Origin of the sequence: Qipengyuania sp. R86523, from assembly GCF_044596365.1 — a bacterium.
GTDB classification, from domain to species: domain Bacteria; phylum Pseudomonadota; class Alphaproteobacteria; order Sphingomonadales; family Sphingomonadaceae; genus Qipengyuania; species Qipengyuania citrea.
On the sequence record NZ_CP138997.1, the window covers coordinates 1,632,264 to 1,688,955 of the forward strand.

Below are 56,692 nucleotides of genomic sequence, written 5' to 3' on the forward strand. Positions count from 1 at the left end.
ATCGGCGCGCCCGGTGCGGACGGCAACTGCAGCTGCAACATTTGTCCGTACATGGCGCTCAACACGATGGAAAAGCTCTACGCCTGCCTGCGTGATCTCGAACCGCGGATCGAGATCGAGGAAGGGCTGCGCCTCAAGGCCAAGCAGAGCCTCGACCGCATGCTCGAAATGGCCAGCGGCACGATCGGCAAGGGCGATCTGGGCAAGGTCTGAACACACCTCAGGGAGAGAATTGATGGTCGCACGTCTGGCGCTGGCCGCCGCGCTCGTTTTCGCCGCCGCACCGATCGCGGCGCAGGAGAGCGATGCGGAGGATCCGTATATCTGGCTCGAGGAAATCCAGGGCGAGCGCGCGCTGGCCAAGGTCGACCAGTGGAATGCCGATACCGAGGCGGTGCTGACCGCGCAGGCCGAATATCCGCTGGCCAAGGCCTGGGCCAGGCAGATCCTCGACGATACGCGGCAGATCGCGATGCCCGATGCGGTGATGGGCGATCAGGTCACCAATCTGTGGCGCGACGCGGACAATCCGCGCGGGTTGTGGCGCACCGCGACGCTCGAGAGCTATCTAGCGGGCGCCCCCGAATGGCGCACGCTCATCGATGTCGATCAGCTGGGCGAGGATGAGGGCGAGAGCTGGGTGTGGCACGGGGCCAATTGCCTCGCGCCCGAATACACCCGCTGCCTCGTTTCGCTCAGCCCGGGCGGCACCGATGCCGACGTGGTCCGCGAGTTCGACATCGCGACCGGCGCTTTTGTCGAAGGCGGGTTCACCCTGCCCGAAGCCAAGTCCAATGTCGCCTGGTATGATGAGAACACGCTGTTCGTCGGCACCGATGAAGGCGCCGGATCGCTGACCGATTCGGGCTATCCGCGCCTTGTGAAGCTATGGGAGCGCGGAACCGATTTTGCGCAAGCCCGGCTGATTGCCGAGGGCGAACAGTCCGATATCAGTATGAACGGTTTCTCGGTGCTCGACGGCGAGACCCGCTACCGTTTCGTGCGCCGCGGCCCCAGCTTCTGGACCAGCGAATATGCGCTGGTGACCGACGATGGCGACACCGTCGCGCTGCCACTACCCGAGGATGCCGAGTTCGAAGCGGTGCTTGGCGGCTTTGTGATCGGCAAGCTCAATTCCCCGATGGAAACATTTGCGCGCACCGAACAGCCCGGCGCACTGCTCGCCTGGTCGCTCGACGACGTGCTCGACGGGGGCGATCCGCAGCCCTTTGCGGTCTTCCGTCCGAGCGAAACGCAGGCGGTCGAACAGGTCGCGGCGTCGGAAAACAAGCTATGGGTCAAGGTGCTCGACGATGTCTCGGGCAAGCTCATCGAGCTGACACCCGACGCTACCGGCTGGACCGAACGCGCAATGGACCTGCCCGCCAACAGCACCATCCAGATTGCCGAGACCAGCGGTACGGGTGACACCGCTTTCGTCACCGTGGAAAGCATGCTGACCCCGCCCACGCTCTATGCCGTACCGAGCGAGGGCGAGCCCGTCGCCATCGCGAACGAGCCGGCGCAGTTCGATGCGAGCAAGTTTAGCGTCGAGCAGAAGTTTGCCACGTCGAAAGACGGTACCAAGGTGCCCTATTACCTCGTTCGTCCGAAAGATGCCGAAGGTCCGCTGCCCACGCTGATCCACGCCTATGGCGGCTTCCGCGCGGCGCAGACACCCAAATACCTGACCGCCGAACCCTATCGGAGCGGGCCGCTGGGCCTGTTCTGGGTCGAAAGCGGCAATGCCTATGTCCTCGCCAATATCCGTGGCGGCGGCGAATACGGGCCGCGCTGGCACGAAGACGCGCTGCGCGAAAAACGCCAGAACAGCTTCGACGATTTCCATGCGGTGGCCGACGATCTCGTCGCCAACCGGTTGGCCAGTCCGGGCCGTATCGCCGCTTCGGGCCGCTCGAACGGCGGCGTGCTGGTCGGCGCGGTGGCGAACCAGCGCCCCGATCTATACGGCGCGATCATTTCGGGCAGCCCGTTGATCGACATGAAGCGCTACAACAAGCTGCTCGCGGGCGCATCGTGGATGGCCGAATATGGCAATCCCGACGCGCCGGCGGACTGGGCCTTCATGCGCGAATGGTCGCCCTACCAGAACATGCGCGATACGCCGGACGTGCCCGCTGCGTTCTACTACCTGTCGACGCTCGACGACCGCGTGCACCCCGGCCATGCGCGCAAGGCGGCGGCCAAGCACGAAGCCTGGGGCCAGACCTTCTATTATCACGAGTACCGCGAGGGCGGCCATTCGGTCGGATCGGACCACGAGGAAGATGCGAAACGCGCGGCATTGCTGCTCGCCTATCTCAACCGCGAGATCGGGACGGGCGCGCAGTAAGGCACGCATTCCGGGCTGGCGCGTTACTGTCCCTGTCCTTTAGGATAGGGGCGTCCGCTATGAGAAGGAACGGCATTTGGCCGCCAAGGGCCCGCTTCGCGGCATCTCGCAATATGTGATCCACCGGCTGGTGGCCAATTACTGGTCGCTGCCGCTGATCGCCGTGTTCGGAGCCCCGCTGCTGGGTGCGGCGGTCCTGTGGGCGGACCGCGCCTTTGCCGGGGAATGGCTGTTCGAGCGCGGAGTCACCCTGCTCGTCGCCGGCGATGCAGCGCAGGACCTCGCCATTGCTATTGTCGGGGTGAACGCGGCGCTGCTGACGCTCTACTGGTCGGTCACGCTGATCGTGTTGACGCTGGCCACCGCCAATCTGGGCGTACGGCTGGTCGATCGCTGGCTCGACAAGGTGCTTACCCGCGTCTCGGTTGCCGGGCTGACCTTCTGCCTCGTCTTCTCGATCGTGGTGCTGTCGCGGATCGATCCCGAAGCAAGCCTTGCCGAATTGCCACATTTCGCGCTGGCGGTGCTGTTCGCGCTCGAACTGGTCAACATCGCCATGCTGGGCGTGGCAATCCACGATCTGGGGCGTACGATGTTCGTCGACCGCTCGATCGCGCATCTTGGTACCGAAGCGTCGAGCATCGCTATCCCGGTCGTGGCGGCAGAACCTTTCGCGGGCGAATGGCGCTTCGCCCTGCCCGCCCCGCGCGAAGGCTATGTCGAGGGAATGGACCTCGAGCGGTTGCGCAAGCGCCTGGCCACGCACGAAGGGCAGGTCCGCTTCTGCGCGGCCCCGGGCCAGCATGTCCTGAAGGGCGAACCGCTGGTCCAGTTCGAATACGAACCCCGCAAGACCAAACCCGTGCTGCGCACCGTGGCAATCGGCGATTTTCGTTCCAGCGTGCAGTCGACGGTCTATCAGGTCCGGCTGCTGGTCGAAGTGGCCAGCCGCGCCCTCTCGCCCGGAATCAACGATTTCTACACCGCGCTGGCCTGCGCGGACCAGCTCGCCGCCGCGATGGCGGGCCATGCGCAAACTTGGGTCGATGACGGGCTGGTCGCAGTGTACGAACACGATCCCCGGTTCGAACTGCCGGGGCAGGATTTCCGAGGGCTGTTCGAAGGCCCTCTCAAGGCGTTTCGCCAGGCCGCCGCCGATTACCCTTCGGTCTCGATACGGATCATCGAAAATCTCGCGCGGTTGAGAACGCTGCTGGCCGGACGGGACTGCCCGGGCGCGCTGCTGCAGTTCTTCCAGACATGCGCAGCGGAAATGCATGCCCATGCCCGCGCCAATGCCGAACACGATTCCGACCGGGCGGACATCGATCGTGCTTTCGACAAGTGCCTGCTTGCGGTAGCCGGCGAAGCATGATCGCACGGCTGCGCAAATTCTGGCACGACATCAATGCCAGCTACTGGTTCCTGCCGGCGCTCTTTTCGATCGTCTGCGTGGCACTGGCGCTTGGTACGATCTGGCTTGACCGCAGCGGATGGGCCGATTTCCTCAACGACGTGGATTGGCTCGAACCGGCGCGCCCCGACGGGGCCAGCAACATCCTGACGGTCATCGCCGGGTCAATGATCGGGGTCGCATCGACCGTGTTCTCGATCACCATCGCCGCAGTCGCCTATGCCAGCGGCAATTACGGCCCGCGCCTGCTGACCAATTTCATGGAAGACCGCGGCAACCAGTTCAGCCTGGCGACCTTCATCGGCACATTCGTTTATGCCATCACCGTGCTGCGCAGCGTGCGGGCGGAAGACGAGGTGGCGACCAATCTGGAAGACGCCGCCGCAACCGCGCTGCCGGGCTTCGTCCCGCAGCTGTCGCTGCTGGTCGCCTTCGGCCTGATGGCGCTTTCGGTCGCGGTCCTTGTCTATTTCCTCAACCACATTCCTGCCTCGATCCGCATCAACACGGTCCTGAAGGACATCGGTGCGCGCCTGCTGACCGATATCGAGGCGCGGTTTCCCGATCCCAACACCGGCCAGCGCGCCGGGACGGCGCCCGACGGCAGCCCGATAACCGCGCGCGAAACGGGATACGTACAAGCGATTTCCTTCTCGCGGCTCGAACGGATCGCGCAGCGCGAGAACGGCAAGCTCAAGCTGGCCGTCCGCACGGGGGACTTCGTCCACCCCAAGGTCGTGATCGCCTATTGGGCGGACATGGATGTGGTCGAGGATTGCCCTGACGCGGATGTCCGCGAATGCTTCACGCTGGGCAGCATGCGTACGCCGAGCCAGGATATGCAGTTCCTGATCGACGAATTGGTGGAAATCGGCTTGCGCGCGCTCTCGCCTGGGATCAACGATCCCTTCACTGCCGTAACCGCGGTTCACTGGCTCGGCGCGGCGACGGCCGAACTGGGACGGCGGGACCTCACGCGCAGCTATGCCAGCAATGGCGAAGAGCCGCGCGTGGTCCTGCTCGAGGACGATTTCGAACATTTCGTCAGCCGCGGTTTCGGCGCGATGCGCGGCGGGCTGGCCAACAACCGGATCGCCGCCCAGGTCGCGTTCGAGGCGATGGTCGATGCGGCGTCCACGCTCGATGACGAAACGCGGCGCGAAACCCTCGCCCGCGAAGGCAACCTACTGATGCTGCAGGCGCGCGAACATTCTGGTCGGCCCCGAACTCGACATGGTGGAGGCGCGTTACCAACGCTTCCTCCAGGATATCGAGCGCTAGCGCACCCGCGGCTTGCGCTTCGCCCGCGCTAGCACCAGCGCCGTACCGACAAGCACCATGCCGACCACATCGAGCGGCACCAGCGTTTCGCCGAAAACGAGCCAGCCGACGAGGGCAGCCAGCGCGGGCTGGGTCAGCAAGGCCATGCCGATGATCAGCGGCGGAAAATGCCCGAGCGCGAAGACCAGCAGGCCCTGCCCGACGATCTGGCTGCTCAGCGCCAGGATCAGCACGGGGCCCCAACCCGCCGTGCCCGGCCACACCGGCTCACCTGCCACCAGCGCAATTCCGAGCAGTATCGGTGCCGCTGCGAGGCTGACCAAGAGCAGGACCGTCCACTGCCCCAACTGCGCCCGCGCGCGCTGGGCCGGAAGCAGGTAGAAAGCGTAGAACGCGCCCGCGAGCAGGCAGAACAAATCACCCGCGAAGCTGGTCGGCGAGATCTCGAGGCTGCGGCCCAGCAGTATGCCGGCCCCCGCCAATGCGGCAAACACCCCGATGCCTTCCTGGCCCGTCGGCGCCCGCCGCGCCGCGACCAGGCCCCAGATCATCAGGATCACGCTGCCCGAATTGCCGAACAGCGTGGCGTTGGCGAGCCGGGTCTGCTCGATCCCGACATGCCAGCTGGCAAGATCGACTGCGAAGAACGCGCCCGCCAGCAGGCAGAGCAGCACCAGGCCGCGATCGAGCGCCAGCGGTGAACGCCCCCGCCACGCCAGCAGGGCGAGCAGCGGGATCGGCAGCAGCAGGCGCCAGAATCCGGCCGACACCGGCCCGGTGTCCGCCAGCCGCACGAGCCAGGGCCCCAGCGCCAGCGCGACATTGCCGGCGATCAGCGCCGCGAAGTGCCATGCGCTCGCCTGATAGCCATTCTTGTCGCGGGGAGCGGTTGCGCTGGTCATTGGCCGCCCCTAGCTCTTTGATCCAAACGCGTCAGCAAGAAGGATTGCCCTGCATGCACGAAAGCCTGTTCCAGCCGCTCACCATGGGCGCCCTCGAAACCCCGAACCGGATTTTCATGGCACCGCTCACGCGGGGGCGTTCGACCCAGCCGGGATCGGTGCCCAACGAGATGATGGCGACATATTACCGCCAGCGGGCAAGTGCCGGGCTGATCATTTCCGAAGCTACGGGGATCAGCGTCGAAGGACTGGGCTGGCCCGCCGCCCCCGGTATCTGGAGCGATGAACAGGTCGAGGGCTGGAAGCAGGTGACCCAGGCGGTCCACGATGAAGGCGGGATGATCGTGCTGCAAATGTGGCACATGGGCCGGCTGGTGCATCCCGATTTCCTCGGCGGCAATCCGCCGGTTTCCGCCAGCGCGACGACCGCGCCGGGCCACGCGCACACATTCGAAGGCCGCAAGGACTATGAACAGGCAAGAGCGGCCACCGTCGAGGACATCGCGCGCATCGTGGAGGACTACCGCAAGGCGGCCGAGAATGCGAAGAAGGCCAGCTTCGACGGGGTCCAGCTTCACGCCGCCAATGGCTATCTGATCGACCAGTTCCTGCGCGACAGCACCAATCTGCGCGAAGACGAATATGGCGGCAGCGCCGAAAACCGCACCCGGATCCTGCGCGAAGTGCTGACCGCGCTGATCGATGTATGGGGCAAGGACCGGGTCGGCGTCCGGCTGTCGCCCAATGGCGAAACGCAGGGCTGCGACGATAGCGATCCGGCAACCACCTTCGGCGCGGCCGCCAAGGTCGTCGAGGAACTCGGCGTGGCCTTTCTCGAACTGCGCGAGCCCGGGCCCGACGGCACTTTCGGCAGCACCGACGTGCCCAAGCAGAGCCCGCTGATCCGCAAGATCTACTCGGGCACCCTCGTTCTCAACAGCGACTATTCGGCCGCAGAGGCGGTGGCCGACATCGATGCGGGCCGCGCCGATGCGATCAGCTGGGGCCGCGATTTCATTGCCAATCCCGATCTGCCCGAGCGCTTCAAGCTGGGGGCGGACATCGCCCCGAATGTGGATGTCCCGCGTAGCTGGTATGGTAAGGGTCCACACGGATACATCGATTACCCTAAACTAACCGATGAGGATCAAGCTGCAGTGGGCTGATTTGCCCTTGGCGATAGTCTGGAGGTTCAATGCGATCGTGGATCCTGATCCCGGCAGAGAATGACAAGGCTATCGCCGCGGCCGCCGGATCGGGTGCGGGTGCCATCGTCATCGACCTCGCCCGTCCGCTGGCGCCCGGCTTGCAGGCTGCGGCCCGGATGGCGGCGAGCACATGGCTGCGCGCGCATCGCGAACAGGTGGTCGCCGAACGCCGGTTCGAACGGTGGGCGCGCATTCCGGGGCTCGATACGGCGGACTGGCGCGAGGCGCTCGGCGCCGCGATGGAAGGGTCCCCGCATGGCATCGTGCTCGCCAATTGCCGCGGTGCCGAGGACATCCGCCAGCTGGCCTCGGTGCTCTACGAAGTGGAAGACCGGCTGGGGCTGGCCGCCAACATCACGCGGATAATCCCCCAGCTCGGATCGCGTCCGGGCGATGCGCTGGCGATCGGCCGTCTGGCGGACGATCTGCACCCGCGCGTGTCCGGGCTGACATGGGATGCGATCGGCCTCGCCCGAGCGATCGGCGCGCGGCGCCTGCGCGGCCCCGGCGGACGCTGGAGCGACCCGCTGGCCCATGTCCGGGCGCAGGTGGTCCTGATCGCGCATGCCCGCGGCATCGATGCGATCGAACATCCCTTCCGCGACGTGCAGGACGCCGATACCGGCCGCCGGGTGGCGGAAACAGCGCGGGCCGACGGCTTCACCGGCATGGTCGCGGTCCATCCCGCGCAGGTTCCCTGGATCAATTCCGCCTTCGCTCCGCTGGAAAGCGAGCTATCCGAAGCCTTCAGGATCGTTGCCGCCTTCCGCGCCGATCCCGATGCGCCGTTCCTGGTGGTGGGAGACCGCCGGGTCGAACGGTCCGAGTTGCAACGCGCCAGGCGGTTGCTGGGCGAAGACTAGCCCTCGGGGCTATCCTGCCCTGCATCGTCGGGCTGCGCCGGCATCTCGTCCGCATCGTCATTCGGTTCGGCCACGGCAGGCGCGCTCGGAGTTTGATCCGGTGCGCCCGTACCCTGCGCGGCGGCAGGCGCATCGGCCACCGGAGGCGATTGCGAACGCAGCCGGTCGAGCGGGATCATGTCGTCGCTGATCGTCCCGCCGAGCACCTCGCCCTTGGCGGCGCGGTCGGCCTCGTCGGCGTTTTCCTCGAGCGGGGCCTCGTCCTGACAGGCCGACAGGGCGAGCGGGCCAGCGACGAGCAGGACCAGCGAACGAAATCTCATGGCAGCGCGGAGCCCTTCCCTTCGAGCGCTTCGAGGAAATCACCGAAGCGCCGGTGCAATGCCTCATCGAATGCCGCAGGCGCAAGCGCGATTCCCAAACGCTCGAGACTGGTTACGCCGAAATCCTCGATGCCGCAGGGCACGATGCCGCCGAAATGGGCAAGATCGGGGGCCAGGTTTACCGAGAAGCCGTGCATCGTCACCCAGCGCCGCACGCGCACGCCGATGGCTCCGATCTTCGCTTCGCGCCCATCGATATCGCGCGTCCAGATGCCGATCCGGCCTTCGCTGCGCCAGCTGTCGACGCCGATATCCGCCAGCGTGGCGATCACCCAGCCTTCGAGCGAATGGACGAAACAGCGCACGTCGCGGCCGCGTTGTTTCAGGTCGAGCATGACATAGCCGATCCGCTGGCCCGGACCGTGATAGGTGTACCGTCCCCCGCGCCCCGCCTCGACGACATCGAACCGCGGATCGAGCAGTTCGGCGCCATCGGCACTGGTCCCGGCCGTATAGACCGGGGGATGTTCGAGCAGCCAGACCAGTTCGCCCGCTGCGCCTTCGGCGATCGCATGATTGCGCGCAGTCATGCTTTCGAGCGCGGTGCGGTAGTCGATCCGGCCAGGCTCGGCGCGCCATTCGACGGTTTCGGGTGAAGCAGTGGACATAGGCGATTGCGTGGCGACTGGCGGAACGCTTATCAAGGGGCAAACGGGAGTAGCGCTGCATGAAATTCAACCTCGATACCGCCTGGAAGGACGCCTCGCGATTGCTGTCGCGCAACCTGGGGCTGCTGGCGGTCGTCGCCGGGGTCTTCTTCTTCCTGCCCTATGCCGGTGTCGCCATGGCCCTGCCCGAGATGGGCGATCTGCAGGCCGCGCAGGCCAGCGGCAATTTCGACCTGATGGCAGCGGCCGCAAGCGATCTGTACGCCAGCTATTGGTGGCTGTTCCTGATCCTCGCGATCATCCAGGGGATCGGCCTGCTGGCCATGCTCGCGCTGGTCCGGCAGCGCGCCAATCCCACGGTGGGCCAGGCGCTGGCCGCAGGCGGGCGGTCGGTGCTCAGCTATATTGCCGCGCAACTGCTGCAGGTGGCGCTGATCGTCTTCGTCGCCGTGCTGCTGACCGCGATCGGCGCATTGACCGGGCTGCAGGCGCTCGCGGTGCTTGGCGGTATCGTCGCCTTCGTCGTCACTTGCTATATCGTGGTCAAGCTGTCGCTGGTCGCGCCGGTCATCGCGATCGAGGGGGAACGCAATCCGGTCCGGGCGCTCAGGCGGTCCTGGACGCTTACCCGCGGGCAAAGCTTTCGCCTGTTCCTGTTCTACCTGCTGCTGCTGGTCGCCTTCATGGTTCTGTCTGTGGTCATCACGCTGGTGCTGGGCCTGCCCTTCGCGCTGGCCGGGGAACAGGCCGCGCTGCTCGGCGAAGGCGTGCTTTCGGGACTGGTAAATGCCGTGATGGTGGTGGTGGCAGTCTGCGTGCTGGCCGCGGTGCACACGCAGCTGACCCGGCTGGGCCATGAACGGACGCCGTCAGCCGACGGCTAGTCGGCGCGGTCTTTCCAGCCCCAGAACAGCTGGCACGGCAGGACATTCCAGAATTCGAACCCGCGATCGATCCGGCGGAAATGCTTGGCCATGAAATCGCGTGCCTTGGCCGAGAACTGATAGACGAGGAACGCCCCGCCCGGGCGGATCACGTCATGGGTGGCCTTGGCGATTGCAGGTCCGACGCCATCGGGCAGGGTCGAGAACGGCAGGCCGGAAAGGACATAGTCGGCGCCGTCATGGCCGTGCGCCCTGACGATTTCGACCACGTCGGCCGCCGAGCCGTGCACCGCGTGGAAACGGCTGTCGCGGAAGTGCTTGCGCAGATAGTCGATGTACAGCGGGTTGGTGTCGATCACGATCAGCGTGCCATCGCGCCGCAAGCGGTCGAGCACGGGTTGGCAGAAAGTGCCAACTCCCGGGCCGTATTCGACAAACACCTCGCAGCGGTCCCAGTCGACCGGCGCCAGCATCTTGCGGATGGTGAAGCGCGAAGAGGGAATGATCGACCCGACCATCCGCGGTTCTTCGATGAACCCGCGAAAGAACACGCCCCACTGGCCGAAAGCCCGCGCGAGCCGTTTGCGCATGTTCGGCCGCGCGATCACGCCAGCGCCCTGATGTCCGGTCAAAATTGCCAACCCTATGACAGTTCGATGAAACCGCCGGTTTGCCAGTCCCGCTAGTCCATTGCAAGGATGCGGGCGCGCGCCTACCGCTGGTGCCGATGGCCGATATCGATCCCGCCCGCCCGCTGACGGAGCCGCCTGCCGAACGCGCGCGCGCCATCCCGCGGGGACGGATGGCGTTGCTCTTCGCCGTGATGCTGACCACCGCTGCTGGCAATACGGCGATGCAGTCGGTGATGCCTTCGATCGGCACATCGCTGGGCGTGGACGACGTCTGGATCAGCCTGGCCTACAGCTGGTCGGCGCTGCTGTGGGTGGTGTGCGCACCGTTCTGGGCGCGGAAATCGGACCAGCGCGGACGCAAGGCGATGATGGCGCTCGGGATGCTCGGTTTCATCGCCAGCTTCGTCCTGTGCGGATTGATCCTGTGGCTGGGCCTGGCGGGCATCTTCCCCGCGCTCTGGTGCCTCCTGCTGTTTGCTGCGGCGCGCAGCCTCTATGGCGGTTTCGGCAGCGCCGCCCCGCCGGCAGTGCAGGCCTATGTCGCCAGCCGGACGCCGCGCGCCGAACGCACGCAGGCGCTGTCGCTGATTGCGTCGAGTTTCGGGCTGGGCACGGTCATCGGCCCTGCCCTTGCCCCATTGATGGTCCTGCCCGTGGTCGGGCTGGCCGGGCCGTTTCTGGTGTTTGCGCTGATCGGCGCGATCACACTGGTCGCCGTGCGGTGGCGGCTGCCCAATGACGAGCCGCAATTCCCGGCGCGCGGCACCGCCTACGAATCGCCCCATTCGGGCAGTCCGCCCAACGAGGTCGGCAAGGACGAGAGCGACGAAAACGATGCGGTCGGGGCCGAGCCGGGCAAGCTGCGCTGGTTCGAACCGCGGCTTCGGCCGTGGGTCGTATCGGGCCTTCTCGGCGGCCATGCCCAGGCAATGGTGCTCGGGATCGCGGGCTTTCTCGTGCTCGACCGCCTGGGCCTGCGCGGCGACCCCGCTGCGGGGGCGGGCCCCGTGGGGCTGGTGCTGATGGCCGGTGCCATTGCCACGCTGCTGGCGCAATGGGGCCTGATCCCGCGTCTCGACCTCGGCCCGCGCGCCGCATCGTTATGGGGCATTGCCATCGCTGCGGTGGGGACTGTGGTGCTCGGCCTCGGACAGACGATCCACACCATCGCGCTGGGCTATTCGATCGCCTCGCTCGGCTTCGGGCTGTTCCGTCCGGGGAACACCTCGGGCACTTCGTTGGCCGTCAGCCGCGCCGAACAGGGGCAGGCTGGCGGGGTGACCGCTTCCGTTGCGGGGGCGAGCTTCATCTATGCCCCCGCGCTCGGCGTGTGGCTGTACAACCATTCGGATTGGCTCGGCTTCGGTTTGATCGTCAGCCTGTGCGCCATCGTTTTCGCCTATGGCTGGCTGGCCTTGCAGCCGGACGCCGCGCTCACCAGCGAACGCCGCTAGAGGATTTCAAGCACCCGGTCCTGCGGCCGGCACAGCCGCGCACCCTTCTCGGTTTCGACCAGCGGGCGTTCGATCAGGCTCGGTTCGGCTGCCATCGCCGCCAGAACATCCTCGGCAGGTGCATCGACCAGCCCGCGTTCCTGCGCATCGGTCCCGCGTGTGCGCAGGCCTTCGTTGGGAGTGATGCCGGCATCGCGATAGAGCTGCCGCAGCTTGTCCGCAGTGGGCGGGTGCTTGAGATACTCGATCACTTCCACCTCGAGCCGCGACAGATTCTCCAGGATGGCCAGCGTCTTGCGCGAGGTGCCGCATTTCGGGTTGTGCCAGATTGTCGCTTTCATCGAATGGATCTCCTTTTCGCACAGCTGGCTAATCGAGCTGCGCGGGGGAGAAAAGGGCACAAAACCGATCCCGCCTCATTTTCCGTCTTGCGAATGCGAGTGATTCTCAATATCAGCCCGCCGCATGCCAACGGACACCACAGGGGATATGATGAGATCGACACTCGAACCGGCCACGCGCGTTTTCGGCGCGCCCGTCAGGAACCGCAGCGCTGGCTGGAAAACGGGATCGGCCCTCGCCGCACTGGCTGCTGCCTGCACGCCAGCAGCGGCGCTGGCGGCGGATGAGGCGGCCACGGAAAATGACGAACAGATCGTTGTCACGGCGACGCGCATTCCGCTGCAGATTGCGGACGCCCCGGCGACGGTTACCGTGATCGACGACGAGCAGATCGCCGACGAACTCGCCACCGACATCAAGGACCTCGTGCGCTACGAACCCGGCGTTTCGGTGCGCCGCGCACCGGCCCGCTTCGGGGCCGCGCTCGGCGCGACCGGGCGTGCCCGGAACGAAGACTTCATCATCCGCGGCATTGGCGGGAACCGCGTGCTCATCCAGGTCGATGGCATCCGCAGCCCGCAGGGCTTTTCCTTCGGCGCGCAGGATGCGGGGCGCGGCGGGTACACCGATGTAAGCCTCGTCAAATCGGTCGAGATCCTGCGCGGTCCGGCTTCCGCACTTTACGGCAGCGACGGGCTGGCCGGCGCGATCAGCTTCACCACCAGCGACCCGGTCGATCTCATCGAACCCGGCAGCCGGTTCGGCGGATTTGTCCGTGCCTCCTATTCGAGCGCCGATAAGGAGTTCACCGAGACCGCGGCGCTTGCCGGCATCTTCGGCGATGTCTCGGCGATGCTGTCCTACACCCGCCGCGACTTCCACGAGCTGGAAAACGCAGGCGAGGTTGACGGTCTGGGTAGCGGGCGCACGCTGCCGAACCCGCAGGACGGGACCTCCGACGCATTCCTCGGCAAGCTGTTGTGGGATACCGGCGCGCACCGGGTGCGGCTGACGGGCGAATATCTCGAGACCGAAGTCGCCACTGATATCCTGTCGGGCCAGGGTCCGGCGTTCCTCTTCGGCCCCTTCCCCAGCTGGATCGTCGACGATCTGACCGCGCTCGACACCACCGAACGCGGCCGCGTCTCGCTCGACTGGACCTATGCCGGTGAAGGCGTGATCGATTACGCGCATGCCGCGGCCTATTATCAGGACGGGCAGGACGTGCAGTTCACCGACGAGGACCGCTCGCCCGTCGGCGCCACCCCGCGCCCCGATCGCGAACGGCTGAACACGTTCGAGAACGAAGTCTACGGCGCCTCGGCAGAAGCGCGCAGCGTCTTCGGCGGCGACGCCTTCCGCACCACGCTGGCATTCGGCGGCGATATCAGCTGGACCCGGCAGGAAGGCCTGCGCGACGGCACCGAACCGCCCTTCGGCGAAGTCTTCCCGACGCGCGCCTTTCCCGCGACCGACTTCATGCTGGGCGGTCTGTTCCTGGCGAGCGAATTCACCTTTTTCGACGGCGCGCTGACGCTGTTTCCCGCGCTGCGGTACGATTTTTACGATCTCGACCCGACGGACGATCCGCTGCTCCCCGAATTCGCCGGCTCTGCGCAGAGCGACGACCGCCTGTCACCCAAGCTGGGCGTGACGGTCAAGCTGGCGGACGACGTCCTGCTCTACGCCAATTACGCGCAGGGTTTCCGCGCGCCGACGCCGTACCAGGTGAACAACTTCTTCGAGAACCTGGCCTATGGCTACACCTCGCTGCCCAATCCGGACCTGGGCCCCGAAACCAGCGAGAGCTGGGAGGGCGGGATCAAGTTCTCGACCGAGGCAGTGTCGCTGCAGCTTGCCGCCTTCACTGCCGACTATGACGACTTCATCAGCCAGCAGGTCGTGGGCGGGTCGTTCACCCCGATGGACCCGGCACAGTACCAGTTCGTCAATTACGATGCAGTCGCAATCGAGGGCGTCGAGGCCAAGGCGAATTTCCGCATGGAGAACGGCTTCTACAGCCGCTTCGCAATCGCCTATGCCGATGGTGATATTCTCTCGCCCGGTCAGGCCCCCGCCCCGCTCGACACGATCGACCCGCTCAACCTGGTTCTGGGAATCGGCTATCGCCAGCCGCAAGGGCGCTTCGGCGGCGAGCTGATCGCGACGCATCACGCACGCAAGCCGCTCGACGAGACCGACGGCGGCTATCGCCCCGATGCCTTCACCATCCTCGATGCCACGGCTTTCTTCGCCGTGACCGACGCGCTCAAACTGCGCGCGGGCATCTTCAACATCTTCGACGAGAAATACGCCTACTGGCAGGACGTCAGGGGGCTCTCGGCCACATCCACCACGACCGATGCCTATACCCGGCCCGGCCGCAATGCGAGCGTTTCGCTCAGCTTCCAGTTCTGAGGGAGGACACCATGACCAACGTACGAACTTTCTTCCGCACCGCACTTCTCGCCACCGCGCTCGTCGCCGCCCCCGCACTGGCCGACGGCCCGATCGCGGACCGCGGCGAAGCGGTCGAGAACGCCCATTTCGAGCGCGATCGCGAAACCATCCTGAGCATGGCAGGCGATTACAAGGTCCGCTTCGACATGCAGGAATCGACCCCGTGGATGACGGGCTACGAACCACTCGACCGCAAGATTTCGGGCGGGCACGAATCGGTCCGCGTGGTCGAGGATACCGGCACCAGGATCGTCCTCCAGCACCTGCTCGTCGTGGGCGAGGAAGGCGAGGAATTCGTCATCAAGCACTGGCGCCAGGATTGGGAATACGAGCCCGAGAAAATCCTCGCCTATACCGGCCCCAACAAATGGGAATGGGTCGAAATGCCCGAACGGCTGCGCAATGGCCGCTGGTCGCAGACGGTCTACCAGGTCGATGACAGCCCGCGCTATGCCGGGTGGGGCGAATGGCAGGACAGCCAGGGCATCCGCCGCTGGCGTTCGAACTGGACATGGCGCCCGCTCGCCCGCCGCGATGCAGTGCGCGACCCGGTCTACGATCGCTATGCGTCGATCAACCGCCACCAGCTGACCCCCACCGGCTGGATCCACTGGCAGGACAACACCAAGATGATGCCCGATGGCTCCGCCGCGGATGGCCTCACGCCGGTGGTTCAGGAATATGTCCTCAACACCTATGACGCCTTCGACGACTACAACGTCGCAGCGGCGGATGCCTATTGGGCGGACACTGCAAGCTACTGGAAAGCGGTTCGCGCCGAATGGGATGCGGTGGCGCAGGCGCGCGGCGGCATCACCATCGCCGAGGAAGCGCAGACCGGGACGGTGATCAGCGGCCGCCTGCTGACCATCGCGAACGAGATCCGGTCGGGCGATCTCGGCGAAGCGGCAGCGATTGCCGAAGCGCGCGAATTGATTCGCACGGCGACGGCCCCGGGGGCTGCGGCTGCGGCGCATGCGGCAACCGCAGCCGGATACTGATGCGCTGAGGCAACACTATCGCAGGGCGGCACGGGGAAAGCCGTGTCGCCCTGCGCGAAGACTACGGGATACCCCCGACTGCCCTTGCAAGTGCGAATACTTCTCAATAGCTGACCGGGGCAATTGAGACCTCTATCACTGCGAGATCCGGATGCTCCATCTTCACCGCCGCGCCGCCCTGCTTGCCGGGGCCGCCCTGCTCTTCCCCGCCGTGGCCCACGCCGACGACGACGCGCAGCCCGAGCGCAGTTACCTGCCGACCGATATCGTGGTCACGGGCAATGGCGAGTCGGACTACGGCACGCAGGACGGATCGAGCGCGACCAAGACCCCGACCCCGCTGATCGACGTACCGCAGGGCGTCAGCTATATCACCGAGGACCAGCTGGAAGACCAGTCGATCCGCCAGCTGAACGAAGCGCTGCGTTATGTCCCCGGCATCAGCATGGAGACCGGTGAAGGCCACCGCGACGAGGTGTTCATCCGCGGGCAGGAAAGCACCGCCGATTTCTACATCGACGGGCTGCGCGACGATGCGCAATACTACCGCTCGCTCTACAACATCGAACGCGTCGAAGTGCTCAAGGGCGCCAATGCGCTGATCTTCGGCCGCGGCGCCGGCGGCGGGGCGATCAACCGCGTCGCCAAGCGCGCGGAACTGAACGGCCAGGCAGTGTCGGGCGAAGCCAGCATCGACAGCTTCGGTGCCTTCGCGCTGCTGGCCGATGTCAACCAGCCGCTGTCCGGCAGCGCCGCGCTCCGGCTCAATGCCACCTATGAGGAATTCGACAGCCACCGCGACTTCTACGAAGGCCGCTTCTTCGGCATCTCGCCGACCCTGACGGCCGAGCTCGGCCCGCAGACCACGCTGGTCGCCAGCTACACCTATGACGACGACCGCCGCGTGACCGATCGGGGCGTGCCCTCGGTCGCCGGGACTGGCCCGCTGCGCGGCTACGAAGAAACCTTCTTCGGCGATCCCGGCTTCAACCAGGCCGAAGCGCAAGTGCATATCGGCCGCGTCCGGATCGAACACGAATTCGGCGGCGGGCTCAGCGCCAATGGCACGATCCAGTATGCCGATTACGACAAGGTCTATGCCAACATCCTGCCGAGCGGGCTCGACAGCACGGCCGATACCGTGTTCCTCGGCGGCTATCGGGACTATACCGACCGCGAAAACTGGATCGGCCAGGGCAATCTGGTCTGGCAGGCGGGCGGGGATACGCTTGAATCCACGCTGCTGCTGGGTTTCGAGGTCAGCCGGCAGGACACGCGCAACGGACGCGATACGGTCAGCTTCACCCGCGCCCCAGGAACCGGCGGGCTGGCTCCGAACGAGACGCCCCTTGGCGAGACGATCTTCATCCCGCCCTACACGCTCGACGCAGGTGCGCGGCTGCGCGATTCGCAGCTGGAAACACTGAGTTTCTATTTGCAGGAGCAGCTCCAGATCGGTGACCACGTCGAACTGGTCGGCGGTCTTCGGTGGGACCGTTTCGACCTCGACACGCTCGATCTGGTGGGCGGCGTTGCGGGGGACCGGGTCGACGAGAAGGTCAGCCCGCGCTTCGGCGTGATCGTGAAGCCCAATCGCGACCTGTCGATCTACGCTTCCTATGCGGAAAGCTTCCTGCCGCAAGCGGGCGACCAGTTTCTCGTGCTCAGCCCGACCTCGGCGCAGTTCGAACCGGAAAAGTTCACCAATTACGAACTGGGCGTGAAATGGGCGCCGCTGGCAAAGGTCCTGGTGACTGCCGCGGTGTTCCGCCTCGACCGCAGCAAGACCCCCTTCACCGACAGCACCGGCGTGACCACCCTGACCGGTGAAAGCCGCGTCGAAGGGTTCGAGATCGGCGCGGTGGGCGAAATCACCGACTTCTGGAAAGCCAATATCGGCTACACCCATCTCGACGGCGAACTGCGCACGGCGAGCAGCTTCGGCCCCGCGGGCCAGCGCCTGCAGCAGACGCCCAAGCACCAGATCGCCGCGTGGAACCGCTTCGATGTTACCGAACAACTGGGCTTCGGCTTCGGCGTGATCCACCAGTCCGACCAGTTCGCGAGTTTCTCGAACACGGTCGAACTGCCGAGCTACTGGCGGGTCGATGCCGCGGCGTTCTACACGGTCAGCGATCGCCTGAGCCTACAGCTCAACATCGAGAACCTGTTCGACGAAACCTATTACCCGAGCGCGCACGGCAACAACAACATCCAGCCCGCCGAACCTTTCAGCGCGCGGATCGGCGTGCGCTTCGCGCTCTAGTCGCGCGTCGCCGGGGCGCTGATCGCGGGAACTTCCCGCGCGGCGTCCCGGGCATCGATGCCGGGCGCGGGCGCGGCGCTGATCGTCTCCGCCCGCCGGGCCACCCGGCCGGCTCGCTCGATCGCGCGAACCAGCCGCGGATAGACCCCGCAGCGGCACAGATTGGGGATGGCCGCCTTTATTTCCGCTTCACCCGGCGTGGCGGTTTTGGCCAGCAGCGCGCTGGCGGCCATCGCGATGCCGGGCGTGCAATAGCCGCACTGGATCGCCTGCTCGGCCACCAGCGCCTGCTGCACCGGGTGCGACCGATCACGGCTGAGCCCCTCGATCGTGGTGATGAAACGCCCCTCGGCCTCGGAAATGGTGATCAGGCACGATCGCAGCGCCTCGCCATCGACATGCACCATACAGGCGCCGCAATCCCCCTCGCCGCAACCATATTTGGTGCCGGTCAGATTGGCCGCATCGCGCAAAGCCCACAACAGGGGGGTATCGGGATCCATCAGGAAGCGCATCGGCTTCCCGTTCACGGTCATGCTGGTCATGCGCGGCGCGGCCTAGTGAGGCTTCAGTGTTTCCAGCTGTCGTCGATCTTCGACACGCGGCGCTTCCACGCTTCGAAATCGAACACGCCCGCGCCGCCCTGCGATTGCATCACCGACAGATCGCGCTGGTGAACATCGACGACTTCCTGCGAGATGACATTAGCTTCACCCTGGCTCAGCGTGGCGACCTGGATTTCGCAGGCGCGTTGCAGCGCCCACATTTTCACGAACATGCCCTGGATGGTCTTGTCCATGACCACCGGCCCGTGATTGCGCAGCATCAGGATCGAATTGTTGCCGAGGTTCTGGACCAGCCGTTCGCCTTCCTCGGCGCGAACGGTGACGCCTTCGAAATCGTGATAGCCGATCTGCCCCTGGAAATTGCAGGCATAGAAATTGGTCGGCAGCAATCCGTCCTTGTGGCTGCACACCGCCATCGTCGCGGTGGTGTGGACATGACAGATTGCATTGGCCCGCGCGCCCAGCTTCTCGTGGAAATAGGCATGCTGCGTAAAGCCCGCCTTGTTGACCATGTATTGCGACGGGCCGACATTGTTGCCCTCGACATCGATCTTGACCAGGTTCGACGCGGTAACTTCGTCATAGAGCAGGCCGAAGGGGTTGATGAGGAAGACGTTTTCCTCACCCGGGACGGCAACCGAGATATGGTTGTAGATGCTCTCGCCCCAGCCGAGGTGATCGAAGATGCGGTAACAGGCTGCCAGGTCCTGCCGCGCCTGCCATTCGGCATCGCTGCATTCGAAATCGCGGGTTTTCATCTGGGTGGCCATGGCTCGCTCTCTCCGTAAGCGGTTTCGTTTGAAGACCTGTATCGCACGCCCGAAGGCTTCTTCGCAAGCGCCCGAAGGCTACTTCGCGAGCGGGAAGAGTTCGCGCTAGGCAAGCGCGCGAGCGGGCGCTAACGCCCGCAGCGATGAGCGAGATGGCCAAATTAGCCAGCGGCAGTATCCGCGGCCATCTGGTGGGACAGACGCTGCCGATGGTCTTCGGCGTTGCGGCAATCATGTCGGTCGGCCTGATCGACGCCTATTTCATCGGCCAGCTCGGCGCGCAGGAACTCGCTGCGGTGAGTTTCATCTTCCCGATCACCATCGCGCTTTCGAGCCTCGGCGTCGGGGTCATGGTCGGCATCAATTCGGTGATCGCGCGCGCACTCGGCGAAGGCGATGCCGAACGCGCCGGCCGGCGGGCCAATTTCGGCGCGGTGTTCGCGCTTGCGACCGGGGTGGCGCTGGGCGCGATCCTTTACCTGCTGCTCGATCCGCTGTTCCGGCTGATGCAGGCATCCGACGAATTGCTGCCGCTGATCGGCGAATACATGCGCCCCTATGCCCTCGGCCTGCCAGTCATGCTGCTCCAGATGGGGCTGAACGGCGTGCTGCGCGGCCAGGGCGAGGCGCGCAAGACCAGCTATGTCTCGCTGACCTATTCGGTGGCCAACTGGGCGCTCGACCCGATCCTGATAACGGGCGCTTTCGGGATCGGGGGCTTCGGCGTGGCGGGCGCGGCCTATGCGACGATCGCCGGGTTCTTCATCGCGATCCTTGTCGCCCTGTGGCTGATCAAGGGCGCGCGCCTGCAGATCAACCCCGCAGCGATCCGCGACTGCAACGTCGCGGAATCGAGCAAGGCCATCCTCTCGGTTGCCGGTCCGGCGGCGTTTTCCAACGCGATCAACCCGATCGGCCTCTCGGTACTCACCGCGCTGCTGGCCAGCCAGGGCGAGGCCGCAGTCGCCGGGTTCGGCGCGGCAGGGCGGTTGCAAAGCTTCGCAGTGGTGCCGCTGCTGGCGCTGTCGGGATCGATCGGGGCGATCGTCGGGCAGAACTGGGGCGCAGGCCACGCCGACCGCGCGCGCCGCGCCATGTGGTGGTCGGGCCTGTTCTGCGTCGGCTACGGCCTCGCCATCGCCGTGGTGCTGTTCTTCACCGGCAACTGGTTCGCGGATATCTTTACCGACGATCCGGCCGTGATCGAGGAGTTCTCGCGCTATCTGGCGATTTCGGTATGGGGCTATGCCGGCTTCGGCCTGCTGATCGTGGCCAATGGCGCGCTCAATGCGGTCGACAAGGCCGGGCTTGCGCTGGCGCAAAGCGCGGCGCGGGTCTTCCTGGTCATGCTGCCGTTCGGCTGGGTGCTGCGCTCTGGCTGGGGTTCCTCGGCGATCTACGCAGCGGAGCTGGTCGCCAATCTCGCCGGCGGCGCGCTGGCCGCTTTCATCGTCTGGCGCGTGCTGCGGGCAGGCCCCGATCGAGGGCGTGAGGCTCAAACCAATACTTAACCATCATGGTCCATAGCCCTTCCGATCGTACGAGGGGCAATGATACATGGATGACCTGCTGGCGGACTTCGTCGCCGAAACTCGCGAGATGCTGGAAGCCAGCAGCGGCGAAATCGTCGCGTGGGAAGCCGATCCGTCCGATACGGCGCGGCTCGATACCATTTTCCGTTTCGTCCACACGGTTAAGGGAAACTGCGGCTTCTTCGACTTCCCGCAGCTCGAGAAGCTCAGCCATGCGGCGGAGGATGCCCTGTCCGAATGCCGCAGCGGACGCCGCGAACCCGACCGTGCGCTGGTATCGGCAGTGCTCGCGATAATCGACCGGATCGGCGTGATGACCGATTCGATCGAAGCCGGCGAGGAATGTTCAGCCGAAGGCGACGATGATTTGATCGCCGCGCTGCAACCCGGCGAGATCACCAGCGTCGTCGGCGAACCCAAGGCCGCGGCGCCGCAGCAGGCGGAACCCGCCGCCGGCGAAGACGATGCCGCGCCCAAGGCCGCGCGCAGCAATGGCGTCCAGCGGTCGATCCGCCTGCCGACCGAATTGCTCGACGAGGTGATGAAGGGCGTGTCAGACATGGTCCTGGCGCGCAACGATCTGGCGCGGCGCCTGCGCGAGGCGGGCGAGCAACCGACGATCGACGGCCCCTTCGATAGGCTCAGCGCGATCCTCGCCGATGTTCGCAATGCAATCACCCGCATGCGCATGCAGCGGCTTGAACACCTGTTCGGCTCGCTCCCACGGCTGGTCCGCGATCTCTCGAACGAGCTGGGCAAGCAGGTCATGGTCGATTTCGAAGGCGGCGAAGTGGAGCTCGACCGCGAAATGGTCGAAATGGTCCGCGATCCGCTGACGCACATCATCCGCAACGCGATCGACCACGGGCTCGAAGGGCCAGGCGAACGCATCAAGGCCGACAAGCGCGAGATCGGCCTGCTCAAATTCGCCGCACGCCAGTCGGGCAACCGGATCACGCTGACGATCAGCGACGACGGGCGCGGCATCAATGTCGAACGCCTGGCAGCAAAGGCTGTCGCGGCGGGCATCTACAGCCAGGCCGAAGTCGATGCCATGTCGCAGCGGCGCAAGCATTACCTGATCTTCGAACCCGGCCTGTCGACGGCCGACGAGGTCAGTTCGGTGTCGGGCCGGGGCGTGGGCATGGACGTCGTGCGCGCAAACATCGAACGCGTGGGCGGGTCGATCGACGTCGCCAGCAAACCCGGCGAGGGCACGAGCTTCTATCTCAAGCTTCCGCTCACGCTCAGCATCATCGCCGCGCTGACCGTAGGCAGCGACGGGCAACGCTACGCCATTCCGCGCAGCTATGTCGAAGAGATCGTCTTCGGGTCGAGCGACCATATCGACTTCGCCGAAGCGGGCGATCGTCGTCTCATCACCTTCCGCGGGAAACGCGTGCCCTGCCTTTCGCTGGCCGAGATCCTCGGCACCCAGGCCGACGATGCAATGGACTGGGAAGCCAGCACGCTGGTGCTGGTGCGCCTTGCCAGCGACGATATCTTCGCGCTCGCCGTCGATCGGGTCTACGATCACGAAGACGTGGTGGTCAAACCGATCGCACCCGCGATCATGGACACCGGACTCTACGCTGGCACTACCCTGCTCGACGACGGCCGCCCGATGATGCTGCTCGACCTGCCCAGCATCGCGCAGAAGCACGAGCTCGTGAATGAGATGCGCAGCGCGACCCGCGTGCCCGAGGAAGAGACGGCCGAGCAGCGCAAGGCCCAGCCGATCATGCTCTTCACCGGGCTCGACGGTCGCCGGCGCGCCATACGGCTCGAACTGGTCCGCCGCATCGACACCATCGCCCGCGAGGCGATCGATATCGAGGGCTCGCGCGTGCAGGCGGTCATCGACGGCGCGATCTACCCGCTTGCCGGCCTCGAACATGGTGAACTCACCGCGGACAGGTGCCGCCTGCTGCGCCTGTCCGATGGCGACAGCGAAATCGTCTACGCGGTCCGCGAGGTTCTGGATGCTGCCGAACTCGAGGGCGAGGTCATCCCATCGGATGCCGATGCCATGATCGAAGGCGTCGCGCTGATCGACGAGCAGCCCGTGCCGGTCATCGACGGCCATGCGCTGTTCGCGCGCCACAGCGGGGGCCAGCGCAAGGCCCCGCCCCTGTCGTGCCGCCTGCCCGCCGACAGCGACTGGGCGCGCACCATACTCGAGCCGCTGGTCGAAGCCGCCGGCTATCGCATTGCCGGTGACGGGGATGAAGAAAGCGACGTCGCGATCGAGCTGGCCGAAGCCCCGGCGGTGGCCGCGGGACCGGCGCGGCGCGTCATCCGCCTGCGCCACGAACCCGATGCACCCGGCAACGGGGCGGACAGTATCTACCGCTATGATCGCGAAGCGCTCTTGAACGCGCTCAAACAGGCCCGGATGGGAGAAAGAGCATGAACGACCTGCTGCTCATGTGCATGGTCGCGGGGCGCCGGGCGGCGATCCCCGCGATACGCGTCCAGTCGGTCATCGAGATCGAGGACATCACGCCGATTCCCGGGGCCCCCGCTTTCATCCGCGGCCTGACCGCGCTGCGGAGCCAGGCGCTGACCGTGATCGATTGCTCGGTCGCGCTGGGTTTCGAAACCGCCCAGGCGCCGCCCGACCAGCGGGCTGCGGTCGTCGAGATCGACGGCCATCTCTATGCCCTGCTGGTCGATGCTGCCTACGATGTGGGCGAAGCGCTGAGCGATCCGATCGAGGTTCCCGGCGGGTTCGGCGTCGGGTGGCAGGCGGCAACGCGCGGCATGGTCGAAACCGATGGCGGTCCCACGCTGCTGATCGATGTCGAAGCGCTCGTGTCCGGCCCGGTTTCGCAGGCGGCTTAAGCGATTGGTTACCCTCGGCCGCTACGGATGGCTGGCAAACACCAGAGGTCATTGAAATGAAATCCTGCCTAATCGTCGATGATTCGCGCGTCATCCGCAAGGTTTCGAGGCATATCCTCGAGACGCTCGGCTTCCAGGTCGAGGAAGCCGAAAACGGTCAGGAGGGACTGGACAAGTGTGCCGAGAGCATGCCCGACGTCGTCCTGCTCGATTGGAACATGCCGGTCATGACGGGCATCGAATTCATCACTCAGCTGCGCCAGCGCGAGGGGGGGGACAAGCCCAAGGTCGTGTTCTGCACCACGGAAAACGATGTCGCGCACATTCGCGAGGCGATCAACGCCGGGGCCGACGAATATGTCATGAAACCGTTCGATCACGAGACGCTGCAGATCAAGCTCCAGCTTGTCGGCATGGCCTGAAGGATCTGACATGGGCGCGCCCCTCCGTTCCGAAATACTGAAACCGGCCGGCACCGGGGGATTCTGCCCCGATCCGGTTCGCGTGATGATCGTCGATGATTCGCTGACCGTGCGCACGGTGTTCTCGCGCATGATCAAGCAGGAACGCGACATGTCGATCCTGGCGACTGCGAACAGCGCCGAGAGCGGCCTCGCGGAACTCGCCAAGGCCGCACCCGACGTGATGCTGCTCGATCTGGAAATGCCCGGCATGGGCGGGCTCGAGGCGTTGCCCCGGATCATGCAGGCGGCTCCGCAGACCAAGGTGCTGGTGATCTCTTCGCTGACGGCCGATGGCGCCGAGGCAACCGTCAAGGCGCTGTCGCTGGGCGCGGCGGACACCATGCTCAAGCCCCGCCCGGGAGGGTTCAACGAGGACTACAAGTCGAGCCTACTGGGCAAGATCCGCGCGCTCAAGGGCCCTTCGGCCAGCGACGCAGCGGCTGCCGCGGACGGCGTCGCCGCGCCTGCCGAGGTGCAGCGCGTCGGCAAACCGCCGCAGATCGTCGCCATCGGCGCCTCGACCGGCGGCATCCATGCATTGAACCTGTTCCTGCGGCAGGTCCCGAAAAACTTCGACCTGCCGATCCTGGTTACGCAGCACCTTCCGTCCAGCTTCATTCCCGTATTCGCGCAGCAGCTGGAAATGGCCGCCGAACGCCCGGCGATCCTCGCCGACGAAGGGACGATGATCGAGCGCGGGAAGATCTACATCGCGCCTGGCCACGGACATCTGGTGGTCCGCAAGTCGGGCGGCCGCCGGGTTCTCGGCCTGGCCTATCATCCGGTGAAGAGCGGCTGCACGCCCTCGGTCGATCCGATGTTCGAAACACTGGCCGAAGTGTATGACGGCCATGTCGCCGGGGTCCTGCTTTCGGGGATGGGCCGCGACGGCACCGACGGCGCCCATTCGCTGCTGGCCGCCGGCGGCACCATGTATGCGCAGAATGCGGAAACCTGCGCGGTGTGGGGCATGCCGCGCGCGGTCACCGAAATGGGCCTGGCTGCTGCGGTCCTGCCGCCCGCCGAATTGGCCGACGCCTTGCTGGCCAATGCGGGAGCCGATGCATGGCGGTAGACGATGCTTCGCACCGCATCATCGGCGACCTGCTTGCACAGCGTACGGGACAGCAACTGACGGAAGGACGCCGCTGGCGGGTTTCCAGTGCATTGGCTGGCCTGTTCCGCGAATGCGGGATCGAGAATGTCGACCAGCTGGCGTGCATGCTCGAGCGACCCGGCGAACAGCAGCTGGCAACCCGCGTGGTCGAGGCCCTGCTGAACAACGAAACCTATTTCTTCCGCGACAACGCTTATTTTTCCGTCCTCGCCAACCAGGTCCTGCCCGATCTTGCGCAGAAACGGGCCGCCACCAAACGGCTGTCGATCTGGTCGGCCGGTTGCTCGACCGGCCAGGAAGCGCTGAGCCTGGCAATGATCTTCGCCGAACAGCCGGGGCGGTGGAAGGACTGGACGATCGAAATTCTCGGAACCGACGTTTCGAACAAGGCAATCGCGACGGCGCGCAGCGGGCAGTATACGCAGTTCGAGATCCAGCGCGGGATCAGCGTCGCGCAGATGCTGAACTTCTTCACCGACTGCGACGGCCACTGGCAGGCCGCCGACAGGATCCGTTCGATGACGCGCTTCCAGCAGCACAATATCCTCGATTATCCGCCGTCCCCCGGACGGTTCGATCTGGTGATGTGCCGCAATGTGCTGCTGTATTTCGATCCGGAAACGCGCGCCGCCGCGTTCGACCGGCTCGCGGGCGGGATTGCCCGCGATGGCTGGCTGATGCTCGGTGCGGGCGAGACCGTGGTGGGCCAGACCGAACGGTTCAAGCCCGCCGCTTTCGGCTCGTCGCTTTACAGTCCGGTCTATGAGGACCTCGCCGCGGTCAGCCGGCCGCCGCTGCGCGCCGCGGTCTCCTGAGCCGCCGCCGACGCCGCCCCAAAGGGTAAACCGACCATTTACGCTTCCTTAGCGAATACCGCGTAAACCCTTAGGGTAAGACGAGAAAAGGCGCGATTCAGGGATGATGAGCAGTTCGTACGGGTATCGCGAAAGCGAAAGCGCATGGGCGATCGTCTTTGGTCCCATGGCTGTGCTCGCTACGATTTTCGCGCTGACGTGGTCGACCACGATCGCCAATCGCTATCTCGGCTTTTCCTCGCCCTCCACCATTCTTTCGATGGGTGCGCTGGCCTTCGGCCTGGCCACCGTCGTGTGCGCCTATGTCGGACGGCGGCACCTGCGCCGGGTGGAGCATCTCTCGCGTAGCGACAGCCTGACCCGCCTGCCCAATCGCCGCGCGCTGCACTTCGATATCCAGCGCGAATACCGGCAGGGCCACGAAGTCGCGCTGGCGATGATCGACCTCGACGGCTTCAAGCTGATCAACGACCATTACGGCCATTTCGTCGGCGACGCGGCGATCCGCGAATGCGCCCGCATCTTCGGCGACATCTCGGATGGCGAAGCCGGCATCTACCGGCTGGGCGGTGACGAATACGCCATGATGATCGGCGGTCCGGTGGCCGGGACACTGCTCGAAGGCCTGTGCCGGCGCATCATCGAACGGCTGGCCAAGCCGATCCATGTCGAAGACCGGCGCCTGACCCTGGGCGCGTCCATCGGCTTGGCGCGCAGCACCACGCAGGACTTCGTCCCTTCCTCCGAATTGCTGCGCCGCGCGGATATTGCGATGTATGCGGCGAAGCGCGGCGGCAAGATGCGCTGCACCTGGTTCAGTTCGGCGCTCGACCGCAGCCGCGAAAAACTGCAGGAAATGGACGACGAGTTGCGGCGATCGCTTGCTGAAGGGCAGTTCCGGCTGCACTACCAGCCGCTGGTCGATTCCAGCACCCGGACGATCAATGCGGTCGAATGCCTGCTGCGCTGGGAACGGCCCGATGGCGCATGCATCGGGCCCAGCACCTTCATCCCGGTCGCCGAAGAAAGCGGGCTGATCAATGCGATCGGCCTGTGGGTTTTGCGCCAGGCCTGCCGCGACGCGTTGCAGTGGGGCGATATCGCGCTGTCGGTCAACATCTCGGCGGCGCAGCTGCGCAATCCCGAATTTCCCATCCAGCTCGGCCATATCCTCGAAGAAACCGGCTTCGATCCGGAGCGTCTCGAACTCGAGATTACCGAAACCTGTCTCGTGCTCGATCCGGTGGTGGCGGAGCGCAGCCTGTCGGTCGTGCGCAGCTTCGGGGTCAAGATCTCGCTCGACGATTTCGGTACCGGCTATGCATCGATCGGCTTCCTGCGCCAGTTCCGCTTCGAAAAGCTCAAGCTCGACCGCAGCCTGGTGGTCCAGGCCAGCGAAGACGACGGCAGCCGCGCAATGATGCTGTCGAGCATTACCGTCGCCCGCGCGATGAAAATGAGCGTCGCGGCCGAAGGCGTCGAAACCGAAGAACAAGCAGCCATGGTTCGCGCCGCCGGGTGCGATCAGATCCAGGGCTGGCTCTATTTCAAAGCCATGCCGCCCGAAGAAATCGGCCAGTATCTCGGCCAGCCCGTCGGGCTGCGCCGGTCGAAGGCCAACAGGAAAGAACAGATTGCATGAGTGCGTTGCAGGATATGGTTGGCGGCATGGTTGCCGAGGGCGAGGCTTCGCCCACCCAGCGGCCGCAGGAATATACCGGGGCCCCGCACTACCGCGGCGCCGCTCATGAACAGCCGGACCATACGGATTCGAGCGGTATGAACGGCTGGCTCGCCGACAAGTCGGTCGGGGAGAAACTGCGCGCCATCTCGGCGGCCAATATCGCCGTTGTCCTACTCTGCCTGTTTGCCACGTGCCTGGGCGGCTTCTTCGCTTTGCAGGCGCGCTCCGAACGCATGGCGATTTCCGCCGCTTCCGTAATGGCCGAACGGATGGTCGCCGATATCAACGAGGGCCGGCTGTTCGTCCAGCGTTACGCCATTTCGGGCGACGGCAACGACCTGGTCGCCGCCAAGGCGGCCTTCGACCAGACCGATCGCAATCTTGGCCGCGTCGAAGCCCGTGCAGCCGAAGTCGCGCCGCAGGTACTCCCGCAGATCGAACAGCTCGACACCAGACTGGCGGCGCTGCGTACGCGCGTGGTTGCCGCACAGAATTCGCGCGGGACGCAGGGCCAGTGGCAAGAATTTTCGGACAGCGTCTATGGCGAAAGCCAGGAGGTCGTCGACCTCGCCATAGCGGCGCGCGAAAGCATCGAAGCCACAGGCGAGACGTCGGATGCAGGGTCGCAGACACTGATCGGGTGGCTGTTCGCGTCGTTCTTCGGCGTGGCGGTCATCGGTCTGGGGATTGCTTGGCTCAGCGCGCGTTACATCGGGCGCGACGTATCGGGCACGCTGCGCCGGATGACGCATGTGGCATCGCGGCTCGCCGATGGCGAGAAGGACATTCACATTCCCGCGACCGAGCGCCGCGACGAGATCGGCGACCTTGCCCGCGCCCTCGAGGTCTTCCTGCAGGCCGCTTGGGAAGTCGAGCGGATGGCGCAGGAACGCGAAGCGCTGCGCAACGAGCGCGGCGCGGAAATGGTCCGCTTCGCCAAGCGGTTCGAAACCACCGTGGGCGAAGTGGTCAACGGCGTCGCCACCGCTTCCGCGCAGCTCAAGCTGACCGCTGGTTCGATGGCGGCCGCCGCCGAACAGGCCACCACGCAGACCACGCATGTCACGGCATCGATGGAACAGGCCGCCAGCGGGGTTACCGCGGCTGCGGCCGCGTCGGACGAATTCGCCATGTCGATCGGCGAGATCAGCCGTCAGGCCTCGCATTCGGCCGAACTCGCCCGCAAGGCCACCGCCATGGCCGGCAATGCGGACGATACGATTTCCACGCTTGCCGTTTCGGCCGAACAGGTCGGACAGATCGTCGAGCTTATCCAGTCGATCGCGAAGCGGACAAATCTGCTTGCGCTCAACGCCTCGATCGAGGCGGCCCGCGGGGGCGAGGCCGGCCGCGGCTTCGCGGTCGTGGCAAGCGAAGTGAAGGAACTCGCCGCGCAGACCAGCCGTGCGACCGAGGAAGTCGCCGAACAGATCCGTACCATGCAGAATTCCACCGGTGCCAGCGTCGGCGCGCTGCGCTCGATCGCAGAACAGATCAAGGAACTGGAGGGCGCGGCCATTTCGATTGCCAGCGCGGTGGATCAGCAGTCGGTGGCCGGACAGGATCTCGCCCGCAGCATCGATCTGGCAGCGCGGTCGACCGACGACGTGTCGAGCAATGTCGGCCAGGTCCGCGAAACCAGTCTCGCGACCGGCGCGGCCGCCAGCCAGGTGCTCAATTCCTCGACCGAACTGGAGGCTCAGGCCACCACGCTGAAATCGCATGTCGCGCAGTTCGTGGAGCACGTTCGCGCGGCTTAACGTGATTTCAAGCATTCTCGCTCAGGGTTGATACGGCCTTAAGAGGGGGATGCTTGGGGATGAACGCACATAGCACGATCATCGCGGACGATCTGGCCCGCGAAATCGCGGAAATCGAAATCATCGATGCCGCGGAAGATCATCATCGCGGCGCGGTAGGCGCCTGGTTCATGGCGCGGCCGCTGGCTGCGAAAGCCAGGATCGCGTCGATTTTCTCGCTGGGCGGGCTGACGCTCGTGACTGCGATCGCGCAGGCGGGCTTTCTGTTCCCGTCCTTTGCCGGCACCGCACAGGTACTCACATTGATCGTCCTGGCAGTCGCCCTGCTCGGCGGCCTCGCCAGCCTGCGTTTCGTCCTGCGACACGTCATCGATCCCTATATCAAGCTCAAGGACGACATGGCCCGGCTTGCCCAGGGCGAACGCGACATCCAGGTGACCGATACGCACCGCGTCGATGAAATCGGCGATCTGGCGCGCTCCTTTTCCGTTTTCCTGCGCTCGGGGCACAAGCTCGACGAACTGTTTGCCGGGCGCAAGAAAGCGGCCGAGGAACGCAAGGCCGAAATCATCCGCATGGCGCGCGATTTCGAAACCGGCGTGGGTGATGTCGTCAGCGGTGTCGCCACTGCGGCCAGCCAGCTCAATTCGACCGCTTCGGGCATGGCTGCCACTGCCGAACAGGCTGCGCGCCAGTCACAAAGCGTTACCGAAACGATGGAACAGGCCGCGGGCGGCGTGACTGCCGCAGCCGCGGCATCCGACGAATTCGCCATGTCGATCGGCGAGATCAGCCGACAGGCCGCCCACTCCGCCGAACTGGCACGCAAGGCCACCGATGCGGCGAATGGCGCCGACGAAACCATTTCCGCGCTGGCCAATTCGGCCGATCAGGTCGGGCAGATCGTCGAACTGATCCAGTCGATCGCCCAGCGCACCAACCTGCTGGCGCTCAACGCCTCGATCGAAGCCGCCCGCGGCGGCGAGGCAGGCCGCGGCTTCGCGGTCGTGGCGAGCGAGGTGAAGGAACTGGCCGCACAGACGAGCCGGGCGACCGAGGAAGTCGCGGACCAGATCAAGGCCATGCAGAATTCGACCGGGGCCAGCGTCGGCGCGCTGCGGTCGATCGCCGGCCAGATCAAGGAACTCGAATCCACTGCGACCTCGATCGCCAGCGCAGTGGACCAGCAATCGGTCGCCGGACAGGATCTCGCGCGCAGCATCGATCTGGCGGCGCGGTCGACCGACGAGGTTTCCGCGCATATCGACCAGTTCCGCGAAACCAGCATCGCCACCGGTTCGGCGGCCAGCCAGGTTCTCAATTCAGCCAGCGAGCTCGAAGGTCAGGCCGGTGCGCTGAAAAGCAGCGTGGAAGAATTCCTCAACCATATCCGCGGGACCTGAGAGGCCCGCACCGAGGACAATCGAAAGACGGCGGCAGCGGGGCAAATCCCCGCGCCGCCGCACTCTCCATCATTCCCACCAATAGGGCAGGCGCCGGGTAGAGCCGGTCTCGACCTCGTTCATGGTCCGCGCATCGTACAGCCGGCCGCCCAGCATGACGCGGTCGATCTTGTCCGAATTGCGGATGTTTTCGCTGGGATCGGCCGAAAGGACGAGCAGATCGGCCAGCTTGCCCACTTCGAGACTGCCGATGTCGCGCTCCATCCCCAGCGAGCGGGCCGGTTCGATCGTCCCGGCTCGCAGCGCCTCGACCGGGCTCATTCCGCCGCGAGCGAAACTCCACAGTTCCCAGTGCGCGGCGACACCTGCCTGCTGGCCATGCGCCCCGATGCTGACCTTCACCCCGCGGTCGGCGAGTTTCTTCGCCTCGCGCGCGGCTTCGTCATCGACAAAAGCCCAGTCGGGAGCGGTAACGCGGCGTGCGGTTTGCGCGATCAACTGGCGCGGCGGCGTGTGGACCATCAGCGGATTGTCGAACACGTCGGTGGCCTGGCGCCAGTAGGGGTCCGCAGCCAGGCCGCCATAGGTCACGACGAGCGTCGGCGTATAATTCGATTGCGACCCTTCCCAGAACTGCAGCACGTCCTCGTAGAACACTTCGCCTGGGACATTGTGTTCGATGGTCGAATTGCCATCGGCAATCAGGTTCATGTCCATCCCGAACAGCGAACCGCCCTCGGCCACCACCAGCATGTCCTCTTCACGAGCGGCCGCGACGACCTGCTGGCGCTGTTCGCGCCGCGGCTGGTTGTAGTTCTTGATCGAGATGCCGCCCTGCGCCTTGATCCGCCGAATGTGCGCCAGCGCATCGTCATAGCTGTCGATCCGCGCATAGACGCTGGGCGCCTTGGCCCCGTAGACGATCTCGGCGGTGGAGAAGATCCGCGGCGCCAGCAGGGTGCCGGCGCGCTGACGCTCCGCAGCAGAGAAGATCATGCTCGCCCTCGACGAAGGATCGTGCAGCGTGGTGGTCCCCATGGCGAGGTTCTGCACCAGCGACCAGTTCTGCTGCGGGACGAGATCGTCGACGCCCTGCGGCCCGTGGGCATGCGCGTCGACCAGCCCCGGCATGATCGTCTTGCCCGCAGCGTCGATCACCGATGCGCCCTGCGGCACGGCAATTTGATCGGCCGGGCCGATCGCCGCAATGCGATCGCCCGTGATCACGATCGTGCCATTGGCGATTGCGCCGGCACCATCACCCGCCATCGTCAGGATCTTCGCCCCGGTAATCGCCACCGTACCGCTCGGCTTGGCAGCCGCGACGGTGCGTTCGAGCGAGGTACCGCTGGTCGGCGGCACGAAGGCCGGGGCGTCCTTTTCCTTCGGTGCATCGGCGAACATCGTATCGAGGCTGGCGCGGTACAGCACCGGCCCCATCGTCCAGGTCAGCATGTCGCCGCCCTGGGTCCAGCCGATGTAGTCCGCCCCACCCTTGGACGCGCGCACCACCGGTAGCGAACTGGCCTTTTCGCCCACGGTCACCGCCTGCCCGCCGGGCATCAGCGGTGTGGCGAAGACTTCGTAATTCTCGCGGAAGGCAACGAAATCGCCGCGCGGGCTGACGTGGTATTCGGTGGCCAGCTCGCCCTCGGCATGGACCTGCCGCGCTTCACCGTCGAGATCGGCCGAGAGCAGCTGCAGCTTGCCGTCCTTGCGCCCGAGCATGAACACCCGGTCGCTATCCGCGCCGAACTGCGGGTTCGACGTGTCGCGTGCCACCAGTTCGGCGGTGCCGCCGGCCGCGCTTACGCGGTAGATGCCTTCGTTCTCCGAATAATCGGGAGAGGTCAGATAGCCGCCCGAACGCTTTTCGAAAACGATCGTATTGCCGTCGGGCGAGAACCGGGGCTGCGCATAATGACCGGGCATGCGGGTGACCGCGCGGGCACCGGAGCCGTTTGCATTGGCGCTCATTACCTGGCCAAGCCCTTCGTCGGTCCAGCGGATATAGGTGAGCCGCCGCCCGTCGCGCGACCACGAGGGCCACAGCTCGAGCGCTTCGTCATTGCCCGAAGTGAGCCGCTGGGCCGTGCCGCCCGCAACCGGCTTGGTGTAAAGCTTGCCGAGACTTTCGAAGACCACGGTGCGGCCATCGGGCGAAACGCTGGCGAAACGCGGTATTTTCGCGGTGAAACTGTCGGGCGAAACCGGGATGACCGGGTGCGGCGCATCGGCGACCCCGCGTGTGTCGTTTACGCTGAAGGGTATCACGCTGTCGCCGCTGCCATCGGCAGCCACGCGCCGCAGCTTGCCACCAGCCCACAGCACCAGCGCATTGCCGTCGGGCGTCCAGTCGATCAGCGGGTAGAACCCGTGGACCGCCCAGGTTTCCTGCATGTCCATATCGAGATCGCCATAGATCATCCGCTGCTCGCCGCTGGCGAGGTCCTTGATCCACAGCTCGGTCTGGTCCTTGTCGCGGCGGATGAAGGCCAGGCTCCTGCCATCGGGCGAAGGCTGTGGGCGGACCGCACCGCCATAGCCGCTGACCGCGGTGGTGACCTCGCCGGTCGCCAGATCGTAGCGTTCGATGGCAAAGGTACCCTGCGTCGAATCCTGAGCATATTCGAAGATCGGCCCCGGGGTGACATTGCGCGAATAATAGACCGCGCTGCCGTCAGGCGCGTAAACCGGTTCACCCAGCTCCTTCTGCAGTGCTTCGTTGGCGCGCGCGACCAGCTTGACGCCGCCGCCACCCGAGACGTGATAAAGCCAGATCTCACCGGTACCGAGCGAACGCTGCGTGGTGAAATGCTTCTTGGCGACGATGTAATTGCCATCGGGCGACCAGCTTGCCTGGTTCAGCAGGCGGAACTCCTCCTTGGTGAGCTGGCGCTTGTCCGATCCGTCGGCGTTCATGATCCAGATGTTGTCGCCGCCGCCGCGGTCGCTGGTGAAAGCGATCCGGCGGCCATCGGGCGAGAAGCGCGGCTGCACTTCCCATGCCAGCCCTTCTGCGATCCGCGTCGGCGTGCCGCCGGCGATCGGCATGGTGTAGATGTCGCCCAGCAGCGCGAAAGCCAGCATGCGCCCGTCGGGCGAGACATCCACATCCATCCAAGTGCCTTCGTCCGTCCGTATCGGCACCTGCCGGATGGTCGCGCCGCGCGGAGCGGTAACGTCCCATTTCTCCACGCTGTCGGCGGCAGCCGGGTTGGCACTGGCGGGAGCGGCATCGACCGCAATCCCGCTGCCTTCGGCAGGACCCGTTTCCGCCGATGCATCGACCTCCTGTTCCTCCACCGGATTGGGGCTGGGCGGGTTGTCCTGCGCGTAAGCCGCCTGGCCGGCGAACAGGACGGCAAGGACGGAAGCGATGCTGGTTTTCATGATGCTCTCCGGTTGGGAAAAATGTGGTCAGCGCACGCTGGCGCGTTCGATCAGATGGACGGGGACGCGCCGCGCAGGCCGTTCGCCTTCGGAAGCGAGCGCGGTCTCGACGAGCAATTGCCCGGCGCGCGCGAAATCGGGTTCGACCGTGGTGAGCGGCGGCGCACTGAATTCGCCCGACCCGAGCCCGTCGAACCCGATCACGCCGACGTCGTCCGGCACGGCGATGCCGCGCGCGGTCAGTTCTTCCAGCGCGCCTAGCGCCATGGCGTCGCAGGCGAAAAACAGGCCATCGAACCTGGCATCGGCGTCGGCCAGCTGGGCGATCGCATTGCGGCCTTGCGACACGCGGTCCGCGCCGCTGCTGACCACCGCCTCACCCGCTTTCAGGCCCACCGCTTCCATCGCGGCAAGATAGCCTTCGTAGCGTTCGCGGAACTGGCGCTGCGACGATGCGGGATCCCCGACGAAGACGATATGCTGCGCGCCGCCCTGCACCAGCCGTTCCACCGCCAGCCTGCCGCCATCGCGATTGTCCGAGCGCACCCAGACACTGTCGTCGAAAGGCGATCCCCAGAACGCCATCCTGCCAGCGGTCTTGGCGCAGGCGGTGAAATAGTCCCACGCCGCCTGGTTCGTCGCCGTACCGATCACCACGACGCCATCGGCCTGCCGCCGGGCGACATAGTGGCCGAAGAATTCCTCGGGCTGCGCCTGGAAGGATACCAGCGCCTCGTAGCCGCGCTCGGCCGCCGCTGCGCAGGTGCTGCCGAGCAGGCTGTAATAGAACGGGTTGATCGCCGCCGGACCCTGCCCGTCGCGGCCGATCACGACAATGGCGATGGTCCCGGTTTCGCCGCGCCGCAGCCCGGCCGCACGCGCATTGACCTGGTAGCCCAGTTCCTCCGCCGCCAGTTCGACGCGGCGGCGGGTGGCTTCGGTGATCGTTTCGGAACCCGACAGGGCGCGGCTGACGGTCGACTGGCTGACGCCCGCGCGTTCGGCCACGTCGATCGAGGTGACCGGGCGCGGCCTGGTCTTGTCACTGCTGGACATGCGCGAAAGGCTCTCCCCTTTCCGCCTGCCCTAACCCAGCGAATTGGCGAAAGCGAGAGGCAAGCGGCGCAAGCCCACGATCTGTTTGAAACCAGCGATTAAGTTGCGCCCTGCAACTGAGACTGGCGCACGGGCCCGGCATCGGGTAGGCTCATGCCACTTGGGAGAGACAGATGAAGAATACGGCGACCGATTTCGACGTTCTGATCGTGGGTGCGGGCATCTCCGGCATCGGCATGGCGGCGCATATGAAGGACAAGGCGCCCGGTCACAGTTTCGCGATCGTCGAACGCCGTGACAATCTGGGGGGAACCTGGGACCTCTTCCGCTATCCCGGCATCCGGTCGGACAGCGACATGCATACGCTGGGCTTCGATTTCGAACCCTGGACGCACGAGAAATCGATCGCCGACGGCCCCGCCATCCTCGACTATCTCGACCGCATCGTTGACGAACGCGATATCCGCAAGCACATCCGCTTCGGCCACAAGGTGCTGTCCGCGGACTGGCGCGACAGCGAAGCGCGCTGGCACGTCACGCTCGAAACCGCGCAGGGCGAACGCAAGCATCTGACCGCCAACTGGCTCTATCTCGGCGCGGGCTATTACGATTACGACGAAGCCTATGATCCCGGCTTCGATCTGGGCGAATTCGCAGGCGAAGTCGTGCATCCGCAATTCTGGCCGAAGGACCTCGATTACAGGGGCAAGAACGTGGTCGTCATCGGATCAGGCGCCACTGCGGTCACCATCGTCCCCTCGATGAGCGACAAGGCCGCCAAGGTGACCATGCTGCAGCGCACGCCGACCTGGATGTTCAGCCGGCCGGCCAAGGATGCACTGGCCAATTTCCTGCGCAAGATCCTGCCCGAGAAGACCGCTTACAGGATCACCCGCTGGAAGAACATCACGCTGCAGGATCTGGGTTTCAAGCGGGCCCGCGCCAAGCCGCAGAAGATGGGCGAAGCGCTGCACAAGCGTATCCGCAAGTCGCTGGGCGACGATTGCGACCTTGCGCCGTTCACGCCGCCATACAATCCGTGGGACCAGCGGCTGTGCCTGGTCCCCGACGACGACCTGTTCGAAGCGATGAAGAGCGGCAAGGCGGAAATCGTGACCGGTCATATCAAGGCTTTCGAAAAGGGCGGTGTGCGCTTGACGGACGACCAGTTCATCCCGGCCGATATCGTCGTCACCGCAACCGGGCTCAAACTGGCGATCGCCGGCAAGATCGCGTTGTCGCGCGAAGGCCGGAAGATCGACCTGGCGCAGCACTATTACTACAAGGGCTGCATGTTCTCGAACGTGCCCAATCTGGCGGCAGTGTTCGGCTATCTCAACGCCAGCTGGACGCTGCGCGCCGATATCAACTCGGACTTCATCTGCCGCGTGCTGCAGGAAAGCCGGCAGCGCGGCGCGGACCTCGTCGAACCGGTGCTGACCCCCGCAGCGGAAGCGGCTATCGTCGAAGACGACATCTTCGATTTCTCGTCGGGCTATATCCAGCGCGGCAAGGCGATCATGCCCAAGAACGCGGTGGCCTACCCCTGGCGATTGAACCAGGAATATGTCGCGGATCGCAAGCGGATGAAAGAAGACCCGGTCGACGACGGTCTGCTCGACTTCCGGCGGCACGGGGCCAACGCGCGCGGCGCGGGCGAACAGCTCGAAGCTGCGGAGTAGCTTTCGCGCGCGGACCGCGTTACGCCAGCACCCATGACCGAACGCATCTACACCGCGGGCCTCGTCGTGATCGGCGACGAAATTCTCTCGGGCCGCACGCATGACAAGAATATCGCGCAAATCGCCAGCTGGCTGCAGGTCCAGGGCATTCGCCTGTCCGAAGTCCGCGTGGTGCCCGATGTCGTCGAACGGATCGTCGAAGCGGTGAATGCGCTGCGCGAAGCGTACGATTACCTGTTCACCACCGGCGGGATCGGCCCGACCCACGACGACATCACCGTCGATGCCGTGGCGGAAGCGCTGGGCGTTCCGGTGATCGTCCATCCCGAGGCGAGAGCGATCCTTGAGCGCTATTACGCCAGCATCGGCAAGGAGCTGACCGAGGCGCGGCTTCGCATGGCCCGCGCGCCGGAAGGCGCCGAACTGATCCCCAACCGCATGTCGGGCGCGCCGGGGATCAAGCTTGGCAATATCCACCTTATGGCAGGGGTGCCGCACATCACCGCGGGCATGCTCGATGCGCTGACGGGCACGCTCGAAGGCGGGGCTCCGCTGCAATCCGAAACCGTCGGCTGCTGGACCCCGGAGAGCGAGATCGCCGACATCCTGCGGCAGGTCGAACAAGCGCATGAAACCTGCCAGATCGGCAGCTATCCCTTCTTCCGCGAAGGCCGGGTCGGCGCGAATTTCGTGGTTCGTTCGACCAGTAGCGAAGATCTCAGGAGCTGTGTCGACAGCCTGTGCGACGGGCTGGCCACCGCCGGCTTCGATTTCACCCCCGGGGGAATCTGACCGGCGGCCAGGGTAATCGCACTGTTAACCACCGCGTGATACAGTGCCCCCGATGACCGCGGTCTATATCACGATCGACACCGAATATTCGGCGGGTCTTGCCGTCGAGCTGGGCCGCCATGCCCGCGCAGAGGTCTATGCCCGTTCGATCGCCGGCCGCACTGCTGCGGGCGATGTGGGTATCGATTATCAGATGGACGTGATGGACGCGCATGGAATTGCGGGCGTCTTCTTCGTGGATCCCATGCCCGCGCTGGTCTGGGGTGTCGAAGCCGTCGCCGCAGTGGTCGAACCGATCATCGCGCGCGGGCACGAGGTTCAGTTGCACCTGCATCCCGAATGGCTCGAACTCGCAGGCAACTCCAATCCGTTCAAGGGGCGGACCGGGCGCAACCTCAACGCCTTCAGCGAAGACGAGCAGGTCGAACTGATCGAGCTGGCGCGCGCCTTTCTCGTCGAAGCGGGGGCGCCTGCACCCACCGCATTTCGCGCGGGCAATTACGGCGCGGACGACGCCACGCTCCGCGCGCTGCGACGCCTCGACATCCGCTATGACAGCAGCCATGTCCCGGGTATCGCCGGCTCCGACTGCCGGATCTCGCTCGGCGCCGCGGACCGTGCGGTTATTCTGCACGAAGGCACGATAGAGGTGCCGGTAAGCGCAATCCGCAGCTTCGGCGGGCTGCGTCATGCGCAGATCACTGCCCTGTCGCATTGGGAAATGGCAGCAGCGCTGCAGTTCTGCGTGCGCGCAGGCGTCGAGATGCTCAACATCGTCAGCCACAGTTTCGAACTGATGAGCCGCGACCGGTTGCAGATAAATGCAATCGTGCGCGACCGTTTCGCGCGGTTCTGCCAGACGATTGCCGAGACCCAAGGGGCGCGCAGTGCCACGTTCACCAGTCGGCCTCCCGCTATCGGCGATCAGACCGGCGCGGGGACCATGCCGCACAATCTGCTGCGCACCGGCGCACGGATGGCCGAACAGCTGTGGGCCAACCGGCTCTACGGCGGCGGGTGAGAGCCACGGTGGTCGCTACGCCCTATCCCCTGCCCTTCACCATCGGTTCGCGCCGCCTGCTTGCGGTCGAGCGCGAGGTGGCGCCGATAGCCTTTACGTTGGAGGATATTCTGAGCGGCCGTTTGCCAGGTGTCCCCGCCATGGGTCACGGTGAAGGCTACCGCGTGCTGTCGGCACCCGCTCATGCGGAAAAGCGCCTGCGCGAAGCGATGCCCGGCTTCCTCATCGGCGCACGCGAGGATTACGAGCGCAGCTATATCGCGATGTCGGGCAGCTACGAGGACTATCTCGTACGTTTCTCGGGAAAGACCCGGTCGACGCTGCGGCGCAAACGGCGCAAGGTCGAACAGGCCGGGGGCGGCGATCTCGACATGCGGACCTATCTCACGCCGGCCGAGATGGACGAATTCCTGCAGTTGGCGATCCCGCTGTCACGGCGCACCTACCAGGCCCGATTGCTCGACGCGGGCCTGCCCGATGACAAAGACGCCAGGGCCGAGATGCGCGAGCTTGCCGCGGATGACCGGGTGCGGGCCTATATCCTGTTCCTCGACCAGCGGCCGATCGCGTATCTCTACCTGCCCGTCGCCGGTCACACGCTGGTTTACGCGCATCTTGGATACGAACCGGATTATGCCGAGCTGTCACCCGGAACGGTGCTCCAGATGGCTGCGCTCGAACGATTGTTCGCCGAGGACCGGTTCCAGTTCTTCGATTTCACCGAAGGCGATGGCGCGCACAAGAAACTGTTCCGCACCGGAAGCGTGCCCTGTGCCAGCTTCCTGATGCTGCGGCCGAGCTGGGCGAACCGGGCGCTCCTGAACGCGCATGGGCTGTTCGAAGCGGGTGTGGCAGGTTCCAAGCAACTGGCCGAGCGGTCCGGGTTCGCCGCGACCCTGCGCAAGCGCCTACGCTAGAGATCGACGTCCTTCTCCCGCCGTTCCGACAGCTCTTCGCGCAATTCGCGCGCGCCGCGTTCGGCCCGCTGATCGGTTCTCTTGCTCGACCGGCGCGTATAGAGCCAGGCGCCGACCAGCAGCGCGAGAAGTACGAAAGGCCCGACGCTGCGGGCGAAAAATAGAATGGTATCCACGAAAGTCTCCTGACTGGGGGTCTCGTGAATGGAACGCGTGCCGGCGGTTATCTTTCCGGTCCTTCCCCGCGCTTCCAGCCAGACATGGCCCAGCCAAACGAAAAGGGCCGGCGGATCTGCATCCGCCGGCCCCTGCTGTTTCGTTGTCGCAATGCGAAAGAAGCTTAGGCTCCTTCCACCTCCGCCAGGTCGACCTTGAGGCCCGGCCCCATTGACGAAGTCAGCGTGATCTTCTGGACATACTTGCCCTTGGCACCCGAAGGCTTCGCCTTGACGATCGCATCGGTCAGCGCCGCGAAGTTCTTCTTCAGGTCGGCGTCGTCGAACGACAGCTTGCCGATGCCGCTGTGGATGATGCCCTGCTTCTCGACGCGGAATTCGACCTGGCCGCCCTTGGCGTCCTTCACGGCCTGTTCCACGTTCGGCGTCACGGTGCCGAGCTTCGGGTTCGGCATCAGGCCCTTGGGGCCCAGCACCTTGCCGAGACGGCCGACGACACCCATCATGTCGGGCGTGGCAATGACGCGGTCATAGTCGAGATTGCCGTTCTGCATGTCTTCCATGAGATCTTCGGCACCGACCACGTCCGCACCAGCGGCCTTGGCCTTCTCGGCGTTGTCGCCCTTGGCGAAGACGGCGACCTTGACTTCCTTGCCGGTTCCGCTGGGGAGCGACACCATGCCGCGGACCATCTGGTCTGCGTGGCGCGGATCGACGCCGAGGTTCATCGCGACTTCGACGGTTTCGTCGAACTTCGCCTTGTGTTCGCGCAGCGTGGCGAGAGCTTCGTCGACGCTGTAGGTCTTTTCGCTGTCGAGCTTGGCGACGAGCTGCTGCTTCTTGGTCTGCTTAGCCATGATCTTAGCCCTCCACCACGTCGAGGCCCATCGAACGCGCGCTGCCTTCGATGATCTTGGTGGCCTGTTCGATGTCGTTTGCGTTCAAATCGGCCATCTTCTGTTCGGCGATTTCGGCAAGTGCCGAACGCTTGATGGATCCGGCCGAAACCTTGCCCGGCTCCTTCGAGCCCGACTTGAGCTTGGCGGCCTTCTTGATCAGGAAGCTGGCCGGCGGGGTCTTGGTCACGAAAGTGAACGAACGGTCCGCATAGACCGTGATCGTCGTCGGAATCGGCATGCCCTTTTCCATGTCGCCGGTGGCGGCATTGAAGGCCTTGCAGAATTCCATGATGTTCACGCCGCGCTGACCCAGCGCAGGGCCGATGGGGGGCGAGGGATTGGCGGTGCCCGCAGGCACCTGCAGCTTGATATAGCCGTCGATCTTCTTGGCCATGAATGGCCTCCTTTCTCACTGTTGCCGCGGCACTTTCGAACCGGGGCTCATGGTAAGCGGTCAAGCGGTCCGCATAAGCGACCTCCCGCACGGGTTCCCGAGGATGTCTTGGGAAGGCGCGCACATAGCGGTTTGGCACCGGATTGCAAGCAATTCGCTCTGCCCCGATCGCGTCGGATGACACCTTCATCGAAGGCCGCTCGCGCGCCACAATTGAAGGGCATAGGCTGCGGACGATGCCCAATCCCCTGCCCCTGCCATTCCGCCACCCGCTTGTCGCGGCCGTGCTGCTATGCGCGGGCGCACCCGCATCGGCGCAGCAGCCCGAAGCCCCCGTCGACACTGTCCGCATGCCCGAATTGCCAGCCGCCGAAATCGACCAGTCGCTGGCAATCGGCGGCGAGGAAATCGCGGCGCACAAGCTGCGCAGCCGGATGACCGTGGGAGTATTGGTCAACGGCGCCGGCCCGTATGATTTCGTGGTCGACAGCGGCGCCGACACTTCGGCGGTCGGCTCGGCGCTGGCGGGAAAGCTGGCGCTGCCCGAAACAGAACCCGCCCTGCTCCACGGCATTACCGAGAGCAAGATCGTGGACCGCGTATGGGTGGACGAACTGCGTCTCGGCAACACCGTGACCATGGGTCTCGAGACCCCCGTGCTCGACGAACGCGACATGGGCGGCGACGGGATGATCGGGCTCGACGCGCTGGTCAACCAGCGATTGATGATGGATTTCGACGAGCGCATCATCACCGTGGACGATGCGCGGGAGAAGGACGAAGCGATGACCGACGGGGTGATCGTTGTGACCGGGCGCCTGCAGCGCGGACAGTTGATCCTGACCGAAGTCGCTGCCGGCCGCGAACGGGTCGAAGCCGTGGTCGACACAGGCTCCGAGATCACCATCGGCAACCTCGCGCTGCGTAACCGCCTGGTTCGCAAGCGTTCGCGCGGTTTCGACACGGTGACCGTCTACGGGGTCACCGGGGCGGCGCTGGAGCTCGAGTTCACGGTGGTCAAGAACCTCCGCCTCGGTTCCATCACGCTGCAGAACGTACCCATGGCCTTTGCCGACATTCCGCCCTTTGCAGTCTTCGGGCTCGATGAAAAGCCGTCTTTGCTGCTGGGCACCGACCTGATGGAAAACTTTCGCCGGGTGTCGCTGGATTTCGCGGATCGCAAGGTCCGCTTCCAGCTGCGCAAATGCCATCACGCAGCGATTACCATGCGAACTTCCACCTGGGCATCGCGTATCCGCACGAGTGACGAGCGGGCCTGTAGCTGACCCGCGCCAGTGGCGCGGCCAGTCTGCGCTTGCGCCTTACGGGGTCGTTTTCTAGACGCGCCGGACGATGGACCGCACGCGCCCCACCCATGCGATCTGGCTGCTGCTTGCGGCAACGCTGTTGCTGCGTGCACTGGTCCCTGCGGGCTGGATGCCCGATGTCGATCGCAGCGACGCGATCGTGGCCAAGATGTGCAATTCGGCGATGTCCGTGACCATCCCGCTCGGTCGCGAGCGGGTGCCCGACGACAGCGATGCCCAGCACAGCGCGCCCTGCCTGTTTGCCGGTTTCGCCAGTGACGCCCCGCTCGGCGGCAGCCCGCTGGTGGTCACCGCGGCGATCCTCGCAGAGCAGCGCGGCGTGGCGGTTCTGGCCGCGCTGCAGCTCGCACGCACGGCCTACCTCCTCCCGCCCGGCCGCGCTCCACCTGTCGCCGCCTGACCGGCGTTTCCCGTCATTCCGGGAGACGCTGCAACCACGGCTTTTCCCAATTCATGACAGGAATACAAAATGAAACACGGTTTCGTGCGCGCCGCTCTGGCGTTGCTTCCGCTGCTCACCGCCTACCCGGCCCAGGCGCAGGACAATCCCGCAAGTTCCGATCCCGCTGGCGAAGTTATTGTCGTTACGCCCGTGACGCTGCATCCCGCGGCGGGGCTGATGAACGAACACACGCATGACGGCGGCGAGTTCATGATCGGCCTGCGTTACACCCGCAGCAGCTATTCAGGCGGCAATCGCGCGCGCACCACGACACTAAGCGACGTGGAGGTGTTCGCTGCCGGCTACTCCGTACGCGGGTCCGACATGGTCATGGACATGGTCATGCTCGATGTGATGTATGCTCCCAATGACAAGCTGACGCTGATGGTCATGCCCCACTGGATGCGGCACACGATGACCATGGTCGGGATCGACCCCGGCAATACCGGCATGGGCGATATGGCGATGGGCGGCATGCCCATGGGCGATATGGATCACGGCCATAGCGGGATGGCTTTCGGCCAAACCATGACCCATGCGTCCCAGGGGATTGGCGATACGCTGGTATCGGCCAGCTACCGGCTCGCGCACCAGCCGCGGTTCAAGGCGCATGCCACGCTCGGCCTGTGGTCACCGACCGGCAAGGTCGATCGCAAGAACAGCGACGGCACCTTCGTCCACTACATGATGCAGTCGGGCAGCGGGACCTGGGACATCGAACCCTCGGTGACCGTGTCCGGCCAGGCGGGTATGGTCGGCTGGGGCGCACAGGCGAGCTACCGCTGGCGGACGGAAGACGCCAACAAGAGCGGCTTCGCCTTTGGCGACAAGGCGCAGGCGACCGGCTGGCTCAGCTATCTCGTGGATAACGGTTTCAGCCTTACCAGCCGTCTCACCTGGGAACACGAAGGGCGGATCGAAGGCCATTACGACGGTCCGCACAAGCATCACACGCCGGCCGACATCCAAGCCAACTATGGCGGTGACAAGGTGCTCGCCGGGCTCGGCGCCAACGTGGCGCTGCCGCTTGCCGGGCCCGATCGCCCGCAATTGGGGATCGAGGCCGGCATCCCCGTGTATCAGAATCTGAACGGCATCCAGCTGCCCGAGGACTGGCGTCTCTCGGTCTCGCTCGGCAAGACCTTCTAAAGCGGAAAGGCCCCGCCCGGATCGTCCGGGCGGGGCCTTTTCAAAAAGCCGGCACGAGGCTGCGGCTTACTTGGCCAGTTCGACCTGCTCGAAATCGAGTTCGACCGGCGTTGCGCGGCCGAAGATCGAGACCGAGACCTTGACCTTCTGCTTGTCGAAATCGAGTTCCTCGACCAGCCCGTTGAAGCTGGCGAAGGGACCGTCGAGCACCTTGACCTGGTCGCCGATCTCGTAATCGACGCTGATTTCGGTCTTGGGCGCCGAACGCGCTTCTTCCACGCCGCCGAAATACCGGGCCGCTTCCTTTTCGGAAATCGGCTGCGGCTTGTTGTTGTTGCCGAGGAAGCCGGTAACCTTGGGGGTGTTCTTGACCAGGTGGTAGACATCGTCGGTCATGTTCAGCTTCGCCAGCACGTAGCCCGGCATGAACTTGCGTTCGACCTGGACCTTCTTGCCGCGCTTGACCTCGGTGATCGTCTCGGTCGGAACCTCGACCTCCTCGACGCCTTCGGACAGGCCCAGACGCTCGGCCTCGGCGATGATTGCATCGCGGACCTTGTTCTCGAAACCCGAATAGGCGTGGATGATGTACCAGCGTGCCATGTGTACTCGTTACCCTGTCGAAATGCGGCTCAGGCCAGGAAAATCAGGCCAGCGTCAGCAGCCAGCGCACCACGGCGCTGAACAGCGAATCGATGCCGAGGAAGAAAAGCGAGAGGATCACCGTGAGGATGAACACGAAGATAGCGGTGCGCACCGTTTCCTCGCGCGTCGGCCATACGACCTTGCGCCCTTCGGTCTGCACCTGCCGGAGGAATTCCGCCGGGCTGGTTTTCTTCTGGTCTGCCATGTTCCACGTCTCTCGCGTAAAAATCGTGCCGCCTTCCGCCACGTCCCTTTCAGGTAGGGTCTTTCGCCGCCCCGGTTCAAGTCCGGGAGGGGCTTTTCTGCGATCCCAATGTCGGAAGACGGCGCTGCATCTACCGCCGCATCGGTCAAAAGGCAAGCGGTGGACGTGCGTCTCTTTCACCCTTTGCAAGTCGCGCCGGCGGCCCTAGCGTGCACGCTTTCAGTTTTCCGGGACGCATGAGGGGAATACTCGCGATGGCACTAGGCCAGACACCAAGTCTGGGCGATCGGCTGGTACAGCCGGTTACCAACATTTCCGATTTCATCTGGGCCGGCCTGTGGAACGGCGAAGCGGTCATTCCCTTCCCCCCGCTGGCCATCATCCTCCTGGGTGTCGGCCTGTGGTTCATGGCCGGCCTGCGGTTCTATCCGATCACCAAGCTGGGGGCAGCGGCCAAGGGCCTGTTTGCCGGACGCAAGGGCGAAGGGGCGGGCGAAATCAGCCCCTTCGCCGCGCTGTCGACCGCGCTTTCGGGCCAAGTCGGTACGGGCAACCTGGCCGGGGTCGCCACCGCGATCGCGCTCGGCGGTCCCGGGGCGATTTTCTGGATGTGGGTCACCGCGCTGTTCGGCATGGCACTGGCCTTTGCCGAAGGGTCGCTGGCGATTCGCTACCGCGAAACCACCAGCGACGGGGTCAAGCGCGGCGGGCCGATGACCTACATCATGATGGGCCTGGGGCCGAAATGGACCTGGCTGGCGGTCGTCTTCTGCCTGGGCACGCTGTTCAGCGCGCTGGTAACGGGCAACTCGATCCAGGCGAACGCCGTGGCCGATGGCCTGAACGAGCTGTTCGGGATCGAGGAATGGCTCGGCGGGCTGATCGTGGCCGTGCTGGTATTCGTGGTCATCATCGGCGGGATCAAGTCGATCGGTCGCGTTGCCGAAAGCGTGGTGCCGTTCATGGCAGCCGCTTACCTGGTGATGGCCGTAATCGCGCTGGCGCTCAATTTCGCCGATCTGGGTGAAACCTTCGCGCTGATTTTCGACGGCGCCTTCAACCCGCAAAGCGCGGTGGGCGGCTTCACCGGCGCGGCAATCATCATGGCGATCCGCGCCGGCGTGGCGCGTGGCCTGTTCTCGAACGAGGCGGGCCAGGGTTCGACCCCGATCGCCCATGCTGTGGCGCAGACCGACGATCCCGAACAGCAGGGCCGCATGGCGATGCTGGGCACGTTCATCGATACGGTAGTCATCTGCACCATGACCGCACTGGTCATCCTGACCGTGCGCGGTGATTTCACCGCGGGCGGCGAAGCGGTGGCGCATGCCTGGCAATCGGACCGCGTCGGTTTCGAAATGACCAGCGGCGCCTTCGCAGCGGCCTTCCCGGTCGAAATTGCCTCGATCCCGATCGGAACGCTGATCGCCAGCATCGCGCTGTTGCTGTTCGTCTTCACCACGCTGCTAACGTGGAGCTATTATGGCGAGCGCGCGATCACCTTCCTCTACGACCGGATGAAAGGCTCGACGCGCGAGGGCGAGCGGCGGCTGCACATGGTGTGGCGCGTGCTGTGGTGCGTGGTGATCTTCATCGGCGCGGCACAGCCGAGCGAGCTGGTCTGGCGGCTTGGCGATATCTCCAATGCCACCATGGTCCTGCCCAACCTCCTGGCGCTCGCGCTGCTCAGCGGCGTGGTGTTCAAGCTGGCCCGCGGCGATCGCACGGCCGGCAAAGAATACCGCGAGGCAACGCCGGAAGAGCCGGAAGAATACTGAGACTTCTGCGACTGAATGGCAAAGGGGCCGGAGAGCGAACGCTTTCCGGCCCCTTTCCTTTCAGCGGGAGATCAGCGGCGTCCGAACAGGCGCGCGAGGAACCCTGGTTCCTCCATCGGCTGGATCTTGCCATGCATACGATAGCGCAGCGAACTGTCGCTGTAGGGCCGGGGCTGTGCCCAGCGATCTGGGCGGCTGCTGCGGAAAGACATGCTCGACATGGGGTACCTCCATGAATGCCATTGCTTGCCGATAAACCCTCAGCGGTGCTTTCGGGTTCCCGCAGGGGTGCGCGTCCAGACAAGCCCAAGCAGCGCGAGTGCGGCAAGCGGCATCAAATTGACGCCGAGGGGGAACGCCGCCGCGCGTGTGGCATAGGGAGCGAAATAGAGCAGCGTGAGGCCGAGCTTCTCGTAAGGACGAAACCCGCGCTCGAGCCCCTGAATGACCAGCCAGAGCGTCGGAAACACGAGGAACGGCAGATCGTAACTGAACAGATAGGGCGATGCGAGCGCAGTAGCCGCCAGGACTGCAGCAGAAGCTCCTGAGGCATCGTCGCCGAAACGCTGCGGTGCGAACAGGGCGACTGCAAGGGCCAACACGGCAGAACATGCAGCCCCTGCAAGCGCGACAAAATCGCCGAGGTGTGGCCGCAACTGGGAAAAGATCGTGCTCATCCGCAACATGAAGTCCGGATCAGGCCTCTCGATAAGCTGGCGGCTGGCGCTCCAGCTTCCGGTATAGGCCAGCAGAGTATCGCTGCCGAAGATCAGCCATGCCGCCCCCAGCAGCGCCGCGACCACCAGCCCGGCCGCAACGAATGCCCGCCATTTGCCGCCTGCACTGAGCCAGAACGGGGCGAGGAGAGCGAGATGCGGCTTGATAACGAGAGCACCTACCGCCGCACCGGCCACCACCTGCCGCCGCGGTAATTCATGCGCCGCCAGCACCAGAAGCGCGCCAGTGAGCAAACCGGTCTGTGCATGTCCCGCCGCGATCAGTGCTCCCGGATAGGCCAGCACCAGTGGCCACAACCGCGGGAACGCCCGGACGCTGACCCAGGCCCACGCACCCCATGTCGAAGCCACCCAGACAATCCATGCGATCGGCAGCGGCAATAGCCCGAGTGGCACGAGCGCGAACAGGAACGGTGGCGGATTGACGAAAGCGAACCATCCCGGGCTTCCCGTCGAGGTCTGGACCTGCTGCTGCGCCGCCAGATCGTAGGCGGCTGCAGGTTCGCCAGCGGCGGTGACCTGCCCCGCGCCCCAGAAAGCCAGGAAGTCAGTCGTCCCCGGCGGCATAGCGCGCCAGAAGGATATGGCGACAAGCCCCAGGCTCGCCAGCGCCAGCAGCAAGGCGTAACCGCGCACGCGCTCATGGGTGAGCCAGTCGGCCCGGCGCAACCAGTCCATCGCCCTATTCCCCTCTCGCTCGTGTCATGCACGAACGGGATTAGCGTGCCGCGGCTGCGCTAACCAGCGCGAGCGGGGGGCAAATCCCCGCCCGCGCCGGTCGGTCAGCTTGCCTTGGAAGCGATCCAGCGGTCGATCTTGTTCTCCAGCACCGGCATCGGCAGGCTGCCCGTGTCGAGCACCTCGGCGTGGAATTCGCGGATGTCGAAATCCTCGCCCAGCTGATCTTCGGCGCGCTTGCGCAGTTCCTGGATCTTGATGGCCCCGACCTTGTACGCCAGCGCCTGCGAGGGAATGGCGATATAGCGCTCGACCTCGGCGACCACTTCGGTGCGCGTCATGCCCGAATTCTTGAGCATGAAGTCGATCGCCTGCTCGCGCGTCCACCCCTTGGCATGCAGCCCGGTATCGACCACCAGCCGCATCGCGCGCAATTGCTCGTCCTGCAGCGTACCGTAACGGTTCCAGGGATCGTCGAAGAAGCCCATCTCATAGCCCAGCGTCTCCGAATAGAGCGCCCAGCCTTCGACATAGGCCGTGTTGCCGCCGAAGCGCATGAATGCCGGCAGATCGGTGTTTTCCTGCGCGAGGCTGATCTGGAAATGGTGCCCCGGTGCGCCTTCGTGCAGGTAAAGCGTCACATTGCCCGTCGTCAGGCGGCTGGGCAGGTCATAGGCGTTGAAATAGAATGTCCCCGGCCGCGAACCGTCCGGCGCGCCCGAATTGTACGAACCACCCGCTTCGAACTTCTCGCGATACTCCTCGTAGGGCTTGATCTCGAGGGGGGTCTTGGGGACCAGCGAGAAATATTCGCCGATCTTCTCATCGACCTGCTCGCCGATATCGTAATAGCTCTGCGTCAACGCCTCGCGGCTCTCCGGCTTGAACTGCTCGTCGGTGCGCACGTAGTCGAAGAACTCGTTGAGCGTCCCCTCGAAGCCGACTTCCTGCTTGATCTGCTCGAGGCCATTCTTGATCCGCGCCACTTCGGACAGGCCCAGTTCGTGCAGGTAATCGGGCTCGAGCGGAAGCGTCGTCGTACCCTCCACCATATGCCTGTACAACTCCGCGCCGCCCTTCATCTGTGACAGTCCCACGCTGTCGCGTGCCACGGCCATGTATTCGTCGCGCAGGAAATCTCGCATCCGCTCGTGCGCCGCGTAGATTTCCTCGGTGGCCGCGGTGTATTCAGCCGTCAGCCGCGCCTTCTCTTCGGCGGAAAATTCCTCGGGGAAGTTCTTCACCGGCATGAAGAAGGGCGATTCCTCGACCGGCATCGCCAACTGCGTGTCGAGCTGGCTGACGACGTTGCCGATCGTCAGCTTGGTTTCGTACACGCCGGTTTCCATGCCTTCGCGGAACTTGCCGATCGCGCGGTCGGTGATGGCGATGTAATCCTCGTGCCGCTTGAGGTTGTTCTCGTAGTCCTCGACCGTCTTGAAGGGGGCGGCGCTCTGCCCGCTGGCGAAGTTGGGATAGAACGTGTGGAAGCCTGAGAAATGGTTCACCGGACGCACTTCGCTCGCCGCGAGGATCGCGGGGGCATAGCCCTCCTGCTCACGCTGCTGGTTGTAGGCAAAGACATCGTAGGCGAGCTGGTCGGTAGGCGACAGCTTGCTGCGGTCGATTTCGGCCAGCTTCGCGAGGTTTTCGGCATTGTCCGCCTTGCTTGCGGCAAGATGCTCGTCGGTCAGGTAATCGCCCAGGCGGTCCGCGTAGCGCATGTCGCCGCGAAACAGCGCGCCGACCGGATTGAGCTTGAGGCTGCGTTCATCGGCATCCGCGAACAGCGCGAAGAGCTTGTCGTGTTCGCTGATTTCGCTCGCAGCATCGGTTGCTGCATGGTGATCGCGGGCGATGGCCGGGTTCGCTGCCAGAACAAGCGAAAGGGCGGCACCCGAAGCGAGGGCGTGACGGACGAGTTTCATGGAGGTTCCCCTGGTAATTGTAGTGCAGCGATAGGACAGGCATTTGCCCGAGCGCACAAGCACGCCATACGATCGAAGGCATATGTCGCTCGACCGGCGCCATGCAGTGCCCTGTTCCGCATGGCGCCGGCAATGCTGCGGTCAATCGATCACGCGGCCGCGCACCATCACCCAATCGACATTCTCCAGCGTCGACGTATCGTCGAGCGGGTTGGCTTCGACCGCAATCAGATCCGCCGAATAGCCGGGCGCGATCCGGCCGATCTCGTTTTCCAGTCCCAGCACGCGTGCGGCGTGGGTGGTCGCCGCCGCGAAAGCATCCCGGTGGCTCATGCCCTGTTCGACCATCAGCGCGAATTCGCCTGCATTGCGGCCGTGACCGAAGACGCCGGCATCGGTCCCGAAAGCGATCGGCACGCCCCAGCGCAGCGCCTTGCCCATGAAGACGCGCGCGGTTTCGGCTACATCGCGGATCTTGTCCTCGACGACCGGTGTGTAGACGCCCTGTCCAAGCCGTTCGGTAACGCCCTTGAACGCCATCAGCGTGGGCACCAGCACGGTACCGTTGTCCTTCATCGCACGGGCGGCCGCCTCGTCCAGATAGGTCCCGTGCTCGATCGAATCGATGCCGGCACGCGCCGCGGCCTCGATCCCGCGCGCGCCATGCGCATGCGCCATGACCTTCAGACCGAGCGAATGCGCAGTATCGGCAATGCTCTTCATCTCGGCGCTGGTGAAATGCGCTTCGAGCCCCCGCCCTTGCTGGCTGAGCACGCCGCCCGTGGCGGTAATCTTGATGATATCGGCGCCGTTCTGGCTCGCGAGCCGGACTTTTTCGGCGCATTCGACCGCCCCGGTGCAGGTGAACCCGCTGTCGAGCAGTTCGTTGACTTCGGGGCGGAAGCCGCTGACATCGCCGTGCCCGCCCACGATCGCGAGCGAGGGGCCGGCTGCCACGATGCGCGGGCCGTCGATGAAACCTTCCGCGGTTCCGCGGCGCAGCGAGAAGGCGCTGGCGGGGCCGCTGCCCGCTTCGCGCACGGTCGTGAACCCGGCAAGCGCCGTCAGGCGGGCATTCTTGGCGCCGACGACGACATCCCATTCATCGGGCTCGACTGCGCCCTTCCAGAAATCGCCGCCCGGATCGCCGGTCAGGTGGACATGCAGGTCGACCATTCCGGGTACCACGGTCTTGTCTTTCAGATCGACCGTGACCGCCTGTGCGGGGGCTGCCGTGAAGCCGTCGGCAACGCTGACGATCTTCCCGTCGGTGACCGTTATCGTGGATGGCCCACGCGGCTGGCTTTCGGCATCGATGACAAGCGCGCCCGCGTGGATGACAGTGGTATCGGCCAGCGCCGGCGCGGCGCACATCGCCCCCGCCAGTGCGATGAATGCGGCAAACTTCATTCTCTATCCCCTTGGTTACCCAAGGAGATGCCCGCCAGCGGCCGGCGTATCAAGCAAAAGCGGCGCTAGAAGGTATAGCCGATCCCGAGTGCGCCCATCCACTGGTCTGCATCACCGCGAATGGAGGTGAACGGTGTACGCTTGCCATCGCCGAGCATCCGCGAATATCCGCCCATGGCGATGAGCGCGAGCCCGCCGTTGGCAAGATTGCCGTCGAGATCGACCCCGGTGAGCAGGTTGACACCCACCCGGTCCCAGCCGCCATCCGCCTGGTAGGCCGGCAGTGCGCCGCCGGCCGGTACCGAATAGTAATAATCGGCATAATCGTCGTCGACATACGAACCACTGACCGACAGCGAGATCGCCGCGCCGCGGCTGACGGGTGTGAAATAGGTCACGCCCGGGCTGACCAGCGTACCGTCATGCGCGCCGGCGACATCGAACAGCGTCTCGATGTTGAAGCTCAGGCTGTCATAGGGATTGAGCAGGCCGGGAAGGCTGATCCCCACCGAGGGACCGACTTCGAAGGCGGTGTCGAGTTCGCCATAGGACAGGACCACGGGATCCTCGATCTGCGAGGCGCGGTTGCGGTTGAGCCGCGCAGCAACGCCGGCCGAAATCTTGGCGCCATCGCTGTCGTCATTGATGAAATCGAGCGCAGCACCACCCGCCCGGGGGCTGATGCGCACACCGCCGATCTTGCCCTGTACGATAGGGATCGGCGATACGACATAGTCGTCCGACCCATCGTAGCTGGCGGAATAGACCGCGCCCGCACCGATCGAGAACCAGTTGCCATCGAATACGGTCGCTTCGCCGTCAGGTCCGTCGGGCAATGCCTCGACATTCTGGGCCATGGCGGGTGCGGCGCAGGCGAGCGCCAGCGATCCGGTTGCGGCGAACAGTAACTTCATGCGGATTCCCTCGATATATGTCTTTGCCGTTCAACTCGCACGGTAGTGTGACGTTCCCGTATCCCTGCCCGGAAGGAATTCCAAAGCGATTGCCGCTGGGCCGCTTCGCTTCTAAGCCCACGGGCGATGGACGGGCGCATGATCGATATGGCCGTGGTCGGCGGCGGCCTGGCGGGCGGATTGGCCGCGCTGGCAGTGCGCCGCGCCCATCCCGAGTTGAACGTAGCGATCTTCGAAGCGGGCGACAGCCTGGGCGGCAACCACCGCTGGAGCTGGTTCGCCAGCGATCTCGACGCTCCCGGGACGCAGCTCATGGCTGGCTTTGCCACGACCGAGTGGTCCGGCGGTTACGATGTCGCCTTTCCGGGCCATACGCGCCACTTGTCTTCGCCCTATCGTTCGCTCGCCAGCCGGGATTTCGATGCCGCGCTGCGCAGCGAACTGCCCGCAGCCGCCATCCGCACGCAGGCACGCGCCACAAAACTGGCTGCCGGCGGCGTCACGCTCGCCAGCGGTGAGCACATCGCCGCGCGCTGCGTGATCGATTGCCGCGATTTCACCCCCTCGGCCCAGCTGCGCGGCGGGTGGCAGGTCTTCGTGGGACGGCATTTGCGGACACGGACCGCGCATGGCGTCGCCGATCCCATCGTCATGGACACGCGCGTGGCCCAGCACGGGGCCTACCGCTTCGTCTACACCCTGCCGCTTGGCCCGGACGAGCTGTTCGTCGAGGACACCTATTACGCCGACGAACCTGCGCTCGATCGCGCGGCGCTAGAAGCGCGCATCGACCGCTATTGTACGGCGATGGGCTGGCACGGCGATCGGCTCGGCGGCGAAACCGGCGTGTTGCCGGTTATTACCGGAGGCGATTTCGCAGCCTACCGGGCGGCGCTCGGAGGTGCGGGCGTGGTTCGGTCGGGCGCGCGCGGCGGCTTCGTTCACCCGCTGACCAGCTACACCCTGCCCTTCGCCGTGGCCAATGCTCTCGCCCTGGCCCGCCACGCGCGGCTGCCGGGCGACCAGCTTGCCGCGCTATTCGAAGACCGGGCGCAGCGGCACTGGCAGGCGACGCGGTTCTATCGCAGCCTCGGCAGGATGCTGTTCGACGCTGCCGAGCCGGAGGAACGCTACCGAGTGTTCGAGCGGTTCTATCGCCTGCGCGAACCCCTGATCGAACAATTCTACGCTGGAAATTCGAGCACGGCCGACAAGCTGCGCATCCTCTCGGGCAAGCCGCCCGTATCTGTCCCTGCCGCCATTCGCGCCTTGCTTGGCAAGGGCAGCCCGCTGGTCCATGAGAGGTCGCAATGAACACCGAAACTGCCATTCCCGTTACCCCGAGCGACAGCACCGAGCCGTTCGTCCCCGCCCCCACCGGCCGCACGGCCTGCGTCGTCGGTGCAGGCTTCGGCGGCCTTGCGCTCGCTATTCGCCTGCAATCGGCAGGCATCACCACGACCGTCGTCGAAGCGCGCGACAAGCCCGGAGGGCGGGCCTATTACTGGGAGCGCGACGGTTTCACCTTCGATGCGGGCCCGACCGTCATCACCGATCCCGATTGCCTCAAGGAATTGTGGGCGCTGACCGGTCACGACATCGCTCGGGATGTCGAGCTGATGCCGGTCATGCCCTTCTACCGGCTCGCCTGGCCCGACGGCACGCAGTTCGATTATTCGAACGACGAGGAACAGCTGTTCCGCGAGATAGCCCAGCTCAATCCCGCCGATGTCGCCGGCTACCAGCGGTTCCTCGAATATTCCGAAGCGGTCTACGAAGAAGGCTACGTCAAGCTTGGCCATGTGCCGTTCCTCGATTTCAAATCCATGCTCAAGGCGGCGCCAGCCCTGGCCAAGCAGCAGGCATGGCGCAGCGTCTATTCGATGGTGTCGAGCTATGTCGAAAACGAAAAGCTGCGCGAGGCGCTGAGCTTCCATACGCTGCTGGTCGGCGGCAATCCGATGAAGACCAGCAGCATCTATGCGCTGATCCACAAGCTCGAAAAGGACGGCGGCGTATGGTGGGCCAAGGGCGGCACCAATCGCCTGATCGCCGGCATGGTCGCGCATTTCGAGCGCATCGGCGGCACCGTGCGGCTGGGCGATCCGGTGGCGCAGGTGCACACGCTGGGCAAGCAGGTGACCGAGATCGAGACGCAGTCCGGCTGGCGCCAGCGGTTCGACGCGATCGCGAGCAATGCCGACATCATGCACAGCTACAAGGACCTGCTGGCCGGATCGAAGCGCGGCAAGGATTACGCCAAGAGCCTGTCGCGCAAGAGCTTCAGCCCCAGCCTGTTCGTCGTCCACTTCGGCATCGAAGGAAGCTGGCCGGGTATTCCGCATCACATGATCCTGTTCGGTCCGCGCTACAAAGGCCTGCTCGAGGACATTTACGATCACGGCGTCCTGCCCGAGGATTTCTCGATCTATCTGCACCACCCCAGCGTCAGTGACGACAGCATGGCGCCCGAGGGGATGAGCACTTTCTATGCGCTGGTGCCGGTGGCCCATATGGGCAAGCTGGCCGTCGACTGGGAGGAAATGGGACCGGTACTCGAGAAGCGCATTCTCGACGAACTCGGCCGGCGCCTGATCCCCGACATCCATTCGCGCATCGTGACCAAGTTCCATTACGCCCCGCGCGATTTCGCCGCCGACCTCAACGCCCATATGGGCAGCGCCTTCAGCCTCGAGCCGGTGCTGACGCAAAGCGCGTGGTTCCGCGGGCACAATCGCGACGATGTGCTCGACAATTTCTACCTTGTCGGTGCGGGCACGCATCCCGGGGCGGGAATTCCGGGGGTGGTCGGCAGCGCCAAGGCAACTGCCGGATTGATGCTGGAAGATTTGGCAGTATGACGCGCGGGATGAACCGTCTCGCCATCTATTGCGGCTCCGCCTCGCCCGATGATCCGCGCTATATCCAGCTCGCCTACGATGTGGGCAAGCGCCTCGCCGAACGCGGTATCGGCGTGGTCTATGGCGGCGGCCGGCTCGGCCTGATGGGCGCCACCGCGCGCGGTGCGCTGGAGGCCGGCGGCGAAGTGATTGGCGTCATTCCCGAGGCACTGGCCAGTTCGGAAGTCGCCAATCACGATTGCACCGAACTTTACACCGTGGGCGGCATGCACGAGCGCAAGCAGCGGTTCACCGACCTGTCGGACGGCTTCATCACGATCCCCGGCGGCGTCGGGACGATGGACGAATTGTGGGAGGCGATGAGCTGGGCGCAGCTTGGCTATCACGACAACCCGGTCGGCCTGCTCAATGCCTTCGGCTTTTACGACGAGCTGATCGCCTTCAACCGCAAGATGGCGGAAGTCGGTTTCGTCCGCCCGGTGCACCAGAACATCCTCGTGCACGACGACACTCTGGACGGATTACTCGACAGAATGGCAGCCTATGAACCGCATACGCCGATCTTCCAGATGAAGGCCGACGACCTCTGAGCAAACCCCGCACCCTGGTCCAGTCGCGGTACCTGCGGCCCACCCCGACCCGCGCGGGCGGCGGCCGCGATCGCGCGATCCTGGTCGACAAGTCGCTCGAATCGATCGAACAGGGTTCGCACAGCTTTGCCGCAGCTTCGAAACTGTTCGACAAGGCAACCCGCGAACGCAGCTGGCTGCTGTACGCCTGGTGCCGCCGGTGCGACGACATCGCGGACAATCAGGACAAGGGCGGGCCACTGGGCGACCAGGGCAACATGAAGGATGCGGAAGACCGCGTGCAGGCCCTGCGCGTGCTGACCAAACGCGCATTCGAGGAACAGCCCACCGCCGATGCCGCTTTCGACGCGTTCGGCCTGGTCGCCGACGAATGCGGCCTGACGCTGGCCGAAGCCAACGACGTGATCGCCGGCTTCGCGCTCGATGCGACGCGCTGGACCCCGAACACCGAAGCGGACATGCTGCGATATTGCTACCATGTCGCGGGTGCGGTCGGCATCATGATGGCGCGGATCATGGGGGTGCATCCCGACGATGGCGAAACGCTGGACCGGGCCTGCGACCTCGGTCTCGCGTTCCAGATGGCCAACATCGCGCGCGACATCGTCGAAGATGCAGAAGCCGATCGCTGTTACCTGCCGCAAAAATGGCTCGAGGAAATGGGCTGGCAACAGGGCGAACACGCCCTGCC

Annotated in this window: 51 protein-coding genes (2 of these 51 only partly in view); 32 read left to right on the forward strand and 19 right to left on the reverse strand. The window is 65.1% G+C overall.

The window, feature by feature from the left end; all coding sequences use genetic code 11:
• From nadA to SJY12_RS08085, 4 genes are all read left to right on the forward strand, one after another.
• Positions 1-213: the end of a quinolinate synthase NadA gene (gene nadA, locus SJY12_RS08070; protein ID WP_063505922.1), read on the forward strand. The gene continues 774 nt to the left of window position 1, outside the view; only the last 213 of its 987 coding nucleotides appear in the window; the start codon falls outside the window, past its left edge; the stop codon is at positions 211-213.
• Positions 214-235: 22 nt separating this feature from the next.
• Positions 236-2,353: a prolyl oligopeptidase family protein gene (locus SJY12_RS08075; RefSeq protein ID WP_397505013.1), complete on the forward strand. Its 2,118-nt coding sequence runs from the start codon at positions 236-238 to the stop codon at positions 2,351-2,353.
• A gap of 76 nt (positions 2,354-2,429) precedes the next feature.
• A complete protein-coding gene (locus SJY12_RS08080) occupies positions 2,430-3,728 on the forward strand; it encodes a DUF2254 family protein (RefSeq protein ID WP_397505014.1) in 1,299 nt (432 codons plus the stop codon).
• Entirely contained in the window at positions 3,725-5,080 is a 1,356-nt protein-coding gene (locus SJY12_RS08085; RefSeq protein ID WP_397505015.1) for a DUF2254 domain-containing protein, read from the forward strand. The genes SJY12_RS08080 and SJY12_RS08085 overlap by 4 nt, the downstream gene beginning before the upstream one ends.
• Here the strand turns inward: SJY12_RS08085 and SJY12_RS08090 are convergent.
• Positions 5,045-5,950: a DMT family transporter gene (locus SJY12_RS08090; protein ID WP_397505016.1), complete on the reverse strand. Its 906-nt coding sequence runs from the start codon at positions 5,948-5,950 to the stop codon at positions 5,045-5,047. The genes SJY12_RS08085 and SJY12_RS08090 overlap by 36 nt on opposite strands.
• 53 nt (positions 5,951-6,003) lie before the next feature.
• Here SJY12_RS08090 and SJY12_RS08095 point away from each other — a divergent pair, with 53 nt between their 5' ends.
• Both SJY12_RS08095 and SJY12_RS08100 read left to right on the forward strand, forming a co-directional pair.
• Complete coding sequence (locus SJY12_RS08095; RefSeq protein WP_397505017.1) at positions 6,004-7,116, forward strand: alkene reductase; 1,113 nt, start codon at positions 6,004-6,006, stop codon at positions 7,114-7,116.
• Positions 7,117-7,145: 29 nt separating this feature from the next.
• Entirely contained in the window at positions 7,146-8,021 is an 876-nt protein-coding gene (locus SJY12_RS08100) for an HpcH/HpaI aldolase/citrate lyase family protein (RefSeq protein WP_397505018.1), read from the forward strand.
• Here SJY12_RS08100 and SJY12_RS08105 read toward each other — a convergent pair.
• Both SJY12_RS08105 and lipB read right to left on the reverse strand, forming a co-directional pair.
• Positions 8,018-8,344 (reverse strand): hypothetical protein, encoded by a 327-nt coding sequence (locus SJY12_RS08105; protein WP_397505020.1) that lies wholly within the window; start codon positions 8,342-8,344, stop codon positions 8,018-8,020. The genes SJY12_RS08100 and SJY12_RS08105 overlap by 4 nt on opposite strands.
• The gene (lipB, locus tag SJY12_RS08110) at positions 8,341-9,012 is read right to left on the reverse strand and encodes a lipoyl(octanoyl) transferase LipB (protein WP_160765932.1); all 672 of its coding nucleotides are present in this window, start codon (positions 9,010-9,012) and stop codon (positions 8,341-8,343) included. The genes SJY12_RS08105 and lipB overlap by 4 nt, the downstream gene beginning before the upstream one ends.
• Before the next feature lie 59 nt (positions 9,013-9,071).
• On the opposite strand from lipB, the gene SJY12_RS08115 reads away from it, so the two are divergent.
• Positions 9,072-9,896, forward strand: coding sequence for a glycerophosphoryl diester phosphodiesterase membrane domain-containing protein (locus SJY12_RS08115; RefSeq protein WP_397505021.1), 825 nt, complete (start codon positions 9,072-9,074; stop codon positions 9,894-9,896).
• Here the strand turns inward: SJY12_RS08115 and SJY12_RS08120 are convergent.
• Positions 9,893-10,486 (reverse strand): methyltransferase, encoded by a 594-nt coding sequence (locus SJY12_RS08120; RefSeq protein ID WP_341860105.1) that lies wholly within the window; start codon positions 10,484-10,486, stop codon positions 9,893-9,895. The genes SJY12_RS08115 and SJY12_RS08120 overlap by 4 nt on opposite strands.
• 137 nt (positions 10,487-10,623) lie before the next feature.
• Here SJY12_RS08120 and SJY12_RS08125 point away from each other — a divergent pair, with 137 nt between their 5' ends.
• Positions 10,624-11,982, forward strand: a complete 1,359-nt coding sequence (locus tag SJY12_RS08125) for an MFS transporter (protein WP_397505022.1) — start codon at positions 10,624-10,626, stop codon at positions 11,980-11,982.
• Here SJY12_RS08125 and SJY12_RS08130 read toward each other — a convergent pair.
• A complete protein-coding gene (locus SJY12_RS08130; RefSeq protein WP_050600891.1) occupies positions 11,979-12,323 on the reverse strand; it encodes an arsenate reductase family protein in 345 nt (114 codons plus the stop codon). The genes SJY12_RS08125 and SJY12_RS08130 overlap by 4 nt on opposite strands.
• Positions 12,324-12,474: 151 nt before the next feature.
• On the opposite strand from SJY12_RS08130, the gene SJY12_RS08135 reads away from it, so the two are divergent.
• The 3 genes from SJY12_RS08135 (at position 12,475) to SJY12_RS08145 (ending at position 18,051) form a co-directional block, all read left to right on the forward strand.
• Positions 12,475-14,742, forward strand: a complete 2,268-nt coding sequence (locus SJY12_RS08135) for a TonB-dependent hemoglobin/transferrin/lactoferrin family receptor (protein WP_397505023.1) — start codon at positions 12,475-12,477, stop codon at positions 14,740-14,742.
• Positions 14,743-14,753: 11 nt separating this feature from the next.
• Positions 14,754-15,785, forward strand: coding sequence for a DUF6607 family protein (locus tag SJY12_RS08140; RefSeq protein WP_397505025.1), 1,032 nt, complete (start codon positions 14,754-14,756; stop codon positions 15,783-15,785).
• Between the two features lie 151 nt (positions 15,786-15,936).
• Positions 15,937-18,051: a TonB-dependent receptor gene (locus tag SJY12_RS08145; RefSeq protein WP_397505026.1), complete on the forward strand. Its 2,115-nt coding sequence runs from the start codon at positions 15,937-15,939 to the stop codon at positions 18,049-18,051.
• Here the strand turns inward: SJY12_RS08145 and SJY12_RS08150 are convergent.
• Positions 18,048-18,596, reverse strand: coding sequence for a (2Fe-2S)-binding protein (locus tag SJY12_RS08150; protein ID WP_397505027.1), 549 nt, complete (start codon positions 18,594-18,596; stop codon positions 18,048-18,050). The genes SJY12_RS08145 and SJY12_RS08150 overlap by 4 nt on opposite strands.
• Positions 18,597-18,619: 23 nt before the next feature.
• A complete protein-coding gene (locus SJY12_RS08155) occupies positions 18,620-19,387 on the reverse strand; it encodes a class II aldolase/adducin family protein (RefSeq protein WP_063505933.1) in 768 nt (255 codons plus the stop codon).
• 152 nt (positions 19,388-19,539) lie between these two features.
• Here SJY12_RS08155 and SJY12_RS08160 point away from each other — a divergent pair, with 152 nt between their 5' ends.
• The 9 genes from SJY12_RS08160 (at position 19,540) to SJY12_RS08200 (ending at position 31,006) form a co-directional block, all read left to right on the forward strand.
• Entirely contained in the window at positions 19,540-20,898 is a 1,359-nt protein-coding gene (locus SJY12_RS08160) for an MATE family efflux transporter (RefSeq protein ID WP_397505028.1), read from the forward strand.
• A gap of 46 nt (positions 20,899-20,944) precedes the next feature.
• Positions 20,945-23,332, forward strand: a complete 2,388-nt coding sequence (locus tag SJY12_RS08165) for a chemotaxis protein CheA (protein ID WP_397505029.1) — start codon at positions 20,945-20,947, stop codon at positions 23,330-23,332.
• Entirely contained in the window at positions 23,329-23,763 is a 435-nt protein-coding gene (locus tag SJY12_RS08170) for a chemotaxis protein CheW (RefSeq protein WP_348030790.1), read from the forward strand. The genes SJY12_RS08165 and SJY12_RS08170 overlap by 4 nt, the downstream gene beginning before the upstream one ends.
• A gap of 56 nt (positions 23,764-23,819) precedes the next feature.
• On the forward strand, positions 23,820-24,185 hold the full coding sequence (locus SJY12_RS08175) for a PleD family two-component system response regulator (protein WP_050600899.1): 366 nt from the start codon (positions 23,820-23,822) through the stop codon (positions 24,183-24,185).
• 10 nt (positions 24,186-24,195) lie between these two features.
• The gene (cheB, locus tag SJY12_RS08180; RefSeq protein WP_397505030.1) at positions 24,196-25,302 is read left to right on the forward strand and encodes a chemotaxis-specific protein-glutamate methyltransferase CheB; all 1,107 of its coding nucleotides are present in this window, start codon (positions 24,196-24,198) and stop codon (positions 25,300-25,302) included.
• Positions 25,293-26,159, forward strand: coding sequence for a CheR family methyltransferase (locus SJY12_RS08185; protein ID WP_397505031.1), 867 nt, complete (start codon positions 25,293-25,295; stop codon positions 26,157-26,159). The genes cheB and SJY12_RS08185 overlap by 10 nt, the downstream gene beginning before the upstream one ends.
• A gap of 103 nt (positions 26,160-26,262) precedes the next feature.
• A complete protein-coding gene (locus tag SJY12_RS08190) occupies positions 26,263-27,801 on the forward strand; it encodes a putative bifunctional diguanylate cyclase/phosphodiesterase (RefSeq protein WP_397505032.1) in 1,539 nt (512 codons plus the stop codon).
• Positions 27,798-29,603: a methyl-accepting chemotaxis protein gene (locus tag SJY12_RS08195; RefSeq protein WP_397505034.1), complete on the forward strand. Its 1,806-nt coding sequence runs from the start codon at positions 27,798-27,800 to the stop codon at positions 29,601-29,603. Before SJY12_RS08190 ends, SJY12_RS08195 begins: the two co-directional genes overlap by 4 nt.
• Positions 29,604-29,662: 59 nt before the next feature.
• Positions 29,663-31,006: a methyl-accepting chemotaxis protein gene (locus tag SJY12_RS08200; protein WP_063506651.1), complete on the forward strand. Its 1,344-nt coding sequence runs from the start codon at positions 29,663-29,665 to the stop codon at positions 31,004-31,006.
• A 69-nt stretch (positions 31,007-31,075) separates the two neighbouring features.
• Here SJY12_RS08200 and SJY12_RS08205 read toward each other — a convergent pair whose 3' ends face one another.
• The gene (locus tag SJY12_RS08205) at positions 31,076-34,399 is read right to left on the reverse strand and encodes an amidohydrolase family protein (protein ID WP_397505035.1); all 3,324 of its coding nucleotides are present in this window, start codon (positions 34,397-34,399) and stop codon (positions 31,076-31,078) included.
• A 27-nt stretch (positions 34,400-34,426) separates the two neighbouring features.
• Complete coding sequence (locus SJY12_RS08210; protein WP_230832506.1) at positions 34,427-35,455, reverse strand: LacI family DNA-binding transcriptional regulator; 1,029 nt, start codon at positions 35,453-35,455, stop codon at positions 34,427-34,429.
• 173 nt (positions 35,456-35,628) lie between these two features.
• Here SJY12_RS08210 and SJY12_RS08215 point away from each other — a divergent pair, with 173 nt between their 5' ends.
• From SJY12_RS08215 to SJY12_RS08230, 4 genes are read left to right on the forward strand one after another with little or no spacing between them, the layout of a single operon-like run.
• A complete protein-coding gene (locus tag SJY12_RS08215) occupies positions 35,629-37,137 on the forward strand; it encodes a flavin-containing monooxygenase (protein WP_397505036.1) in 1,509 nt (502 codons plus the stop codon).
• A gap of 33 nt (positions 37,138-37,170) precedes the next feature.
• Entirely contained in the window at positions 37,171-37,929 is a 759-nt protein-coding gene (locus SJY12_RS08220; protein ID WP_063512466.1) for a molybdopterin-binding protein, read from the forward strand.
• Between the two features lie 52 nt (positions 37,930-37,981).
• Positions 37,982-38,950 carry a hypothetical protein gene (locus SJY12_RS08225; RefSeq protein ID WP_397505037.1) on the forward strand — a complete coding sequence of 323 codons (969 nt, stop codon included), beginning with the start codon at positions 37,982-37,984 and terminating at the stop codon, positions 38,948-38,950.
• On the forward strand, positions 38,947-39,867 hold the full coding sequence (locus tag SJY12_RS08230; protein ID WP_397505038.1) for a GNAT family N-acetyltransferase: 921 nt from the start codon (positions 38,947-38,949) through the stop codon (positions 39,865-39,867). The genes SJY12_RS08225 and SJY12_RS08230 overlap by 4 nt, the downstream gene beginning before the upstream one ends.
• Here SJY12_RS08230 and SJY12_RS08235 read toward each other — a convergent pair.
• The 3 genes from SJY12_RS08235 to rplK all read right to left on the reverse strand — a co-directional run bounded on the left by SJY12_RS08235 (position 39,864) and on the right by rplK (position 41,336).
• Positions 39,864-40,043 carry a hypothetical protein gene (locus tag SJY12_RS08235; RefSeq protein WP_063505296.1) on the reverse strand — a complete coding sequence of 60 codons (180 nt, stop codon included), beginning with the start codon at positions 40,041-40,043 and terminating at the stop codon, positions 39,864-39,866. The two genes, SJY12_RS08230 and SJY12_RS08235, sit on opposite strands and share 4 nt — an antisense overlap.
• Before the next feature lie 164 nt (positions 40,044-40,207).
• Entirely contained in the window at positions 40,208-40,900 is a 693-nt protein-coding gene (gene rplA / locus SJY12_RS08240) for a 50S ribosomal protein L1 (protein WP_063505297.1), read from the reverse strand.
• A 4-nt stretch (positions 40,901-40,904) separates the two neighbouring features.
• Positions 40,905-41,336 (reverse strand): 50S ribosomal protein L11, encoded by a 432-nt coding sequence (rplK, locus tag SJY12_RS08245; RefSeq protein ID WP_050600910.1) that lies wholly within the window; start codon positions 41,334-41,336, stop codon positions 40,905-40,907.
• A gap of 236 nt (positions 41,337-41,572) precedes the next feature.
• Between rplK and SJY12_RS08250 the strand changes: the two genes are divergently transcribed.
• From SJY12_RS08250 to SJY12_RS08260, 3 genes are all read left to right on the forward strand, one after another.
• On the forward strand, positions 41,573-42,622 hold the full coding sequence (locus SJY12_RS08250) for a retroviral-like aspartic protease family protein (protein WP_397505039.1): 1,050 nt from the start codon (positions 41,573-41,575) through the stop codon (positions 42,620-42,622).
• 67 nt (positions 42,623-42,689) lie between these two features.
• On the forward strand, positions 42,690-43,064 hold the full coding sequence (locus SJY12_RS08255; RefSeq protein WP_397505040.1) for a hypothetical protein: 375 nt from the start codon (positions 42,690-42,692) through the stop codon (positions 43,062-43,064).
• Between the two features lie 69 nt (positions 43,065-43,133).
• Positions 43,134-44,255 (forward strand): hypothetical protein, encoded by a 1,122-nt coding sequence (locus SJY12_RS08260; protein WP_397505041.1) that lies wholly within the window; start codon positions 43,134-43,136, stop codon positions 44,253-44,255.
• Positions 44,256-44,321: 66 nt separating this feature from the next.
• On the opposite strand, the gene nusG is transcribed toward SJY12_RS08260, so the two are convergent.
• Both nusG and secE read right to left on the reverse strand, forming a co-directional pair.
• Entirely contained in the window at positions 44,322-44,858 is a 537-nt protein-coding gene (nusG, locus tag SJY12_RS08265; protein WP_050600914.1) for a transcription termination/antitermination protein NusG, read from the reverse strand.
• Between the two features lie 43 nt (positions 44,859-44,901).
• Positions 44,902-45,105: a preprotein translocase subunit SecE gene (gene secE / locus SJY12_RS08270; RefSeq protein WP_050600915.1), complete on the reverse strand. Its 204-nt coding sequence runs from the start codon at positions 45,103-45,105 to the stop codon at positions 44,902-44,904.
• Positions 45,106-45,359: 254 nt separating this feature from the next.
• Here secE and SJY12_RS08275 point away from each other — a divergent pair, with 254 nt between their 5' ends.
• Positions 45,360-46,883: a sodium:alanine symporter family protein gene (locus tag SJY12_RS08275; protein WP_050600916.1), complete on the forward strand. Its 1,524-nt coding sequence runs from the start codon at positions 45,360-45,362 to the stop codon at positions 46,881-46,883.
• Positions 46,884-46,954: 71 nt separating this feature from the next.
• Here the strand turns inward: SJY12_RS08275 and SJY12_RS08280 are convergent, their stop codons facing one another.
• The 5 genes from SJY12_RS08280 to SJY12_RS08300 form a co-directional block, all read right to left on the reverse strand.
• Positions 46,955-47,104 carry a hypothetical protein gene (locus SJY12_RS08280; protein ID WP_197458082.1) on the reverse strand — a complete coding sequence of 50 codons (150 nt, stop codon included), beginning with the start codon at positions 47,102-47,104 and terminating at the stop codon, positions 46,955-46,957.
• 39 nt (positions 47,105-47,143) lie between these two features.
• Positions 47,144-48,289: a glycosyltransferase family 87 protein gene (locus SJY12_RS08285; RefSeq protein ID WP_397505042.1), complete on the reverse strand. Its 1,146-nt coding sequence runs from the start codon at positions 48,287-48,289 to the stop codon at positions 47,144-47,146.
• 113 nt (positions 48,290-48,402) lie between these two features.
• Positions 48,403-50,226: a DUF885 domain-containing protein gene (locus SJY12_RS08290; RefSeq protein WP_397505043.1), complete on the reverse strand. Its 1,824-nt coding sequence runs from the start codon at positions 50,224-50,226 to the stop codon at positions 48,403-48,405.
• A 141-nt stretch (positions 50,227-50,367) separates the two neighbouring features.
• Entirely contained in the window at positions 50,368-51,636 is a 1,269-nt protein-coding gene (locus SJY12_RS08295) for an amidohydrolase family protein (protein ID WP_397505044.1), read from the reverse strand.
• Positions 51,637-51,701: 65 nt separating this feature from the next.
• On the reverse strand, positions 51,702-52,550 hold the full coding sequence (locus SJY12_RS08300; RefSeq protein ID WP_397505045.1) for a MipA/OmpV family protein: 849 nt from the start codon (positions 52,548-52,550) through the stop codon (positions 51,702-51,704).
• A 138-nt stretch (positions 52,551-52,688) separates the two neighbouring features.
• On the opposite strand from SJY12_RS08300, the gene crtY reads away from it, so the two are divergent.
• The 4 genes from crtY to SJY12_RS08320 all read left to right on the forward strand — a co-directional run.
• Positions 52,689-53,864 (forward strand): lycopene beta-cyclase CrtY, encoded by a 1,176-nt coding sequence (gene crtY, locus SJY12_RS08305; protein WP_397505046.1) that lies wholly within the window; start codon positions 52,689-52,691, stop codon positions 53,862-53,864.
• A complete protein-coding gene (locus tag SJY12_RS08310; RefSeq protein ID WP_082835615.1) occupies positions 53,861-55,411 on the forward strand; it encodes a phytoene desaturase in 1,551 nt (516 codons plus the stop codon). The genes crtY and SJY12_RS08310 overlap by 4 nt, the downstream gene beginning before the upstream one ends.
• An 8-nt stretch (positions 55,412-55,419) precedes the next feature.
• On the forward strand, positions 55,420-56,001 hold the full coding sequence (locus tag SJY12_RS08315; RefSeq protein WP_050601018.1) for a TIGR00730 family Rossman fold protein: 582 nt from the start codon (positions 55,420-55,422) through the stop codon (positions 55,999-56,001).
• A 104-nt stretch (positions 56,002-56,105) separates the two neighbouring features.
• A protein-coding gene (locus tag SJY12_RS08320; protein ID WP_397506674.1) for a phytoene/squalene synthase family protein crosses the window boundary here: on the forward strand, positions 56,106-56,692 show its 5' portion. It continues 328 nt past the right edge of the window; 587 of the gene's 915 nt are visible here — the first part of the coding sequence; its start codon is at positions 56,106-56,108; its stop codon lies off the right edge, out of view.

Coding starts and splice junctions, on each gene's coding strand:
- SJY12_RS08075 (WP_397505013.1), top strand. CDS start 236: ATGGTCGCACGTCTGGCGCTGGCCGCCGCGCTCGTTTTCGCCGCCGCA.
- SJY12_RS08085 (WP_397505015.1), top strand. CDS start 3,725: ATGATCGCACGGCTGCGCAAATTCTGGCACGACATCAATGCCAGCTAC.
- SJY12_RS08090 (WP_397505016.1), bottom strand. CDS start 5,950: ATGACCAGCGCAACCGCTCCCCGCGACAAGAATGGCTATCAGGCGAGC.
- SJY12_RS08095 (WP_397505017.1), top strand. CDS start 6,004: ATGCACGAAAGCCTGTTCCAGCCGCTCACCATGGGCGCCCTCGAAACC.
- SJY12_RS08100 (WP_397505018.1), top strand. CDS start 7,146: ATGCGATCGTGGATCCTGATCCCGGCAGAGAATGACAAGGCTATCGCC.
- SJY12_RS08105 (WP_397505020.1), bottom strand. CDS start 8,344: ATGAGATTTCGTTCGCTGGTCCTGCTCGTCGCTGGCCCGCTCGCCCTG.
- lipB (WP_160765932.1), bottom strand. CDS start 9,012: ATGTCCACTGCTTCACCCGAAACCGTCGAATGGCGCGCCGAGCCTGGC.
- SJY12_RS08115 (WP_397505021.1), top strand. CDS start 9,072: ATGAAATTCAACCTCGATACCGCCTGGAAGGACGCCTCGCGATTGCTG.
- SJY12_RS08120 (WP_341860105.1), bottom strand. CDS start 10,486: ATGCGCAAACGGCTCGCGCGGGCTTTCGGCCAGTGGGGCGTGTTCTTT.
- SJY12_RS08125 (WP_397505022.1), top strand. CDS start 10,624: ATGGCCGATATCGATCCCGCCCGCCCGCTGACGGAGCCGCCTGCCGAA.
- SJY12_RS08130 (WP_050600891.1), bottom strand. CDS start 12,323: ATGAAAGCGACAATCTGGCACAACCCGAAATGCGGCACCTCGCGCAAG.
- SJY12_RS08135 (WP_397505023.1), top strand. CDS start 12,475: ATGAGATCGACACTCGAACCGGCCACGCGCGTTTTCGGCGCGCCCGTC.
- SJY12_RS08140 (WP_397505025.1), top strand. CDS start 14,754: ATGACCAACGTACGAACTTTCTTCCGCACCGCACTTCTCGCCACCGCG.
- SJY12_RS08145 (WP_397505026.1), top strand. CDS start 15,937: ATGCTCCATCTTCACCGCCGCGCCGCCCTGCTTGCCGGGGCCGCCCTG.
- SJY12_RS08150 (WP_397505027.1), bottom strand. CDS start 18,596: ATGACCAGCATGACCGTGAACGGGAAGCCGATGCGCTTCCTGATGGAT.
- SJY12_RS08155 (WP_063505933.1), bottom strand. CDS start 19,387: ATGGCCACCCAGATGAAAACCCGCGATTTCGAATGCAGCGATGCCGAA.
- SJY12_RS08160 (WP_397505028.1), top strand. CDS start 19,540: ATGGCCAAATTAGCCAGCGGCAGTATCCGCGGCCATCTGGTGGGACAG.
- SJY12_RS08165 (WP_397505029.1), top strand. CDS start 20,945: ATGGATGACCTGCTGGCGGACTTCGTCGCCGAAACTCGCGAGATGCTG.
- SJY12_RS08170 (WP_348030790.1), top strand. CDS start 23,329: ATGAACGACCTGCTGCTCATGTGCATGGTCGCGGGGCGCCGGGCGGCG.
- SJY12_RS08175 (WP_050600899.1), top strand. CDS start 23,820: ATGAAATCCTGCCTAATCGTCGATGATTCGCGCGTCATCCGCAAGGTT.
- cheB (WP_397505030.1), top strand. CDS start 24,196: ATGGGCGCGCCCCTCCGTTCCGAAATACTGAAACCGGCCGGCACCGGG.
- SJY12_RS08185 (WP_397505031.1), top strand. CDS start 25,293: ATGGCGGTAGACGATGCTTCGCACCGCATCATCGGCGACCTGCTTGCA.
- SJY12_RS08190 (WP_397505032.1), top strand. CDS start 26,263: ATGATGAGCAGTTCGTACGGGTATCGCGAAAGCGAAAGCGCATGGGCG.
- SJY12_RS08195 (WP_397505034.1), top strand. CDS start 27,798: ATGAGTGCGTTGCAGGATATGGTTGGCGGCATGGTTGCCGAGGGCGAG.
- SJY12_RS08200 (WP_063506651.1), top strand. CDS start 29,663: ATGAACGCACATAGCACGATCATCGCGGACGATCTGGCCCGCGAAATC.
- SJY12_RS08205 (WP_397505035.1), bottom strand. CDS start 34,399: ATGAAAACCAGCATCGCTTCCGTCCTTGCCGTCCTGTTCGCCGGCCAG.
- SJY12_RS08210 (WP_230832506.1), bottom strand. CDS start 35,455: ATGTCCAGCAGTGACAAGACCAGGCCGCGCCCGGTCACCTCGATCGAC.
- SJY12_RS08215 (WP_397505036.1), top strand. CDS start 35,629: ATGAAGAATACGGCGACCGATTTCGACGTTCTGATCGTGGGTGCGGGC.
- SJY12_RS08220 (WP_063512466.1), top strand. CDS start 37,171: ATGACCGAACGCATCTACACCGCGGGCCTCGTCGTGATCGGCGACGAA.
- SJY12_RS08225 (WP_397505037.1), top strand. CDS start 37,982: ATGACCGCGGTCTATATCACGATCGACACCGAATATTCGGCGGGTCTT.
- rplA (WP_063505297.1), bottom strand. CDS start 40,900: ATGGCTAAGCAGACCAAGAAGCAGCAGCTCGTCGCCAAGCTCGACAGC.
- rplK (WP_050600910.1), bottom strand. CDS start 41,336: ATGGCCAAGAAGATCGACGGCTATATCAAGCTGCAGGTGCCTGCGGGC.
- SJY12_RS08250 (WP_397505039.1), top strand. CDS start 41,573: ATGCCCAATCCCCTGCCCCTGCCATTCCGCCACCCGCTTGTCGCGGCC.
- SJY12_RS08255 (WP_397505040.1), top strand. CDS start 42,690: ATGGACCGCACGCGCCCCACCCATGCGATCTGGCTGCTGCTTGCGGCA.
- SJY12_RS08260 (WP_397505041.1), top strand. CDS start 43,134: ATGAAACACGGTTTCGTGCGCGCCGCTCTGGCGTTGCTTCCGCTGCTC.
- nusG (WP_050600914.1), bottom strand. CDS start 44,858: ATGGCACGCTGGTACATCATCCACGCCTATTCGGGTTTCGAGAACAAG.
- secE (WP_050600915.1), bottom strand. CDS start 45,105: ATGGCAGACCAGAAGAAAACCAGCCCGGCGGAATTCCTCCGGCAGGTG.
- SJY12_RS08275 (WP_050600916.1), top strand. CDS start 45,360: ATGGCACTAGGCCAGACACCAAGTCTGGGCGATCGGCTGGTACAGCCG.
- SJY12_RS08280 (WP_197458082.1), bottom strand. CDS start 47,104: ATGTCGAGCATGTCTTTCCGCAGCAGCCGCCCAGATCGCTGGGCACAG.
- SJY12_RS08290 (WP_397505043.1), bottom strand. CDS start 50,226: ATGAAACTCGTCCGTCACGCCCTCGCTTCGGGTGCCGCCCTTTCGCTT.
- SJY12_RS08295 (WP_397505044.1), bottom strand. CDS start 51,636: ATGAAGTTTGCCGCATTCATCGCACTGGCGGGGGCGATGTGCGCCGCG.
- SJY12_RS08300 (WP_397505045.1), bottom strand. CDS start 52,550: ATGAAGTTACTGTTCGCCGCAACCGGATCGCTGGCGCTCGCCTGCGCC.
- crtY (WP_397505046.1), top strand. CDS start 52,689: ATGATCGATATGGCCGTGGTCGGCGGCGGCCTGGCGGGCGGATTGGCC.
- SJY12_RS08310 (WP_082835615.1), top strand. CDS start 53,861: ATGAACACCGAAACTGCCATTCCCGTTACCCCGAGCGACAGCACCGAG.
- SJY12_RS08315 (WP_050601018.1), top strand. CDS start 55,420: ATGAACCGTCTCGCCATCTATTGCGGCTCCGCCTCGCCCGATGATCCG.